The organism is Pseudoxanthomonas putridarboris (assembly GCF_038321125.1).
Taxonomy (GTDB): domain Bacteria; phylum Pseudomonadota; class Gammaproteobacteria; order Xanthomonadales; family Xanthomonadaceae; genus Pseudoxanthomonas_A; species Pseudoxanthomonas_A putridarboris.
The window spans coordinates 57119-114789 of sequence record NZ_JBBWWT010000010.1; the positions used below are offsets into that span (position 1 = coordinate 57119).

Consider the following 57671-nt stretch of genomic DNA (forward strand, 5'->3'; position numbering starts at 1 on the left):
CGACTCCGGGGCAGGCTCTTCGCGCCGCGGCCGGCGAACTGGGCCTGCCGGTATTCGTGAAGCCCTCGTGCGAGGGCTCCAGCGTGGGCGTGTTCCGCATCCTGCGCGAGGAGGACTTCGCCGAGGCGGTGGCGTTCGCCACGGACTATCCGGGCGAACTGCTGATGGAGCAGATGGTCGTCGGCGAGGAGTACACCGTCGGCATCCTCGGCGACACGGCGTTGCCGTCGGTCCGCATCGTGCCGGCCGGCGACTGGTACGACTACCACGCCAAGTACATCGCCGACGACACCCGGTACCTGTGCCCGGGCATGGAAGGCGAGGACGAGGACGCGATCCGCGCGCTCGCGCTGGAGGCGTTCCGCGCCGCCGGCTGCAGCGGCTGGGGGCGCGTGGATGTGATGCGCGACCGCGCCAAGGGCCTGCAACTGATCGAGGTGAACACCGCGCCGGGCATGACCAGCCATTCGCTGGTGCCGAAGGCGGCGGCCACGCTGGGCATCGGTTTCGAGGAACTGTGCTGGCGCATCCTGGAGCAGACGCTATGAAGCGGGGATTCGGGATTCGGGATTCGGGATTTGCGAAGCCGGGCGCGCGCAGCCTGTGCGTTCCGGCGCGCATGCTCGGAATGCGCGCTGCGCTCGCTCTTGCCAATCCCGAATCCCGAATCCCGGCTTTCAACGGCCGAATGGCCGATCATCCCGCCGCTCGCGGAGCAAGCGCATGACCGCCGCCCTGCGCATCCTGGCCTGGTTGCTCGCCATCGCGTTGGTCGCGATGCCGGTGGTGGCCGTGGTCAACGGCTGGATCGGCGCCGAGCGCTGGCCGCTGACCAAGCTGCGCGTGCAGGGCGAGTTCCAGCGCGTGGACGCGGCGCAGTTGCGCGACGTGGTGCTGCCGCATGCGCAGCGCGGCTATTTCGCCGTGCGCCTGGGCGATGCGCAGGATGCCGTGGAAAAACTGCCGTGGGTGGAGCGTGCGGAAGTGCGCAAGCGCTGGCCCGACGTGATGGAGATCCGCATCGTCGAGCACAAGCCGTTCGCGCGCTGGGGCCAGGACCGCCTGCTGTCCGAACACGGCCGCCTGTTCCCGATGCCGAAGGAACTGCGCGAACTGAAGCTGCCGCAACTGGGCGGCCCGGATTCGCAGGTGCGGGAAGTCACCGCGCTCTACAACGAGTCGCGCCAGTTGTTCGCGCCGTTGGGGCTGGAAGTGCACACGCTGCTGATGGATCGCCGCGGCAGTTGGTCGCTTCGGCTGGGCAACGGCACCGAGGTCATCGTCGGCCGCACCGATGCGCGCCCGCGGCTGGACCGCTTCGCGCGGATGCTGCCGCAGTTGCTGGCCAACCAGGCGCAGCCGCTGCAGTGCGCCGACCTCCGCTACACGAATGGCTTCGCCCTTGTCTGGGCGAAGCCGGGATTGGGAATTGGGAATTGGGAATTGGATGCCGCGGGCAGATCGCTGGCGTCGATGGTGTCCTCGTTCCCGAAGTCCTCCGTCTCCCATCCCGAATCCCCAATCTCGAATCCCGGTTTTTCCATATGAATCGCAAAGGCGACAAATCCCTCATCGTCGGACTGGATATCGGCACCTCCAAGGTGACCGCGCTGGTCGGCGAGTACGCACCGGGCAATCCGATCGAGGTGATCGGCATCGGCTCGCACGAGTCGCGTGGCCTCAAGCGCGGCGTGGTGGTGGACATCGAATCCACGGTGCAGTCCATCCAGCGCGCGGTGGAGGAGGCCGAGCTGATGGCCGGCTGCGAGATCCGTTCGGTCTACGCGTCGATCTCCGGCAACCACGTGCAGTGCCGCAACTCGCCGGGCATCGTGCCGATCCGCGACGGCGAAGTGACCTGGGGCGACCTGGACCGAGTGCTGGAGGCCGCCAAGGCGGTGGCGATCCCGGCCGACCAGAAGATCCTCCACGCCATCCCGCGCGAGTACAAGCTGGACAACTCGCAGGAAGGCATCCGCAACCCGGTCGGCATGACCGGCGTGCGCCTGGAAGTGGACGCGCACCTGGTGTTCTGCGCGCAGTCGGCCGCGGCCAACATCAGCAAGTGCGTGCAGCGCTGCGGTTTGCAGATCGACGACCTGATCTTCTCCTCGCTGGCCTCCAGCGTCGCCGTGCTGACCAGCGACGAGCGCGAACTGGGCGTGGTGCTGGTGGACATGGGCGCGGGCACCACCGACCTGGCGGTGTTCGTGCAGGGCGCGATCTGCCACACCGCCTCGTTGCCGATCGCCGGCGACCAGGTGACCAACGACATCGCGCACATGCTGCGCACGCCCACGCCTGAAGCCGAGCAGATCAAGGTGCGCTACGCCTGCGCGCTGGCGCAGTTGGCCACGGCGGAAGAGAGCATCCAGGTGCCCAGCGTCGGCGACCGTCCGCCGCGCCGGCTGCCGCGCCATTCGCTGGCGCAGGCGGTGCAGCAGCGCTACGAGGAAATCTTCGAGATGGTGCAGGCGGAACTGCGCCGCTCCGGCTTCGAGGAGCGCGTGCGCGCCGGCATGGTGCTGACCGGTGGCGCTTCCAAGATGGAAGGCGTGGTCGAGCTGGCCGAGGAAATGCTGCAGATGCCGGTGCGCGTGGGCATTCCGCAGCACGTCACCGGCCTGGGCGAAGTGGTCGGCAATCCCGTCCACGCCACCGGCGTCGGCCTGTTGCTGATGGGCAGCCAGATCGAACATCCCCGCCGCCCGTCCCTGCCCACGGGCAAGGCGGGCAGCTGGTTCAAGAAGTTGCAGAACTGGTACAGGGGCGAATTCTGATGAATTCGCCCCCGTGATTGGTGATTCGGGATTGGCGATTCGTAAAAGCAAAAGCAAGAGCAAAAGAAAGAGCGGTAGGACAGACAACGGAAGAAAGGCAGGACTCGCTGGATGGGTTGGAAAGGACGAGGAGGATCGCTCTTCCAAATCCCGAATCTCCATCCCGTATCCCGGCTTCAAGGCAAAGAGCGGCAGGCAGGCAGGACGATTGCGGTAATGCGGTAAGCAACACCACTAAAACACAACAACTCGCCGGAAGAGGCGGGCCAGGGCAGAGGAAGAGCGCTCTTCCGAATCCCCAATCCCGAATCCCCAATCCCGGCTCCAAAGAGGACAAGGACATGGCACATTTCGAACTGGTTGAAAAGATGGCCCCGAATGCGGTGATCAAGGTCGTGGGCGTGGGCGGCGGCGGCGGCAACGCCGTGGCGCACATGGTCAGCAGCAGCGTGGATGGCGTGGAGTTCATCACCGCCAACACCGACTCGCAGGCGATCAAGAACTGCGGCGCCAAGCTGCAGCTGCAGTTGGGCAGCAACGTCACCAAGGGCCTGGGCGCGGGCGCGAACCCGGAAGTCGGCCGCCAGGCCGCGCTGGAGGACCGCGAGCGCATCATCGATGCGCTGGACGGCGCCGACATGGTGTTCATCACCGCCGGCATGGGCGGCGGCACCGGCACCGGCGCGGCGCCGGTGGTGGCGCAGCTGGCCAAGGAGATGGGCATCCTGACCGTGGCGGTGGTGACCAAGCCGTTCCCCTTCGAGGGCCGTCGCCGCATGCAGGTCGCGCTGAAGGGCATCGAAGAACTGAGCCACCATTGCGACTCGCTGATCACCATCCCCAACGAGAAGCTGATCACCGTGCTGGGCCGCAACGCCACGATGATCCAGGCCTTCCGCGCCGCCAACGACGTGCTGCTGGGCGCCGTGCAGGGCATCGCCGACCTGATCGTGCGCCCGGGCCTGATCAACGTCGACTTCGCCGACGTGCGCACCGTGATGAGCGAGATGGGCCTGGCCATGATGGGCACCGGCTCGGCGCGCGGCGACGACCGTGCGCAGGCCGCGGCCGAATCGGCCATCCAGAATCCGCTGCTGGACGACGTCAACCTGTCCGGCGCCAACGGCATCCTGGTCAACATCACCGCCGGCCCGGACTTCACCATGGCCGAGTTCGACGAAGTGGGCCGCACCATCGAAGGCTTCGCTTCCGAGGACGCCACCGTGGTGCTGGGCACCGTGCTGGACCCGGACATGCAGGACGAAGTGCGCGTGACTGTCGTGGCCACCGGGCTGAACCGTGCCGTCGTGCGCCAGCCGGTCGGCCGCAACGGCGACCTGCGCGAACCGGTGCGTGCGCCGATCAAGCTGGTCCGCGATGCCACCACCGGCATGCCGATCGACGAGGGCTTCGCCGTGGACGCGGTCAGTGCCGCCACCAGCGGCCTGGGCCTGCGCCGCGGTTCCGCCGCGCCCGCATCGACTCCGGCAGCATCCACGCCGGTGGCCGCCGATCTGCCCAACGACTACCTGGACATCCCGGCGTTCCTGCGCCGCCAGGCGGACTGAGGGAGTAGATGCGTAACCCCTCCCCTGCTTGCGGGGGAGGGCAGGGTGGGGGCGGAGGGAGCCGCAGGTCTCGACGATTTCGAACGCGTCGAGTATCCGGGCTCCGGCAGGCCCCCATCCCAACCTTCCCCCGTAAACGGGGGAAGGGGCTGTGTTCCGTCCATGTCCCTTCGCTGCCGGGCCTGTCCGGCCCGGCAGCGCTTTCACGACGGCCTTAACAGACCATTGTTGCGGGCGTGGGACAGAGCGGTCCTTTCGTTAAGATTCAGCGAATTGCGTGCTATTCTCGCTGCCCGCTTAGGTTCCCCCACCTGCGACTCCCTCCGATGGCCCAGCAACGCACACTGAAAAACGTGATCCGCGCGACCGGCGTGGGCCTGCACAGCGGCGAGAAGGTCTACATGACCCTGCGCCCTGCGCCGGTGGATACGGGCATCGTGTTCCGCCGCATCGACCTGGACCCGGTGGTGGAGGTCCCGGCCAGCGCCAGCCTGGTCACCGAGACCACGCTGTGCACCGGCCTGACCAGCGAAGGCGCCAAGGTACAGACCGTCGAACATCTGATGTCGGCCATGGCCGGCCTGGGTGTCGACAATGCCTACGTGGAGCTGTCCTCGGCCGAGCTGCCGATCATGGACGGTTCCGCCGGTCCGTTCGTGTTCCTGTTGCAGTCCGCCGGCGTGGTCAAGCAGGACGCGCCCAAGCGCTTCATGCGCATCAAGCACGCGGTGGAAGTGACCGACGGCGACAAGGTCGCCCGCTTCGAGCCCTACGACGGCTTCCGCCTGGGCTTCACGGTCAAGTTCGACCATCCGATGATCCCGGCCTCGCAATCGCGGGCGGAGGTGGAGTTCTCCACCGGCGCCTACATCAAGGAAGTGGCGCGCGCGCGCACCTTCGGCTTCATGCGCGACCTGGAATACATGCGCGAGCGCAATCTGGGGCTGGGCGGCTCGATGGACAACGCCATCGTGCTGGACGAGTTCCGCGTACTGAACGACGACGGCCTGCGCTACACCGACGAATTCGTCCGCCACAAGATCCTGGACGCCATCGGCGACCTCTACCTCGCCGGCCATCCCATTCTGGGCGCCTACGAGGGCTACAAGTCGGGCCATGCGCTCAACAACAAGCTGGTCCGCGCCCTGCTGGCCGATGCGTCGGCGTGGGAGGAAGTCACCTTCGACGACGACCGCCAGCCTTCCCCCGTGGTCTACGCGACCCCCGTCGCTGCCGCCTGAGACCGCCATCCGCATTGGCGGGTGACCTTGCTGCCTACCGGTTGCCGACTCCCGTCACATCGCCGGGCGCGAATGGTTACGCCTTCGCGAAAGTGTGACAAAAGTCTTGCTATAGCCTGATTTATAACGGGTTTTTAACTTATCGCTAACGACCCGACCGGCGGTGGCCGTTACCATGCCACGTCCCGAAGCCGCCGAGTCACATTTACGAGCGGCGTCGGCGACCATCAGGAGTGGTATCCGAGCCTATGGAATCGGGTTCGGCCAGGAGGTCCAGGGCGGCTTTCAGCCCGTTGCGAGAGGCTTCCGATACAGGTTTTGCCATCCGTTGCGCCCCGTCCAAGGGGGAAGGCGGTGCGAGGGTGGTCTTGGCGGTGACTTCGGTGACCGCCAGTCCGATGGATTGGGCCGCGTTGATCAGTTCGGGTGCAGCCAAGCGCAGCTTGGCCCGCCACACCGGGGAATCGACGATAAAAACGAGCCGCGTGCCCGCCACGTTCGCCAATCGGCAATGGGGCGAAAGGGCAGGCGGCAGGCAGGGGCGAAGCTGCTGTTCCAAGGCGTCGAGCCACAAGGCGCGACGCACCGGGTCGGTAGCGGCATCGGTCATGGCGGCCTGCAGGGCAGGTTGCGCGGTGCCGGCACGGCGCGGCTTGGACTTCGAATCAGACATCGGTATCTATGAGCTTTAAAAACATCGTCAACAATACGCGCATCTGGTGGGCACACACGCAGGCCCATGGCGCGTACCGCGTCCGACTCGCCCTGCATACCCGGCCGCTGGCCAGCACCGCGGTGCTGCTGGGCGTCGGCCTGCTGGCCGGCGTGGCGGGTCGCAGCGCTGTCGGCATGGCGCAGGTCTCCATGCTGCAGGCCAGCGCCGAGAGCCGCGAGGCCGAACTGGAACAGGTGCGCCGCGGCGCCCAGCAGGAAATCAACGCCATGGCCGCCCGCCTGGGCGAGCTGCAGGCCCAGGCCAACCGGCTGAACGCGCTGGGCGAGCGCCTGACCCGCGTGGGCCAGTTGCAGGATGGCGAATTCGACTTCAACGAACCGGTCGGCGTCGGCGGCAACGATGCGACCTACGACATGAAGCCCGCCGAGCTGACTGCCGGCGTGGACCAGTTGGAAAGGCAGTTCGCCGAATCCGGCCGCCAGCTGTCCGTGCTGGAAGCGCTGCTGTTCAACCGCGAGCTGGACAAGAACGCCACCCCGGGTCGCATGCCCATCGCCAACAGCTACATCACCTCCGGCTTCGGCGGTCGCGCCGATCCGTTCGGCGGCGGCGGCCAGTACCACAAGGGCATCGACTTCAAGGCCAGCGTGGGCGATCCGGTGCAGGCGGTGGCCGATGGCGTGGTCAGCTTCGCCGGCGTGAAGGGCGGCTACGGCAACGTGGTCGACGTGGACCACGGCAACGGCTACGTCACCCGCTACGCGCACAACTCGCGCCTGACGGTGAAGACCGGCGACCTGGTCCGCGTGGGGCAGGAAGTGGCCAAGGCCGGCTCGACCGGCCGCTCCACCGGCGCGCACGTGCACTTCGAAGTGTGGGAGAACGGCCGCGTGGTGAATCCGCGAAAGTTCCTGGGCGAAGGCCCGACGCCGGTGGGGCAGGTCAAGCGCGGCTGACGGCGGTTTTGCCCCTTCCCCCGTTCACGGGGGAAGGCCGGGATGGGGGCATGCCGGCGCTCGCGAAACCCGAGTCTGTGTGGACTGTCGAGTGGTCGGACACTCTCATGCACTACGGAAGCATTTCAGGCTAGAGGGTCCTGCGACTCCGTTCGCCCCCACCCCAACCCTCCCCCGTGAACGGGGGAGGGGCTGATCCCGACTTGATTCCCCGGGCCCCGCCCCAAGCTACAATACGGTGTTGCCAGACAGGGCGCAGAGCGCCCTGTTTCGTTTTGGGCGCCACGCATCGGCGTGCCGCGGCCCTCGACGTTCCTTTCCAATCCGGTTCCCTACATGATCAACAACCTGCTTACCCGTGTCTTCGGCAGCCGCAACGAACGCCTGCTGAAACAGCTGCAACGCATCGTCGACAAGATCAACGCGCTGGAACCCGAGCTGCAGAAGCTCTCCGACGACGAGCTGAAGGCCAAGACGCCGGAGTTCCAGCAGCGCATCGCGGGCGGGGAAACGCTGGACAAGGTCCTGCCGGAAGCCTTCGCGGTCTGCCGCGAGGCCAGCCGCCGCGTGCTGGGCATGCGCCACTACGACGTGCAGCTGATCGGCGGCATGGTGCTGCACCTGGGCAAGATCGCCGAAATGCGCACCGGCGAAGGCAAGACCCTGGTCGCCACGCTGCCCACCTACCTCAATGCGCTGGAAGGCAAAGGCGTGCACGTCGTCACCGTGAACGACTACCTGGCCCGCCGCGACTCGGCCTGGATGGGCCGCCTGTACAACTGGCTGGGCCTGTCGGTGGGCGTGGTCTACCCGGGCATGCCGCACGGCGACAAGCACGCCGCCTACGCCGCCGACATCACCTACGGCACCAACAACGAATTCGGCTTCGACTACCTGCGCGACAACATGGCGATGTCGAAGGGCGACCGCTTCCAGCGCGGCCTGCACTACGCCATCGTCGACGAAGTGGACTCGATCCTGATCGACGAGGCGCGCACCCCGCTGATCATCTCCGGCCCGGCCGACGAATCGCCGGAACTGTACATCCGCGTCAACCGCATCGTGCCCCAGCTGACCAAGCAGGAGAACGAGGAAGCCGAGGGCGACTACTGGGTGGACGAGAAGGGCAAGCAGGTGCACCTGTCCGAGGCGGGCATGGAGCACGCCGAGGAACTGCTGCTCAAGGCCGGCATCCTCAGCGAGGACGACACGCTGTACGGCGCCAACAACCTGTCCGTCGTGCACCACCTCAACGCCGCGCTGCGCGCGCACGCCATCTACCAGCGCGACGTGGACTACATCGTGCGCGATGGCGAAGTGGTCATCGTCGACGAGTTCACCGGCCGCACCCTGCCGGGCCGCCGCTGGTCCGACGGCCTGCACCAGGCGGTCGAGGCGAAGGAAGGCGTGCCGGTCCAGCGCGAGAACCAGACGCTGGCCAGCGTGACGTTCCAGAACCTGTTCCGCATGTACAAGAAGCTGTCCGGCATGACCGGCACGGCCGACACGGAAGCGTTCGAGTTCCAGAGCATCTACGGCCTGGAAGTGATCGTCATCCCGACCAACCGCCCCACCGTGCGCAAGGATTCGCCCGACCAGGTGTTCCTCAACCGCAAGGGCAAGTTCAACGCGGTGCTGGCCGACATCCAGGACTGCTACCAGCGCGGCCAGCCGGTGCTGGTGGGCACCACCTCGATCGAAACGTCGGAAATGCTGTCCGACTTCCTCACCAAGGCCGGCGTGCCGCACGAGGTGCTCAACGCCAAGCAGCACGAGCGCGAAGCGCACATCGTCGCGCAGGCGGGCCGCCCCAAGGCCATCACCATCGCCACCAACATGGCCGGCCGCGGCACCGACATCGTGCTGGGCGGTTCGTTGGAAGCCGAGCTGGAGCAGTTGCCCGAAGACGCCAGCGACGCCGACCGCGCCGCGGTGAAGGCCGAATGGCAGAAGCGCCACGAGGAAGTGAAGGCCGCCGGCGGCCTGCACATCGTCGGCACCGAGCGCCACGAATCCCGCCGCATCGACAACCAGCTGCGCGGCCGCTCCGGCCGCCAGGGCGACCCGGGTTCGTCCCGCTTCTACCTGTCGCTGGAAGACAACCTGATGCGCATCTTCGCCTCGGACTGGGTCCAGAAGGCGATGAAGCTGATCGGCATGAAGGAGGACGACGTCATCGAGGACAAGCTGGTCAGCCGGCAGATCGAGAAGGCGCAGCGCAAGGTGGAAGCGCACAACTTCGACATCCGCAAGAACCTGCTGGACTTCGACGACGTCAACAACGACCAGCGCAAGGTCATCTACGCCCAGCGCGACGAACTGCTGGAAGCCGAGTCGGTCAAGGACAACATCGACGGCATCCGCGGCGACGTGATCGCCGAGACCGTGGCCCGCTTCATGCCGCCGAACTCGGTGGACGAGCAGTGGGACCTGGCCGGCCTGGAGCGCGAACTGGCCGAGGAGATGGGCATCGACCTGCCGGTGACCCGTTGGCGCGAAGAGACCGAAGAACTGGACGCGGAGGCCATCGAGCGTCGCGTGCAGGAGGCCATGGACCAGCATTTCGCCGGCAAGGAGGCCGCGATCGGCGACGAGACCATGCGGGCGCTGGAAAAGCACATCATGCTGACCGTGCTGGACAAGAACTGGAAGGAACACCTGGCCCGCATGGACTACCTGCGCCAGGGCATCCACCTGCGCGGCTACGCGCAGAAGCAGCCCAAGCAGGAGTACAAGAAGGAAGCCTTCGAACTGTTCTCCAACATGTTGGAGCGGGTGAAGAGCGAGGTGGTGACCCTGCTGTCGCGCGTGCGCATCCGCAGCGAGGAGGAAGTCGCCGCGCTGGAGGCGCAGGAACGCGCGATGGCCGAGGCGCAGGCCCGGCAGATGCAGTTCCAGCACCAGGACGCCGGCGGTTACAGCGCCGACGAGGAGGCCGAGCAGGCCCAGCGCGCGGCCGCCCTGCAGGGCGGCTACGTACAGACCGCGCCCACCCCGGCCCATCGCGACGGCCCCAAGGTCGGCCGCAACGATCCGTGCCCCTGCGGCAGCGGCAAGAAGTACAAGCACTGCCACGGCCAGTTGGGCTGAGCGGGATATTCATCGCGCCCATGGAGCGTTCCTGCGGTCCGTCGTGCGTTTGCGGCCGCCCCATCGCCGCCTTTGCAGGAGCGGCCCATGGCCGCGATGCTCCAGGCGGACAGGCGGAGTGATGGAAAGAGCATCGCACCCGAGGGCGCTCCTACGGTCCATCGGCGCGTTTGCGGCCCCGGCCCCATCCTCGCTCTTGTAGGAGCGGCCTTGGCCGCGATGCTTTCCCGCTTTCGGTGCGGGGTATTTGCGTGAACCCATCGGTTGCCGGCAAGCTCCCCCTCATGCTGACTCCCTTGAGATCCATCCACGTCATGGCCGCCGTCATCACCGACGCGCGCGGCCGCATCCTGCTGGCCCGGCGCACCGAGGGGCGCGACCTGGCCGGGCGCTGGGAATTCCCCGGCGGCAAGCGCGAGCCCGGCGAAAGCCCGGAGGACGCGCTGGTGCGCGAACTGCGCGAGGAACTGGGCATCGAGGCCCAGGTCGGTGCATCGGTCATCAACGTCCCGCAGCAGTACCCCGACAAGCGCCTGCGGCTGGACGTGCGCCACCTGTCGGGCTGGAAAGGCACGCCCCGCGGCCACGAAGGGCAGGCGCTGGCCTGGGTGGCGCCGGACAAGCTGACCCGCTACGCGATGCCGCCGGCGGATCGCCCGGTCGTGGCGGCGCTGCTGCACCCGGATACCTATCTGGTGACGCCGGAGCCCGGCGACGACGAGGCGTGGCTGGCGGCGTTGCAGCGCGTGCTGGACGCCGGCGTGCGCCGCGTGCAGGTCCGTGCCCGCAGCGTGGCCGGCGAGCGCTGGCGCGATCTCGCGACGAAGGCGGTGCAGGCCTGCCGCAAGGCCAGCGCCGACGTATTGCTCAACGGCGACATCGCGCTGGCCCAGGCGCTCAAGGTGGGCGTGCAACTGCGCAGCGAACAGCTCGCGGGCCTGACGGCACGCCCCCTGCCGGAAGGACAGGCGGTGGCGGCCTCGTGCCACACGGGGCCGGACCTGCACCGCGCCGAAGCGCTGGGCTGCGATTTCGCGGTACTGGGTGGCGTGTATCCCACTCCCAGTCATCCGGGCGCGCCGCCGCTGGGCTGGCCGGGCTTCGCCGGCCTGCGCGAGAGCGTGTCGTTGCCCATCTACGCCATCGGCGGCCTGTCGCCCGCGGACATCCGCCAGGCCCGCGAGCACGGCGCGCAAGGCATCGCCGCCATCCGCAGCCTCTGGCCGGAACAACAACGGTAGGGCATCGCGCCCGAGGGCGCCCATGCACCCATCGTTGCCTTTGCAATCCAACGATCCACCGGCGCATTTGTAGGAGCGGCCTTGGCCGCGATGCCTCTAGGCGGGACGGCAGAGAAGAGCATCGCGCCCAAGGGCGCTCCTACAACAGCAACCTCTTTTTGGAGCGACCTCGGCCGCGATGCTCCTTCCCATATGATCCACGTGCCGGTCAGGCTATTCCGACGATTCGCCGCGGCATGTGCCGATGGCGTGCTCCGAGGCGCCATCGCAACGTGGCGACATGCCCGTCATGCGCTTTCCCCGTACAGGCCATGCCGCGCTTCGCAGGCATCGGATCGACCTCCCCGACCAGGTGTATCTGATCACTGCCACTACCGCGGACAGGCAGCCATTGTTCGGGGCTTTCGAGGGCGCCTGCGCCGCGGCGCCATGCCACCACCAACCGGATGTGCTCCGTACTTCGGTGTTGTTGGCATGGGTGTTGATGCCCGATCATGCGCACTGGCTGGTCCGGTTGGGCGAAAGGGATGGCATGGCATCTTTCACCAATCGGTTGAAATCCGCCATCGCGCGCGCTTACAACCACAGACTCGAACGCACCGGTCCCGTGTGGGCAAGGGCGTATCACGACCATGCCCTGCGCCAGGAAGAAGATGTAAGGGTGGCGGCACGCTATGTGGTGGCCAATCCGGTCAGGGCCGGGCTGGTGAAACGCGTGGGCGATTACCCGTTCTGGAATGCGGTCTGGCTTTGATGTCTCCTCCGCGGAAGAGCATCGCGCCCGAGGGCGCTCCTACACGCAGATTCCTTGTAGGAGCGCCCTCGGGCGCGATGCTCTTCTACGGTACCCGTGCGGCGTTTGCCAACGCCAGGTAGCGCGCGTGCAATTCGTCGGCGGCACGCTGGAGGTGGGCGACATCGCCAGCGTTCACCACGATGTCGTCGGCCAGCGCCAGCCGCTGCGCGCGCGTGGCCTGGGCCGCCATCATCTTTCCGGCCAGGCTGTCGTCGATGCTGTCGCGCTGCATCAGGCGAGTCATCTGCACCGCGGGTGGCGCATCGACCACCAGGATGCGGTCCAGCCAGGGGTAGGCCGTACGGCCGCCGCCCTCGGTCAGCAACGGGATCATGGCGATGGCGTACGGACCCGGCGCGTTGCGGCAGACGGCCATCATGCGCGCGCGGATGGCCGGGTGCAGCAGGTCTTCCAGCACGCGGCGCTCGTCGTCGTCGTCGAACACCCGCGCGCGCAGGGCGGCACGGTCCAGCCTGCCATCCGCCTGCAGTACACCCGCACCGAAATGCGCCACGACGGCGGCCAGTGCCGGCTGGCCGGGTTCGACCACCTCGCGCGCGATCAGGTCCGCGTCGGCCACGGTCACGCCGTGAGCCGCGAAGGCCTTTTCCAGCGCGCTCTTGCCCGAGGCGATGCCGCCGGTGAGTCCGATGAAGTAATGGGCCATGGCGGGATTATGGATCCTGCGGGGCAGGAGCGGCCCATGGGTGCCCGCTGCATTTCGTAGGAGCGGCCCATGGCCGCGATGCTTTTGGCGGGCGGGGCCGGGTGATGGGAAAAGCATCGCGCCCAAGGGCGCTCCTACAACCACACTGAGCCCATGGGATGCCTATGCGGTCATCTCAACCCGGCGAAGCGCAGGTAGCCATCGACCATCTGCTCGCCCCAGAAGAACACGACCCAGCCGGCGATGGCCAGGTAGGGGCCGAACGGGATCGGCGTGGCGCGGTCGCGCCCCTTCATGCCCAGCCAGATCGAGCCGATGATGGCGCCCACCACCGAGGACAGCAGGATCGTCGGCAGCACACCGTTCAGGCCCACCCAAGCCCCCAGCGCCGCCAGCAGCTTGAAGTCGCCGCGGCCCATGCCTTCCTTGCCGGTGACCTGCTTGAACAGCCACCACACCAGCCACAACGCCAGGTAGCCGGCGATCGCGCCCAGCAGCGCGGGCTTGGCCGGCATATACAGGTTGTCCAGGCTGGCGATCAGGCCCAGCCACATCAGCGGCAGGGTCAACTGGTCGGGCAGCAGGCGCGTGCGTAGGTCGATGCCCGACAGCGCCACCAGGTAGCAGCTCAGCAGCGCCGCGCCAAAACCCTGCCAGCCGAAGCCGAAACGCCAGACCGACGCCACCGCCAGCACGGCGGTCAGCAGTTCCACCAGCGGGTATTGCGCCGAGATCGGCGCCTTGCAGTGCCTGCACTTGCCGCGCAGCACCAGCCAGCTGAACAGCGGGATGTTCTCGTACCACGACAGCTGCGCCTTGCAGTGCGGGCAGTGCGAGCGCTCCACCACGATCCCGGGTGGGGGCGGGTCGTACAGCTCCGGTTCCTCCAGCACCTCGCGGGCGTCGCGCTTCCACTCCCACTCCAGCCGCCGCGGCAGCCGCAGGATCACCACGTTGAGGAAACTGCCCACCAGCAGGCCAAGGCCCGCCACCACCGGATACCCCAGTTCGGGGTGCTGATCTAGGAATGCCATCGGGCGATTGTAATCGCTGGGATCAGATCGTCGCCGCCAGCTTGAAGATGGGCAGGTACATGCCGATCACCATGCCGCCCACCAAGGTGCCGATGATGACCATGATGAAGGGCTCGATCAGGCTGGCCAGTGCATCCACCGCGTTGTTGACTTCCTGCTCGAAGTACTCGGCCACCTTGAACAGCATGGTATCCAGCGCGCCTGCTTCTTCGCCGATGGCGGTCATCTGGATGACCATGTGTGGGAACACGCCCGTCTGCTTCATCGCCATGTTGACGGGGTAGCCGACGGCCACGTCGTCGCGCATGCGGTTGACGGCTTTCTCGTAGACCATGTTGCCGGTGGCGCCGGCCACCGTATCCAGTGCCTCCACCAGCGGCACACCGGCCTTGAAGGTCACCGCCGTAGTGCGCGCGAAGCGCGCGATGGCGGAATTGCGCATGATCTCGCCGATTACCGGGATCTTGAGGATGCCTCGGTCGACGGCATGCTGGAACGCAGGCGAGCGCTTGAAGAAGAACAGGCCGCCGAAGAGGGCAGCCAGGGCACCGAGTAGCATGACCCACCAGTAGGCCACCATGAAGCGCGAGGCCGCTACGATCATCTGGGTGAAGGCAGGCAGCTCGGCGCCGAAGCTCTTGAAGGTTTCCTCGAACTGGGGCACCACGAAGATCAGCAGGATGGCGCTGACGATGATGGCCACCGCGATGGTCATCGCTGGGTAGAACAGCGCCTTCTTGATCTTGCCTTTCAGCGCTTCCAGGTTCTCCTTGTAGTTGGCGATCGTGTCCAGCACCGTTTCCAGCACGCCGGCGCCTTCGCCCGCGCGCACCAGGTTGCGGTACAACTCATCGAACTGCACCGGGTACTTGCTGATGGCCTCGGACAGGGAACTGCCGCTTTCGATGTCGAAGCGGATCTGTTCCACCATCTTCTTCATGCGGACATTCTTCTGCCCGCCCTCGATGATCTCCAGCGAGGCCACGATAGGGACGCCGGATTTCATCATCGTCGCCATCTGGCGGCTGAAGAACGCGATTTCCTTTGGGGTGATGGGCTTGCCCGCCGAGCCGAACAGTGGCTTCGGCTTCGCCTTCACCACGGTAGGGGTGATGCCCTGCTTGCGCAGCTCGGCGCGCAGGAAGTTGACGTTCTTGGACTGCTGCTCGCCCTTCATCTTGATGCCGCGCTTGTCCGTGCCCTCCCAGACGAAGAGGTTCAGCGGGTTCTCGCGGGCGGGCGCGGGTGCTTTCTTAACGGCAGAACGGGTCACAGCCATCGGTTTTCCCCTGTCCGGCTTTCCCCAACCGGACTGTCATTGCCCATGGTAGCCGGTTATCGTCCGAAGGGAACCATCCCCCGTGTGACGGCGGGCAGGGTTTTGTAGGAGCGGCCCATGGCCGCGATGCTTTTGGTGGGCAGGGCAGGTCGAGCGGTGGAAGCCCATCGCGCCCATGGGGCGCTCCTACGGGATCAATCCTTGGTGACGCGGTTGATCTCGGCCAGGCTGGTCACGCCGTTGCGGACCTTCATCAGCGCCGACTGGCGCAGGTCGCGGATGCCCGCCTTCAGTGCGACTTCGGCGATCTGCATGGCGTTGCCGCCTTCCAGCACGATGGCCTGGATCGCGTCCGACATCGGCATGACCTGGTAGATGCCGGTACGACCCTTGTAGCCCTCGGTGCACTCGTCGCAGCCGACCGCCTCGTACAGGGTGATGCCGGCCGCGACCTCGACTTCGCTGAAGCCCTCGGCCAGCAGGGCATTGGGTGGCAGTTCAACGGGCTTCTTGCACTTGGAACACAGCCGGCGTGCCAGGCGTTGGGCGATGACCAGGGTCACCGAGCTGGTGATGTTGTAAGGCGCGATGCCCATGTTCATCAGGCGGGCGATGGTCTGCGGCGCGTCGTTGGTATGCAGGGTGGACAGCACCATGTGGCCGGTCTGGGCCGCCTTGATGGCGATCTCGGCGGTTTCCAGGTCGCGGATTTCGCCGACCATGATGATGTCCGGGTCCTGGCGCAGGAAGCTGCGCAGCGCCGCGGCGAAGGTCATGCCGCGCCGGGTGTTCTGCTGCACCTGGTTGACGCCGGGCAGTCGGATTTCGACCGGGTCTTCCACCGTGGAGATGTTGCGGATCTCGTCGTTCAGGATGCCCAGCGCGGTATACAGCGACACTGTCTTGCCCGAGCCGGTGGGGCCGGTGACCAGCACCATGCCGTAGGGCTTCTGGATGGCCGCCTCGAACAACGCCTGCTGGTCCGGCTCGTAGCCCAGCTTGTCGATGCCCAGCTTGGCCGCGCTGCCGTCCAGGATACGCAGCACGATCTTCTCGCCGAACAGGGTGGGCAGGGTGCTGACGCGGAAATCGATCTGCTTGGTCTTGGACAGGTTCAGCTTGATGCGCCCATCCTGCGGCACGCGCTTTTCTGCGATGTCGAGCTGCGACATGACTTTCAGGCGAGCGGCGATGCGATCCCGGAGCTTGACCGGCGCCTTGGCCACCTGCTTCAGGATGCCGTCGATGCGCAGGCGCACCCGGTAGTCGGTTTCGTAAGGTTCGAAGTGGATGTCCGACGCGCCGCGCTTGATGGCATCCACCAGCACCTTGTTGACGAACTTGACCACCGGGGTGTCGTCGCCTTTGGCGTCCACGGCACTGTCCGCGCCGCCGCCCATATCATCGTCGGTGCCCACTTCCAGGTTATCCAGACCTTCGTCGTCGTCGCCACCGAAGGTGCTGGTCAGATTGCTGGCTGCATTCAGCCATTGGTCCAGTGTGCGGCGCAGGGAGTCCTCGTCCACCAGGATGGCCTCGACGGCCAGGTTGGTGTGGAACTTCACCTCGTCCAGTGCATGGGTTTTGGTGGGATCGGAGACGCCGACGAACAGTTTGTTGCCGCGCTTGAACAGAGGCAGCACCTGGTGCTTCTGGATCAGTTCCTCGCTGACCAACTTGATGGCGTTGTGGGCCGGGTCGAAGGCGCTGGCGTCCAGCAAGGGCATGCCGAACTCGACGGCATTGGCGGCGGCCATCTGAGGTGCCGAAACCAGTTTCTTCTCGGCGACCCACTGGGCCAGCGGCACCTTGGCCTCGGTGGCATTGGCCATGGCGTTACGGGCGGCTGTCTCATCCAGCGCACCATCCATGACCAGGCGGCGGGCGATACCGGTAATTCCGACAAGGTTGGGTGTGGCGACTGCATTCATGGGCCAAGGTCTCGGAAACGGAGTGTCGCAAGTGTCTGTGGTGGTGAGCCTTGCAAGGAACGGGCCAAAGCTCCACAGGCCAGTGTATCGATCATAGGACAATCATTCGGGCGGCAGGGTGACGCCGTCGGCACTCCGCCATTGCCTGCGGGTAGCGGGTATTCGCCGCCGCTGAGGGTCACTTGAATGCGCTGCCGACCTGGTGTCGAATCTCCGACGGTTTCCCGAGTGTCCGCCAATCATGAATCGCTGGAAAGCCTCCGGTCTGCATCTGCTGTTGAGTCTGTTGGTGATCGGGGGCATCGCACTGTGCGCCTTTCTCGCCTGGTACCCATATGGGCTTTACCGGATCGCCGGCCAGGATCGCCTCCTGCTGATCATGCTGGGTATCGATCTGGTGGCGGGTCCGTTGTTGACGCTGGTGGTCTACAAGACAGGAAAACCCAGCCTTCGTTTCGATCTGGCCGTCATCGCACTGTGCCAACTGGGTTTCCTTGGCTATGGGTTGCATACGCTGTGGCAGTCACGGCCGGTCTTTCTGGTGGCCAGCGATATGCGCTTCAATCTGGTGTTCGCCAACGAAATCGACTCCGAGGCATTGGCCGAAGCCCCACGTCCGGAATGGCGGCGATTGTCTTGGTTGGGGCCACAGTTGGTCGGCGTCCGGCCACCTGAGGATGAAAAACAGCGTCAGGATTTGCTGTTCGCGTTCATGTCCACGGGCGTCGATCTAGACAAGCTGCCGCGTTATTACGTGGCTTACACGGGGATCGCGCCGGAGCTGCTGAGTCATGCCGAAGATCCGTGGCGGAGTGAATCCGGCGAGATTGCAGGCGGTAAAGTTCCCCTGCGCAAGGTGCCCGTGGTATCGCGTTACAACACGGGGTGGATGCTGGTGGATGCGCGCACGGGCAGGCCCGTACGTGTCATGGTGGAATAGGTGCGGACAGACTAGAGTGGCGTTGGTCGGAGAGTGTCTTCATCCACCGAAAAGATAGCGCCGGGTATCGGGGTTGTTCTTCCTCCACATGACATTGTCGAGGAAGTAGTGGTGGATATTGATGAAGATCCAGAAAATGAACATGAAGAGCGCGCCACCGAACAGCGCTTTGTCGTAGTCCACCCAACTGTCCAGATACATCGGGGCCATCCAGAATCCCAGGTAACCCAAAACCGTACCGAGGAACAGGAAAAGTGCGAACCCGGGCCATGGGCCGCGCCCGCGAAAGAGGCGTCGTTGGTCGGCATCGGTCTGGCGCTCGATATTCAACCGGTAGCGCCAGACGACGGCCAGGTATTGCAGTGAATGGAAAGCGGGGATGACCAGCAGCATGGCGGGGTGCCGGACAAGCAGCCATAGATAGAGACTGACCAGATAGGCGATAGCGCCATTCAATGGGACTGTCTTGTGCCGCCATGCCGAAAGTTTCTTCCACATGACTCGCAGCATCAGGGCTGTCGTCGCGCTGACGATTAACCAGGCCAGCCACATCATGCTGTCCGGTATGCCGAAAGTGTAATACTTCAGGTCCCAATAGTTGTGGACGGCGAGCGTGCGATTGACCAGTAGCCATGAGGTGATCCAGACGGCATAAGCGTTCACCAACAACCATCTTTTGTCGGCCGGATCAAAAAAATTGCGTTTGAGAACGGCATCGACCATCAGCATGCCGTAACCCTGCTTGACGTAGTGCCAGCCCACCAGGAACAGCATCAGATTGACGGCTCTGCCGAGCAGCAAGGTGTCCCGCGTAGCGATGCAGTAAGCAAAGAACGCTGCCAACAACAGGGGAACCAGAATGCCGGCAAAGAGATAGCGCCAGCGCAACGATGCAGGGAAGCGATCGCCAAAACCACGAGCTCGGAAATCTCGGTAGAACAGTTGGTAAGAGTGCGCGAAGTGCGGGTGGTTGATCAGATTCGCAACGAGCAGTGTCGAGGCCAACAGGGGTGTTGTATCGGCGCCTTGCGGCCACCAGTACATGACTAATAGCAGCGGCAGAATGGAGCCGCCGCCCAGCACCAGGAAGTCCCATACGGGGCCGATCAGATATCCCGTCGTGGCTGATTGAGCCCGAGATCCGTCGGACAGAATGCTATTTTCGAAAGCTGTGGACATCGGTTTGCATGCCCTGGCGAGAGCTCGGTTCTCGAAAAAAACATGGGGGCGTTGCCGCCCCCATGTTTTGCATACGACGAGTTGCTAAGACGCGATTACGGAGTCGGGGCCGCAGCGCCCTGGCAGCTACCCGGACGGAACTGCGGACCAATCGAGCCACCGCACGTCCAGGCCGGAATCACGCCTTCAGCGACGGAGCCGCCATCGGGCGTAAGGGTGATGGTTTGACCATCAACGCCAGTACCAATGCCCTTCGCCGTGGCCGTGACCGTGTTGCCATTCCAAGTGATATCCGACACATACTGGGTTTCGACGGCGACCGGCGTGTACTGGGCAGCCGTCGGCAGCGCATTGTTGCTGGCCACGAACTCGGAGATCGCCGTGCGCGAGGCCGAAGCGGCAGTGATCACTTCGGACACCTTGGCCTTCTTGGTGTAATCGCTGTAAGCCGGCAGCGCGATGGCGGCCAGGATGGCGATGATGGCGACCACGATCATCAGTTCGATCAGGGTGAAGCCCTGCATGTTCTTCTTCATAACAAATTCCCCTTTCAGGATTGGCTTGGTTGGTTTAGGGACACACAAGCCCCGTGTCCCTAACATGGTGGACCGTGGGCGCCGCGCGTACGGCTGCACGTGCTTGAGTAATGCAGCAGGATGTGTGCCAACTTCCAGCGTTCCCTGACGGCTCCCCCAAACCTTCCCCGGAATGGAGCCCAGACGCTGAAGTCGGCGCGACTATCGCATCATTTCCCGGGCTTGTGTATCGGGGAATAAGCTCATTCCGGGGAGCGATCACAGATTTGGAATCCTCCGCCCTCCGACGGGTGACGTGCCCGGCGAGTCAAAGTGTTGGCGCGATGACGTTGATGGTCACAATGTGACGCAAAGTGTCAGTCAGGGTGAGGCGGACCCGCGTGTAGGGCAGGGGATGACGCAAGGGACAAAAAACAACGGCGTTGCCCGACATGCCGCCAACCCCTCGGCGCATGTGCAGGAGCGGCCTCGGCGCGATGCCTTTGGCGGAGGTCGGGGAAAAGCATCGCGCCCAAGGGCGCTCCTACAGTGGACGGTCACGCTAGGGGGCGATGGCCGCCGCGCCTACTCCATCCCCAGCTTCTTCAGCTTGTAGCGCAGGGCGCGGAAGGTGATGCCCAGTTGGGCGGCGGCCTTGGTCTTGTTCCAGCGGTTGTCTTCCAGCGCCTTCTGGATGGCGGCGCGTTCCAGTTGCTCGATGTAGTTGGGCAGGGCACCGCTGGCCGGGTCGATGTCGATGGCGCCGGGAGCGTCGCGGACCACTTCGCCGGCGCTGAAATCGCCGCCGAACTTCTTTTGCCCGCCGCTGTTCTGCGGCAGGTACAGGTCGTCGATCTCGATGCTGTGTCCTTCGGACATCGCCAGCGCGCGCTCCAGGATGTTCTCCAGTTCACGCACGTTGCCGGGGAAGGGATAGCGGCCCAGCGCTTCCATCGCCTCCGGCGACACCGACGGCGCCATGCGGCCGTGCTGGGCGGCCAAGCGTTCCAGGATGGCGCTGGTCAGCTGCGACAGGTCGCCGGTGCGTTCGCGCAGCGGCGGCACGCGCAGCTCGATGACGTTGATGCGGTAGTACAGGTCGTGGCGGAAGCGGCCATCGGCGGCCAGTTCGCCCAGGTCCTTGTGGGTCGCCGACAGGATGCGCACGTCCACCTGCGCCTCGCCGGAGGCGCCGACCGGGCGCACGGCCTTCTCCTGGATGGCGCGCAGCAGCTTGACCTGCATGGGCAGCGGCAGCTCGGCCACTTCGTCCAGGAACAGGGTGCCGCCGTTGGCGGCCTGGAACAGGCCCTGCTTGTCGGCGTGGGCGCCGGTGAAGCTGCCCTTCTTGTGGCCGAAGAATTCGCTTTCCATCAGCTCGGCCGGGATCGCGCCGCAGTTGACGGGGATGAACGGGCCGGCCGCGCGGGCGCCCTGCTCGTGGATGGTGCGGGCGACCAGTTCCTTGCCCACGCCGGACTCGCCCATGATGTAGACCGGCGCCTGGCTGCGGGCCACCTTGCCGATGGTCTCGCGCAGCCCGGCCATGGCCTGCGAGTTGCCCAGCAGGCGGCTGGCCTGCTCCGGCGGGGGCGGGGGCGGCGCGGCGCGCTCGCTGTTGTTCAGTTCCAGCGCATGCTTCACCAGCCCGCGCAGGACGGTCAGGTCCACCGGCTTGCTGACGAAATCGAAGGCGCCGGCCTTCAGGGCCTCCACCGCCAGTTCGATGTTGCCGAACGCGGTGATCATGGCCACGGGGGTGTTGGGGTAGTTGCGTGCGATCTCGCCCACCAGGTCGATGCCGTTGCCGTCGGGCAGGCGCATGTCGGTGAAGCAGAGGTCGTAGGTGTTGCGGGCCAGCAGCTCGCGGGCTTCGCCCAGGTTGGCGGCGGTGTCGATGCGCAGGCCCATGCGGCCCAGCGTCAGTGTCAGCAACTCACGGATGTCGCGTTCGTCGTCGACGATCAGGGCGCTACGGCTTTGATTCATGCATCCCCCCTATTGCCCCTGTGCGGGCAGTGTAACGGCTGAATGTGATTGATGGTAGGCAAGCGTCTCGCAGGAGCTCCCCGGGGTGCGATGCTTTCTCGTTCATGTATTCGTGTGGGGGAGCAAGGAGCCTCGCGCCCATGGGGCGCTCCTACAAGGGAGTCGCGTCTGTAGGAGCGGGCCATGCCCGCGATGCTTTTGGCGAGGGTGGAGGAAAAGGCATCGCGCCCATGGGGCGCTCCTACGGGAGGTTGGAGAGATTGTAGGAGCGGCCATGCCCGCGATGCCTTTGGGCGGGCAGGCCCCGGAGCAAGAGCATCGCGCCCGAGGGGCGCCGGGACGTATCAGGCGGGCAGCAGGGCGTGCGGGCCGGGCAGGGTGATGCGGAAGCAGCAGCCACCGCCGGGGACCGGCACGTATTCCAGCGTGGCCTGGTTGGCCCGGCACAGCTCGCGGGCGATGTACAGGCCCAGGCCGGTGCCGTGCTCGGAGGTGGTGAAGAACGGGCGGAACAGCTGCGCCGCGACCCCCTCCGGGATGCCCGGGCCGCGATCCATCACGTCGATCATCGGCCGGCTGTCGGCCTGGAACACCCGCAGCCGCACCCGGGCCGACTCGCCGGGCAGGCGGCCGTAGTTCAATGCATTCTGCACCAGCACGGTGACCACCTGCTGCAGGTGGCGCGGATCGACCAGGGCGGGGACCGGCCTGGCGCCGATGATGGCCTCCAGCGTGTCGGTCTCGATGGACATGGTCTGCTGATAGTCGTCGACGAAGCGCCGCACGAAGGTGTTGAGGTCCACGTGCTCCGGGGTGGCGCGCTCGCGCCGGGCCAGGCCCAGGACGCTCTCGACGATGCCGTTGGTGCGCTGGCACTGCTGGTGGATGATCTGCAGCAGGCGGCGGTCGCCGTCGGCGATCTGCTGGGACTCCTCCAGCAGTTGCACGGCGTAGTTGATGGCCGCCAGCGGGTTGCGGATCTCGTGGGCCAGGCTGGCCGAGAAGCGGCCCAGCGCGGCCAAGGTCAGCGACTCGGCCCGCCGCGACACCACGGTGGCGTCGTCCAGGAAGATCAGCGAGACCTCGCTGTCGGCCAGCAGCCGGGCGAAGCGGGGCTGCACCTCCGGCTGGTCCGGCGAGAGCTGCATCGGGGTCTCGTCGGTCTGCCAGCCGTTGCGCCAGCGCTGCAGGCGGCGGGCCAGCTCGGGCGCCACGTGGATCAGCGAGACGCCCTTGCCGTCGCCGTGGCCGTCGCTGCCTTCGCCCAGCAGCAGGCTGGCCGCCTCGTTGGCCAACTTGATGTGGTTGTCCGCATCCACCACCAGCACGCCGGTGCGCATGCGGCGGATGATCAGCTCGTTGACCTGGAACAGGTTCGCCACTTCCTCGCCGCGCTTTTCCGCCAGCGCCTGGCTGGCCCGCGTCTTCTGGCCGACCTGGTGCGACAGGTAGGCCAGCGACAGGTAGCTGACGGCGAACATGATGACTTCGGCCAACGAACGGTTGGCGCCCTTGTCGTGGATGCCGGTCCAGAGGGATTCGACGAACATCGCGCCGATGGCCAGCAGCGCCACCACCACCGCCAGCCGCGTGGACGGCAGCAGCAGGGCGGCGGCGGACACGTTGAACAGCAGCATCATGGCGATGCCGGCCGTGGCCGCGGGCAGGGCGTGGGTGGCCAGCGCGGCGACGGCGATGTCGATGCAGACGCTGGCGAAGACCGTGACCGTCAGCCAACGGACGTTGCGGCCGATGAAGAAGAACAGCAGCGCCAGCACCAGATAGCCGATGGTGACCGCGGTGCCCAGTTCCGGGTGGCGCGCTTCGCCCAGCACCTCGCCCAGGGGACTGAACAGCAGGCCCGCCAGGATCCCGGCCTCCAGCAGCCGGTACAGCGCGAAGAAGTACAGCTCCCGGCGTGGAACCGACTCGATGCGCGACATGATCGACTGGGCGTGGCGCAAACTCGTACTTCCCCGGTAACGAGGCCGACAGTATAGGCACGCTGAGGGCGGTCCGCCCCGGACGGGCCCTTTCCCACCAAAGACTTAGACGCCGGGTTTTGCGCCGCCCGTCCCCGTCGGCGACAATAGGGGGCTCGTCCGCGCCGCCGCCCCCGTGGCCCCGGCCGTGGGCGGTGTCTTCTGTTCCCTACCCACGGTGACGCATGAATTTCCACGAATACCAGGCAAAACAACTGTTTGCCGAATATGGCATCGCAGTTCCGGCCGGCCGCGTCGCGCGCACGCCGGAAGAAGCGGTCGAAGCCGCGAAGTCCATCCCGGGCGACCTCTGGGTGGTGAAAGCCCAGATCCACGCCGGCGGCCGCGGCAAGGCCGGCGGCGTCAAGCTGGCCAAGACGCTGGACGAAGTGAAGCAGTACGCCGCCGCGATGCTGGGCACCCGCATGGCGACCTACCAGTCGGCCGGCGTGGCCCTGCCCATCGACGCCGTGCTGATCTCCGAAGGCACCGATATCGCCAAGGAGCTGTACCTGTCCGTGCTGGTCGACCGCGCCACCAAGGCCGTCACCTTCATCACCTCGTCCGAGGGCGGCGTGGAGATCGAGAAGGTCGCCGCCGAGACCCCGGAACTGATCCACCAGCTGGACGTGAACTTCGTCCAGGGCCTGCAGCCCTACCAGTGCCGCGAGATCGGCTTCAAGCTGGGCCTGAACGCCAAGCAGGTCAACCAGCTGACCAAGATCATGCTGGGCCTGTACAAGCTGTTCAACGAGAAGGACCTGGCCCTGGTCGAACTGAACCCGCTGGCCATCCTCACCAACGGCGACCTGGCCGTGCTGGACGGCAAGGTCAACTCCGACGACAACGCCAGCTTCCGCCACCCCGACCTGGTCGCCATGCGCGACAAGGCGCAGGAGGACGAGACCGAGGTGCTGGCCAGCGAGCACGACCTCAACTACGTGACCATGGACGGCGACATCGGCTGTATGGTCAACGGCGCCGGCCTGGCCATGGCCACCATGGACGTGATCAAGCTCAACGGCGGCGAGCCGGCGAACTTCCTGGACGTGGGCGGCGGCGCCACCAAGGAGCGGGTGACCACGGCGTTCAAGCTGATCCTGTCCAGCGACAAGGTGAAGGCGATCTTCGTCAACATCTTCGGCGGCATCGTCCGCTGCGACATGATCGCCGAGGGCATCATCGCCGCGGTGAAGGACGTGGGCGTCAAGGTGCCGGTGATCGTGCGCCTGGAAGGCACCAACGTGGAAGCCGGCAAGGCACTGCTGCGCGATTCCGGCCTGGCCATCATCCCGGCCGACGACATCAACGACGGCGCCAAGAAGTCGGTCGCGGCGGTCGCCGCCTGACCTGTTGATTTCCTTCTCCCGCTTGCGGGAGAAGGTGCCCGAAGGGCGGATGAGGGCGCTTTCGAAAGCAGACCCTCACCCCAACCCCTCTCCCGCAAGCGGGAGAGGGGCCCAAACACCAAGGATTTTCAAATGAGCGTTTTGGTCAACAAGAACACGAAGGTCATCGTGCAGGGCTTCACCGGCCAGCAGGGCACCTTCCACGCCACCCAGATGGTGGAATACGGCACCCAGGTGGTCGGCGGCGTGACCCCCGGCAAGGGCGGCACCACCCATATCGAACTGCCGGTGTTCAACACCGTGCGCGAAGCGGTCGAAGCCACCGGCGCCGACGCCTCGGTCATCTACGTGCCGCCGCCGTTCGCGGCCGACGCCATCCTGGAAGCGGCCGACGCCGGCATCAAGGTCATCGTCGCCATCACCGAGGGCATCCCGGTGCTGGACATGCTGCGGGTCAAGAACACGCTGAAGGGCTACCCGGGCGTCACCCTGATCGGCCCCAACTGCCCCGGCATCATCACCCCGGGCGAGTGCAAGATCGGCATCATGCCGGGCCACATCCACAAGCCGGGCAAGATCGGCATCGTCTCGCGCTCCGGCACGCTGACCTACGAAGCGGTCAAGCAGACCACCGACGTGGGCCTGGGCCAGAGCACCTGCATCGGCATCGGCGGCGACCCGATCAACGGCCTGAACTTCGTCGAAGCGCTGACCCTGTTCAACAACGACCCGCAGACCGAAGGCATCATCATGGTCGGCGAGATCGGCGGCAGCGCCGAGGAAGAAGGCGCCGAGTACATCGCCAAGCACGTCAAGAAGCCGGTGGTCGGCTTCATCGCCGGCGCCTCGGCCCCGGCCGGCAAGCGCATGGGCCACGCCGGCGCGATCGCCAGCGGCGGCAAGGGCACCGCGGAAGGCAAGTTCGCCGCGATGGAAGCGGCGGGCGTCACCACGGTGCGTTCCCCGGGCGACCTGGGCGCGGCGATCGCGGCGCGGTTGAAGTAAGCCTCGTTCTAGTCAGGCATGCAGAAAGCCGCCTTCGGGCGGCTTTTTGTTTGGGCGCAAGCGCGAAAGGCGCCCTCATCCGCCCTTCGGGCACCTTCTCCCGCAAGCGGGAGAAGGGTTTCATCCGGCGATATCGCGATCGAACCGAACACGGCGCCGATACGGCGCCGGGCCTGATGCCCGCGATTTCCTTTTCGCACGATAAAGTTGGTAGGGAACCCCTCTCCCGCTTGCGGGAGAGGGGCAGGGGTGAGGGTGCGTGGGGAGATGCCGACAGCTGCGTGCGGGCTTTACCGATGGAAGCGTTTGACCCACAGCCGGACACTCGGCCATCGGGAAATCCTGAGATGATCCATGCGTCAAGGACAAAAGACGGGTGCGGCGCGACGGCTTCGCCGGGAGGCGACGGATGCCGAGCGGCTGCTATGGCATCGCCTGCGCAATCGCACGCTGTCCGGCTTGAAGTTCCGACGACAGGTCCCGGTTGGCCCTTACGTCGTTGACTTTCTTTGTATCGAGTACCGCCTCGTCGTTGAGGCCGATGGCGGCCAGCATGCTGAACCCGGCATGGATGCTTCGCGCGACGCCTTCTTGCGGTCGAAAGGCTTCCGCGTCCTGCGCTTCTGGAATAATGACATCCTGATGCGGCTGGATGTGGTCTGCGAAACCATTCTCCTGGCAGCGTATCGTCCTCCATTGTTCCTCCCCCCATGCCCGGGGGAAGGGGCAGAACCAGAAGGCTGACATGTCCCAGACCCTCCGCATTGCGATGGCCCAGTTCGACTTCCCGGTCGGGGCGGTGGAAGAGAACGCCGGGAACATCATCCGTATGATCGCCGAAGCGCGCGACGAGTACGGCGCCGACGTGGTGCTGTTCCCGGAGCTGGCGATCAGCGGTTATCCGCCGGAGGACCTGCTGCTGCGGCCGCGCTTCCTGGCCGACTGCGAGACCGCGTTGGGCGAAGTGGCGGCCACCACGCACGGCATCGTCGCGGTGGTGGGCTGGCCGCAGAGCGCCGGCAGCGTGGTCTACAACGCCGCCAGCGTGCTGCGCGAAGGCGCCATCGAGACCACCTACCGCAAGCGCGAACTGCCCAACTACGCGGTGTTCGACGAGCGCCGCTACTTCGACGTCGATCCCGACGGCGGCGCCTGCACCTTCGAGGTGAAGGGCGCGACGCTGGGACTGATCATCTGCGAGGACCTGTGGTTCCCGGAACCGCTGGCCGAGACCGCCGAGGCGGGCGCGGTGATGACGCTGGTGCCGAACGCTTCCCCCTTCGACCGCGACAAGCACGCCGAGCGCGACGCGTTGCTGGCCGAGCGTACGCGCGACACCGGCATGGCGCTGGCCTACCTCAACGTGGTGGGTGGGCAGGATGCGGTGGTGTTCGACGGCGCCTCGGTGGTGGCCGACGGCGACGGCACGGTGCATCCGGCGGCGGCGGCGTTCACCGACCAGTGGCTGGTCGTCGATTTCGACGTGCAGGCGCGGCGCTTCAGTCCGGTCGTGTGGATGGACGACGGCGACGAGAGCCGCGACGCGCTGGCCTGGCGCGCCATCGTGCGCGGGGTGCGCGACTATTGCGGCAAGAACGGTTTTTCGAAGGTCTGGCTGGGCCTGTCCGGCGGCATCGACTCGTCGCTGGTGCTGGCGCTGGCGGTGGATGCGCTGGGCGCGGGCAACGTCACCGCAGTGCGGCTGCCGTCGCGCTACACCGCCGAGTTGTCCAACGACCTGGCGCGGGAGCAGTGCGAAGCGCTGGGCGTGCGGCTGGAGACCGTTTCCATCGAAGCGCCGTTCAAGGGCTTCCTGGAGGCGCTGGGGCCGCTGTTCGGCGATCGCCCGGTGGATGCCGCCGAGGAGAACCTGCAGTCGCGCAGCCGCGGCATCGTCATGATGGCGTTGAGCAACAAGTTCGGCGGCCTGCTGCTGACCACCGGCAACAAGAGCGAGTACGCGGTCGGCTACACCACCATCTACGGCGACATGTGCGGCGGCTATGCGCCGATCAAGGACCTGTACAAGACCGAGGTATTCTCGCTCGCGCGCTGGCGCAACACGGTGGGCGGCGCGCCGGTGATCCCCCCGGCGGTGATCGACCGCCCGCCGTCGGCGGAGTTGCGCGAGAACCAGAAGGACCAGGATTCGCTGCCGCCGTACGACGTGCTGGACGCCATCCTGTTCCGCTACGTGGACCAGGAGCAGTCGCGCGACGAGATCGTCGCCGCCGGGTTCGATGCGGCCACGGTGGACCGCATGCTGAGGCTGGTGCGCATCAACGAGTGGAAGCGCCACCAGGCCGCGCCCGGCCCCAAGGTGTCGCGCCGCGCCTTCGGCCGCGAACGGCGCTACCCGATCACCAACAAATACGCCCTGTAGGGTGCGCCCTGGCGCACCGCTGCCCGATGCGTCGTCTGTCCTGTGGGAGCGCCCCATGTGGGAGCGACGTGAGTCGCGACGGACGAAGTACTAAGTCGCGACTCACGTCGCTCCCACGGGGACTTGCTGGTGCGCCGGGGCGCACCCTACGAAAAAAGGGCCTTTCGGCCCTTTTTTCGTGATGCGCGGAGGTCGCGCAATCAATCGTCGTTGCGGCGTTCCACGGTGTTGATGGACTTCTCGCCGGCGAACGGGTTCAGCTTGCGCACCATCCACGGGTAGTCCGGCCACTTGCCGGCCAGCCAGGGGTGCCGCGGGTCGTTGAGTTCCAGCACGCGCCTGGCGTCGGCGGCCAGCGCCTGGTTGTCCAGGCGGGTGTAGGCCTCGGCCAGCACGGCCACCGCGTCGTACTGGTAGGCGCTCTGCGGGTAGGTTTCCAGCAGGTAGCGGGCGCGGCTGGCGGCCGACACCCAGGCGTGGCGGCGCAGGTAGTAGATGGCCGTGTCCAGTTCGTGCAGGGCGAACTGGTCGCGCAGCGCGACCATGCGCAGGCGCGCGTCGGCGGCGTAGCGGCTGTTCGGGTAGCGCTCGGCGACGATGTTCAGGTCGCTGTAGCCCTGCATCGGCGTGGCCAGGTCGCGGCGGCTGGCGTCCAGGCGCCAGACCTTCTGCAGGAACACCGTGTCGCGGTTGGAATTGGCCAGGCCGCGCAGGTAGTACATGTAGGGGATGTTGCGATGGGTCGGGTAGGTGCGGATGAAGCGGTCCACGGTGGACACGGCGTCGTCCAGCTTGCCGGACTTGTACTCGGCATACGCGGTTTCCATCAGCGCCTGCTCGGTGTACGGGCCGTACGGGTACTGCGCGATCAACTGGCGGAAGCGGAGCCGGCCACGGTCCCAGTTGCCGTTCATCATCGACTGGTGGGCCTCTTCGTACATGACCTCCACCGGCTGGTTCTCCGGGGCTTCCTTCTTCTTGAAGATCTTGCCGCAGCCGGTGCCGGTGCCGGTGACGGCGATGGCCAGCATCAGGGCGACGATCCGGGCCGAGGCGGGAATGCGGGGGAAGCGGGAAAAGGCACGCTGGGTCATGGGCTGGCGGCAGGCCGCGGCAAGGAAACAGGGTGTCGATGATAGCCTAGGCGCTGCTTCCGCCATGAATATTCGGCCAACATGCCCGTTCCGATGGGCCCCGCCGCCGTCCCGACCGCATGACCGACCCCGATTCTCCCGACGTTCCCCGTACCGCCCGGGTGCCCGATACCGCCTCCGGCCGGCGCTTCGACGCCGTGCTGGCGGAGCTTTTCCCCGAGTTCTCCCGCTCGCGCCTGGCCGAATGGATCAAGTCCGGCAATGCGCTGCTGGACGGCCAGGCGGTCAGGCCGCGCGACCCGGTGCGCGGCGGCGAGACCGCCAGCCTGGACGTGGTGCTGGAAACCCAGACCCACGCGCTGCCTGAAGACATCCCGCTGGACGTGCTGTACGAGGACGAGCACGTGTTCGTGCTGGACAAGCCCGCCGGGCTGGTGGTCCACCCCGGCGCCGGCAATCCCACCGGCACGCTGGTCAACGCGCTGCTGTTCCGCGATCCATCGCTGGAGACGCTGCCGCGCGCCGGCATCGTGCATCGCCTCGACAAGGACACGTCCGGGGTGATGGTGGTGGCGCGCACGCTGCCGGCGCATACCTCGCTGGTGGCCCAGTTGGCCTCGCGCGACGTGCACCGCCAGTATCTGGCCGTGGTGGTCGGGGCGATGGTGTCCGGCGGCACCGCCAATGCGCCGATCGACCGCCATCCGCGCGACCGCCTGAAGATGGCCGTGCGCGACGACGGCCGCGATGCGGTCACCCATTACCGGCTGCGCGAGCGCTTCCGCGCGCATACGGCGCTGGAATGCCGGCTGGAAACCGGCCGCACGCACCAGATCCGCGTGCACATGGCCCATATCAAGTACCCCATCGTCGGCGATCCGCTGTACGGCGGTCCGCTGAGGCTGCCCAAGGGCGCCAGCGAGGAACTGATCGCGGCGCTGCGCGGCTTCAAGCGCCAGGCCCTGCACGCCGAGACGCTGGAGTTCGCTCATCCGGCCACCGGCGAACCGGTCCGCGTCACCGCGCCGGTGCCGGCGGACATGGTCGCGCTGATGGCGGCCCTGCGCGCGGACAGCCAGGCGCAGCGGCAGTGAGCGAAGCGGCGATCCGGGCCGACTGGCCGGCGCCGCCCGGGGTGCATGCGTTCACCACGCTGCGGTACGGCGCGGGCATGTCGCAGCCTCCATTCGACAGCTTCAACCTGGGCAACTGCCGTTCGGCCGAGGGCGACGATCCTGCCGTGGTCGGGCGCAACCGCGCCGAACTGGCGCCGCGCTTCGCGCTGCCGTCGTCGCCGCACTGGCTGAGGCAGGTGCACGGCACGGACGTGGTGCGTTTCGACGGGCCGCCCGCAGTGGAAGGCGATGAGCCGGAAGCCGATGCCTCGGCGACCTCGGTGGCGGGCGTGGTGCTGGCGATCCTCACCGCCGACTGCCTGCCGGTGGTGTTCGCCGCGAAGGACGGCAGCGAGGTCGGGGCCGCGCACGCCGGCTGGCCGGGATTGTCGAAAGGCATGCTGGAGGCGACGGTGGCGGCGATGCGCACGCCGCCGGCGCAGATGGTCGCCTGGATCGGTCCCGCCGCCGGGCCGCAACGCTACGAAGTCGGCGCGGACGTGTTCGACGTATTCGTCTCGCAGGACGCAGGCGCGGCATCCGCCTTCCGGCCCACCCGTCCCGGCCACTGGCTGGCCGACCTGCCGGCGCTCGCGCGCAGGCGCTTGACCGCATGCGGCCTGTCGCCTGCCGACATCCACGGCGGCGACCTGTGCACGATCGGCGATCCGGCGCGCTTCTTCTCGCACCGCCGCGATGGACGCACCGGCCGCATGGCGACCGTGGTCTGGAGACAGCCATAAGCGTGCCGCTGTTCGCCCGCGTGCTGGGCGCGGATTTCGATGCGCTGCCGCCCGCAGTGCAGCGTCTGCATCGGGCGCAGGGCATGCGACGCTACCACGGGGAAGTGGAGGTGCGGCGCGGGCACGGACCGCTGTCGCGCATACTCGCCGCGGCCACGCGACTGCCGCCCGCGGGCACGGGGCCCGCGCAGGTCGATATCCGGGCCGGCAGGGAGGAGGAACGCTGGACGCGCCGGATCGGCGGCCGTGCGATGCCGTCGCGCCTGTGGGAATCGCGCGGCTTGCTGTGCGAACGACTGGGACTCGCGCGCTTCGGTTTCCGCCTGCATGCGCAGGACGATGCGATCCTGTGGCGGGTGGCGCGCGTCAGCGTCTTCGGGATCCCGCTGCCCGCCGCTTGGTTCCGCGACGTCGTCGCCCGCGAGTCCGGACAGGACGGCCGCTACCATTTCGACGTGCGTGCGGCGATGCCGGTGGTCGGTCTGCTGGTGCATTACCGGGGATGGTTGCATGTCGAGTGAGGGTGTCATCTGCGCCCTTCTCTCCGTGTTCGGGGAGAAGAGCCCGCCCCGTACTGGATACGAGGTGCCAGGAGAATCTGTCCTGGATGTGATCCGGGGGCGGATGGGGAGCGCTTTTGTGCGGCTCACCGCAAAGCAGGTCGCATGTGCAGGAGCGCGGGATGTTGATGGCATTCGAAAACGGATGCCGTCCGGACTCCGTTCGCCCCTCACCCGCCTTCGGCACCCTCTCCCCGCAAGCGGGGAGAGGGGTGCTGGCTTGTACGGAACTTGGTTGCATGTCGAGTGACGGCGCGCGATCGCATGAGGGACCGGTCGTCGTCTTCGACGGCATCTGCGTGCTGTGCAACGGCTGGGTGCGGTTCCTGCTGAAGCATGATCGGCAGGGACGCTGTCGCTTCGCCGCGATGCAGACGGATGCCGGGCGCGAGTTGCTGGTCTCGCATGGACTGGACCCGGACGATCCGGTGTCGTTCCTGCTGGTGGAAGGCGGTCGTGCGTGGACGGATACCGATGCCATCCGCCGTGTGCTGACGGGGCTGGGCGGCGCCTGGAGACTCGCCGCGCTGTCGTCGCTCGTGCCGCGCTTCGTCCGCGATCCGCTGTATCGCCTGCTGGCGCGCAACCGCTATCGCGTGTTCGGCACCACGGCGTGCCATGTGCCGACGAAGGCGGAGCGGTCGCGATTTGTGGGTTGACTTTGTCTTGTAGGAGCGCCCTCGGGCGCGATGCTTTTTTTGACCACATGCAAGCGACAAGAGCATCGCGCCCGAGGGCGCTCCTACGATCATTTGTGGTCGGGCGCTGCCCAAGGTGGTGGTTCGGCCCCACGACGTGCCATGTACCGACGGAGGTGGAACGCCCGCGGTTCGTCGGTTGGCATGCCTGTAGGAGGGGCTTCAGCCCCGACTGCACCGCAATAGAGATGGGTGACGCACGATGACGAACGTGTTGACGCACGGTCGGATGGTGATCGGCTCTTCTGCACTCATGGGCCGCGGTCGGGGCTGAAGCCCCTCCTACAGGGGTATGGCCGGGAGAAATGCGGTGGTTCGCCATCCTGGCGCGTGGCGACGCGTTCATCGCCACGTTGTCTCATGGGTCCTTGCTGCGCGGTCTGATCGGTCGGGCGCCCCCCCAGGGTGCTGGCCAGCCTGCCTTGCCGTGGGTATGCGGTTGCCCGCGCGGTCCCGTGCCGCGAGCGCCCGCCCGATCAGTGGGGTGGTGTCCCGGTCGCCGCCGGGACACGGTAACGGAATCAGAAGCTGTAGCGGATCCTCGTGTAGTAGTAGGCGCCATTGCTGCCGATCGGCGACAGCACGTCGTACGGCAGGTTGCCGAAGTAGTAGATGTCCTCGTTGGACAGGTCGGGGTATTCGTCGGTGAGGTTCAGGCCGCCGATGGCGACGCTCCACTTCGGCGAGAAGCGGTATTCCACTTCCGCGTCCAACTGCCATTCCGCGCCATAGGTCTGCTCCGGCTCGAAGCCGCCGCCGAAGTTGAACACGCGCTTGGCGCTGCCGTGGCGGCTGACCCGGCCCAGCAGCGACCAGTCGCTGTTGTCCCAGCGGGCGGTGAAGATGCCGCGGGTGCGCGGGGCGGCGTCGGTCAGCGTGTTGCTTTCCTCGATGCCGAACAGCACGTAGTCCGGGTCGATCGCCAGCAGCGCGTCCGGGGTGGCGGTGATGCGCTTCAGTTCCGTCTTCGCGTAGCTGTAGGCGCCGGTCAGCAACAGGTCGCCGTCGCCCAGCGCCTGCCGCCAGTTGGCGACCAGCTCGGCGCCTTCGGTGCGGGTGTCGGCGGCGTTGATGAAGAAGTTGACGCTCTGCACGCCCGGCACGCCGAAGTTGTCCAGCACGTAGTCGGTCAGCGCGTCGCCGCTGATGCGCTCGGTCAGCGCCACGCGGTCGTCGATGTCGATGCGGAACACGTCCAGCGACAGATCGAAGTGCTCGCCGATCCGGCTGGTGAAGCCGACGCTGAGGTTCAGCGCCTTTTCCGGGTCCAGGTCGCGCGCGCCCAGCGCGCGGGCGATGGGATTGTTGACCGACAGCAGCCGGCCCTGCAGCAGTTGGCCGGAGGCGTCGTAGCCGGTGGAGGTGGACTCGAAGCCGATCTGGCTGAGCGACGGCGCGCGGAAGTTGTTCGACACCGAGCCGCGCAGCGCGAACGCGGGCGCGAACTCGTAGCGCGCGGCCAGCTTGCCGGTCAGCTCGCCGCCGAAGTCGTCGTAGTGCTCGTAACGCGCCGCGATGTCGGTGGTGAACCTGTCGCCCCACTGGCTGCTGAGGCTGGCGTACACGCTGGACACGTCGCGGTCCAGGTCGGCGGTGTCCTGCGGGGTCAGGCCGCCGCCGGCCTGCGAACCGGTGGGGCGGTCGGTGTACGGGCCGGCCGCGTAGGACGCCGGATCGCCGGCGCCGGTCTCGAAGGTCTCGTGGCGGAATTCGACGCCGGTGGCGAAGGTGTGCGCGCCGAACACGCGGCTCAGGTCGACATTGAACAGCGTCTGCGCGGATTCGTAGTCGCCGGTCTTGAAGCGGGTCGGGCTGGCCGGACCCAGCGAGGCGTTGAGCGAATCGCGCAGGCGGTAGGTGAATTCGTTGCGGCCGTGGTTGAGGCTGGCGTCGTAGTCCCAGTCGCCCCACTGGCCGCGCACGCCGGCCACGCCGGCCAGGTCCAGGTTCTCGCCTTCGGAGATCGGGCGGTAGCCGTTCGGGTAGATCTCCTTCCAGTTCGCCTCGCCATCGGGGTAGCGGAAGTAGTTGGCGCCCTCGGTGTCGCTCTGGTGGTAAGTGCCGAACGCATAGAACTCGGCATTCTCGCCGACCGGCACGGCGGCGTTGAGCCAGGCGTTGAGATCCTTGGACGCGCCGTCGCCCAGCACGTAGTTGCGCTGGCCGGCCAGCGCCAGGTTGTCCGGCGTCTGTTCCTCGAAGAACGGGATCTGGTCGAAGCCGGCGCGATTGGTCGCCTCGCGCTGCTTGTACTCGAAGCCGACGCGGAAGAAGCCGTCCTGTCCGATGCGGCTGCCGACCTGGCCGCTGGCATAGGCCGTCTGGCCGTCGGTCACGGTGCGGCCGATCGGCTCCACGTCGGTGTGGTGGGCGCCGTAGCTGGCTTCCCACGCGCCGCCTTCCGGCGCGTCGTCGAGGATGACGTTGATCACGCCGGCCACCGCATCCGAACCGTACTGCGCGCCGGCACCGTCGCGCAGCACCTCGATGCGCTTGATCGCGCTGACCGGGATGGCGTTGAAGTCCACCGGCGTGTTGCCCTTGCCGATCTTGCTGTCGGTGTTGACCAGCGCGCTGGCGTGGCGGCGCTTGCCGTTGACCAGCACCAGCACCTGGTTGGGGCTCAGCCCGCGCAGCTGCGCGGCGCGCACGTGGTCGGCGCCGCCGGAGTTGGACTGGCGCGGGAAATTGAGCGACGGCAGCAGCGCCTGCAACGCGCTGCCCAGTTCGCCATTCAGTACGCCGGCTTGGCGGATGTCGTCGGCCGTCAGCACATCGATGGGCGAGGTGGATTCCAGTGCGGTGCGGTCGGTGGCACGGGTGCCGGTGACGATGACCGCGTCCAGGCGGGTGGCATTGCCGCCGGGCGCATCCTGCGCGAAGGCGGGAACGGCGAGGGCGAACGCGATGGCGATGCCGAGCGGCGCCACGGTGGGGCGGGACATGGGAACTCCTGTGGGCGGATACGGAAAAACGGAATGCGGACGACGCGGCCTGTACGACGGAAGCCGGGACTCAGCGGCAACGACAGCCGCAGCCGCCCGCTCGCCTGTCGGAGAGGGGAAAGGGAGTGCGGGTGGCTACGGGTCGCGCGGTCGGCATCGGGGCAATGAAATGGCGGCTGTTCTTGTCGTGGACCCGCGGCACGGTATCCGTCCGGGGCGACTGCAAACTTACACCGCATGCGCCCATGCACGGACAGGGCCGCCATGCCGGCATGACATGACGTCATTCCCAGCGGTTATTTCGATGGGCGATGATGTCGGCCGACAGTACGCGTCCCCGCTGGAGTCCCGCCATGCCGTTGAGAAGCCTGCCGTTGCGAAGTCTGTTGTTGTTCGTCGTGTTGGCCGTGGGCGGATGCGCCAGCGTGCGCCCGGCGGACGCGCCATCGGTCACCACGTCCTCGCTGCAGGGCGATGCCGCACGTCCGGCGCAGGCGCAGGGCTGGGTGCGCAGCGAGCTGTACTTCGGCGTGGGCGAGGAACGTTCGACAGAAGCGGCGGGACAATCCGATCGTCCGCAGGCCGAGCCGATCACCGAGGCGCAATGGCGAGCGTTCCTCGACCGGGAAGTGACGTCGCGCTTCCCCGACGGGCTGACCGTGTTCGACGCCTATGGCCAATGGCTGTTCCGCGGCGCGCAGGAACCGAACCGGCTGAAGACCAAGGTGCTGGTGATCCTGCACGAGGACACCCCGCAGCGCCGCGCCGACATCGAGGCGATCCGCCTGGCATGGAAGCAGGCCACCGGTCACCAGTCGGTGCTGTGGTCGCGGCAGGCGGTGGAGGTGTCGTTTTGAAGCAGGGATTAGGGATTCGGGATTGGGGATTCGCAGAAGCCAAGGATTGCATCACGCTATGGACACCCTAGGCTTTCCCGGAATCTCCAGCGAAGCCTCCTGACCCCGGACCCACCTCAATGCCCCACGAATCCCCAATCCCGAATCCCCAATCCCGGCAACGCTGGTTCGTCCCCGGCGATCTCAACGGCTTCTTCGGCCTGGTGGTGGACAACCTGTCCATCCTGGGCTTCATCTCGGCCGCGTTGATCGGCATCTTCCAGTTCCCCGCGGAGGTGGTGTTCACTCGCATGTTCCCCGGCACCGCGCTGGGCGTGCTGGTGGGCAACCTGATCTACACGTGGATGGCGCACCGGCTGGCGGCCAAGACCGGGCGCGACGACGTCACCGCGATGCCGTTGGGCCTGGACGCGCCCACCAGCATCGGCATGGCGCTGCTGGTGCTGGGACCGGCCTTCGTCGGCTTCAAGCAATCGGGCCTGGACGAACAGACGGCCGCCATCGCTACGTGGCAACTCGGCATGGCGTCGCTGGTGGTGATGGGCGTGCTGAAGCTGGTGTTGTCGTTCTTCGGCGATGCGGTCACGCGCGCGGTGCCGCGCGCGGGCCTGCTGGGTTCCATCGGCGGTGCGGCGCTGACGCTGCTCGGTTTCCTGCCGCTGATCGAGACGCTGCGCTCGCCGGTGGTGGGCTTCGTGACGTTTGGCCTGCTGCTGTACGTGCTGGTCGCCAAGGGCAAGCTACCGGTGAGGATCCCCGGCGTGCTGTTGGCCTTCATCGTCGGCACTGCGCTGTACTACGGCCTCGGCCTCGCGGGCCTGGGCGCGCCGGGGTTCAAGGTGCCCGAGGCGGTGCCGCTCAGCTTCACCCTGCCGCTGCCCACGCTGGGCTGGCTGGAAGGCTTGCCGTACACCGTGCCGTACCTGCCGCTGCTGCTGCCGTTCGGCCTGCTGATGGTGGTCGGCGGCATCAACGTCAGCGAAAGCGCGCGCGCGGCCGGCGACGACTACCGCACCCGCGACGTGCTGTTGGCCGAAGCCGTCTCCACGCTGGTCGCCGGTTTCTGTGGCGGCGTGGCGCAGACCACGCCGTACATCGGCCAGCCCGCATACAAGCACATGGGCGCGCGCAAGGGCTACACACTGCTGACCGGCCTGTTCATCGGCCTGGGCGGCGTGCTGGGCTACGTGTCGGGACTGGTGCAGTGGCTGCCGCTGGCGGTGCTGGCCCCGATCATCGTGTACGTGGGCTTGGACATCACCGTGCAGGCCTTCCACGAGACGCCGCGCAAGCATGCCATCGCGGTGGCGCTGGGCTTTCTGCCGTCGGTGGCGTACCTGCTGTGCATCAAGGTGGGCAATCCGGCCTGGATCGCACCGGACCGCTTCGCCGCGCTCTACAACGGTGTGGACGGGCATGGCATCCCGGACCTGGCCACCATCGTCACCTTGGGCAACGGCTTCATCATCACCGCGATGATCTGGACCACCGCGCTGGTGGCGATGATCGACGGGCGCACGGGCCGCGCCGTGGTGGCGCTGCTGCTGGGCGCGGTGCTGACGCTTTTCGGCTTCATCCACTCGGTCGATCCGCGCGGCGGCATCTACCTGCCGTGGGCGGTGGAAGGGCTGCCCAAGCTGATCCTGTGGCAGTTCTTCGGCGCCTACGCGGCGCTGGCGGCGGTGCTGGGGCTGCTGTCGCTGCAACGCAAACCGTAGGGTGCGCCCCGGCGCACCGCTCCTGTAGGAGGGATTGACCCGCCATTCGGCTGTCGAAAGCCAGCCCCGACCGAGTTGCCGGAATGGCGGGGGAGCGGACGAGCGTGCATAGGAGCGCTGCGGTCGTGCGTGCCTCCCCGTCGCGACTGACGTCGCTCCCACCGGAGTCTGTTGTAGGAGGGGCTTCAGCCCCGACAGGGAGATGCGTCGGGGCTGAAGCCCCTCCTACAGTTGGAACCCGCGCCATGCCGGGGCTGAATCCCCGTCTCGCCGCCCCTTGAAACACCTCGGCTCAACCGCATCTGGGTAGCATCGGCTGGCGTTCGCCGGCCCCCTTCTTTTCTGGGTACTGCCCCGAGGATTCCCCCGATGCGGATGGACAAACTGACGTCGCGTTTCCAGCAGGCGCTGGCCGATGCGCAGTCGCTGGCCGTGGGCCGCGACCACAACATGATCGAACCGGTCCACGTGCTGACCGCGCTGCTCGACCAGAGCGGCGGCAGCACGCGGCCGCTGCTGGCGCAGGCCGGCGTCAACATCCCCGTGCTGCGCGAACGGCTGGCCGAAGCGCTGGACAAGCTGCCGAAGGTCTCCGGCCAGGCCGGCAACCTGTCCATCGGCAACGACCTGGCGCGCCTGCTCAACGTCACCGACAAGCTGGCGCAGGAGAACGGCGACACCTACATCGCCAGCGAGTGGTTCTTGCTGGCGTTGCTGGACGACACGGGCGCGGCCGGGCAGGAACTGAAATCCAGCGGCGCCGACAAGCAGAAGCTGCGCGCCGCCATCGACAAGCTGCGCGGGGGCGAGAAAGTGCAATCCGACAATGCCGAAGACCAGCGCCAGGCGCTGGAGAAGTACACCATCGACCTCACCGAGCGCGCCGAGTCCGGCAAGCTGGACCCGGTGATCGGCCGCGACGAGGAAATCCGCCGCACCATCCAGGTATTGCAGCGCCGCACCAAGAACAACCCGGTGCTGATCGGCGAACCCGGTGTGGGCAAGACCGCCATCGTCGAAGGGCTGGCGCAGCGCATCGTCAACGGCGAGGTGCCCGAGGGCCTGCGCGGCAAGCGCGTGCTGAGCCTGGACATGGGCGCGCTGATCGCCGGCGCCAAGTTCCGTGGCGAGTTCGAGGAACGCCTGAAGGCGGTGCTCAACGATCTGTCGAAGAACGAGGGCCAGATCATCCTGTTCATCGACGAACTGCACACCATGGTCGGCGCCGGCAAGGCCGAGGGCTCCATGGACGCGGGCAACATGCTGAAGCCGGCGCTGGCGCGCGGCGAACTGCACTGCATCGGCGCGACCACGCTGGACGAATACCGCAAGTACGTGGAGAAGGACGCCGCGCTGGAGCGCCGCTTCCAGAAGGTGTTCGTGGGCGAGCCCAGCGTCGAGGACACCATCGCCATCCTGCGCGGCCTGAAGGAGAAATACGCCGTGCACCACGGCGTGGAGATCACCGACCCCGCCATCGTCGCCGCCGCCACGCTCAGCCACCGCTACATCGCCGACCGCCAGCTGCCGGACAAGGCCATCGACCTGATGGACGAGGCGGCCAGCCGCATCCGCATGGAGATCGACTCCAAGCCGGAGGAGATGGACCGCATGGAGCGCCGGCTGATCCAGCTGAAGATCCAGCGCGAAGCCTTGAAGAAGGAAAAGGACGCGCAGTCCAGGCAGCGCCTGGCCGACCTGGAAGCCGAGATCGAGACCTTGCAGCGCGAGTTCAACGACCTGGAGGAGATCTGGAAGGCCGAGAAGGCCACGCTGACCGGCGCGACGAAGATCAAGGAGCAGATCGAACGCGCCAAGCTGGAACTGGAGGCCGCGCAGCGCAAGCAGGACTACGCACGCATGAGCGAGCTGCAGTACGGCCAGATCCCGGCGCTGGAGAAGCAGCTGGCCGCCGCGCAGGAAGCGGAGCAGAAGGGCTTCCGGCTGTTGCAGGACAAGGTGACCGACGAGGAGATCGCCGAAGTCGTTTCGCGCTGGACCGGCATCCCGGTCAGCAAGATGCTGGAAGGCGAGCGCGAGAAGCTGCTGAAGATGGAGGACGCGCTGCGCGGCCGGGTGATCGGCCAGGAAGAGGCGATCAAGGTCGTCTCCGACGCCGTGCGTCGTTCGCGCGCCGGCCTGTCCGATCCGAATCGGCCGAGCGGCTCGTTCCTGTTCCTCGGCCCCACCGGCGTCGGCAAGACCGAACTGTGCAAGGCGCTGGCCGAGTTCCTGTTCGACAGCAGCGACGCGATGGTGCGCATCGACATGAGCGAGTTCATGGAGAAGCACGCGGTCAGCCGCCTGATCGGCGCGCCCCCGGGCTACGTGGGCTACGAGGAAGGCGGCTATCTGACCGAGGCCGTGCGCCGTCGCCCGTACAGCGTGATCCTGCTGGACGAGGTGGAGAAGGCGCATCCGGACGTGTTCAACATCCTGTTGCAGGTGCTGGACGACGGTCGCCTGACCGACGGCCAGGGCCGCACGGTGGACTTCCGCAACACGGTGATCGTGATGACGTCCAACCTCGGTTCCAGCCTGATCCAGGAGCTGTCGGGGGACACGGCAGAGAGCTATACGCAGATGAAGGCCGCGGTGATGGGCGTGGTGCAGGCGCACTTCCGCCCGGAATTCATCAACCGGCTGGACGACATCGTGGTGTTCCATCCGCTGGACAAGGCGCAGATCCGCGAGATCGCGCGCATCCAGACCCGCTACCTGGCCAAGCGCCTGGCCGAACGCCAGATCGCACTGGAACTGGACGACTCGGCGTTGATGCTGCTGGGCAACGTGGGCTTCGACCCGGTGTACGGCGCGCGGCCGCTGAAGCGCGCGATCCAGGCGCAACTGGAAAACCCGCTGGCGCAGAAGATCCTGTCCGGCGAGTTCGGTGCGGGCGACACCGTGCGCGTGCGGGCCGAAGGCGGCCATCTGCAGTTCGAGCGGTTGCCGGCCCGAGCGTGAGCCGGCCCGGACCCGGCCTGCACGGCCGGGCCGGGTGCCGTCGTGGATGCCTGCTCCGGGGATTTGCGAAAGCCGGTTCACGGCCCTGGGCAAACCCATGCAGGCAACGGCGTGGTGCTAGCATCCGGCGCGCAGGGGAACGCTTCCATCCGGGAGGGCAATGCCATGTTCCAGCGCGCCATGTTCGTGGTTTCGTCGTATCTGCTGTCCTGTGCCGCCGTGCCTGCCGCCGCGCAGGCCACGGTGGAATGCCATTCCATCCACTACCAGTACAACGAATGCTGGGCCGGCCAACTGCAGGCGCCGCAACTGGTGCACCAGATTTCCGGCAGCGCCTGCATCGTCAACCGCAGTTGGGGATTCAACCGGCGCAGCGGCTACGTCTGGGTGGCGCAGGGGTGCTCGGCGGTGTTCGCCGACGTCCGCGGCTACCACCACGGCCGCGGCGATACCTGGGACGACGATGCGCGTGGTTACTCCGGGCATGGCCACGATACCGGCGCGCTGGTGGCCGGCGCGGTGCTGGGCGCGATCATCGCGGGCGCGGCCGAGGACAAGGACCGCCGCCACACCACCAGCAACATCGACTACGATCGTCCGCCCGCCTACAGCGGCTGCCACGGCATCGGCTGCAAGGTGGACAATCCGGATGCCAGGCGCGACAGCAGCCAGGACATCGATCCGCGTCCATCATTCGATCGCCAGGGCAACCCCAACTTCGATACGCACGGCAACTGGCAGGGTTGCCATGGCGCAGGTTGCCTGGTCGATCCGCCCGACGACGGCAACCGTTGAAGTCGACGCTAGGACTGGCTGCGGCGCGGCGTCAGACCGCGCTGCGCTGCGGCCGGTACGGGGGCGTGGACATCACCATCTCCGCCAGCGAGAACGCCAGTTCGCGCTCGGCCAGCACCGCGCCATCGGCGCCGTGTTCCAGCAGGTGCTTCACCTCGCCTTCGCTGTGCGCGCGCGCCAGCAGCGTCAGCGAGGGATTGATCGCACGCAGCTTGGCCAGCGCCTCGCCGGCCTCCAGCGGCTGCGGGATCGCCAGCACGGCGATCTTGGCCCGCTCGGGATGCGCTTCGGCCAGCACTTTGTCCGCCGCCGCGCTGCCGCGGATGGCGGGGATGCCGGCGGCATGCGCGCGCGCCACGTGGTCGCCGTTGTCGTCGATGACGATCAGCGGCACGCCGCGCTCGCGCAGCACGCGCGCCAGTTCGCTGCCCACGCGGCCGTAGCCGATGATGATGGCGTGGTCGGTGATGTCCAGCGACGGGCCCGGCGGCGGTTCCGGCACCACGGGCGCGGGGGCCAGTGCTTCCTGCTTCTTCTGCCAGCGATCCAGCCAGGAGAACAGGAACGGATTGGCGATGATCGACAGCAGCGCGCCGGCCAGGATCAGGTCGCGTCCTTCCGGCGGCAGGATCTTCAGCGACACGCCCAGCGCGGCCAGGATGAAGGAGAACTCGCCGATCTGCGCCAGGCTGACCGAGATGGTCAGCGCCGTGCCGGTAGGGTGCTTGAACATCCGCACGATGAAGAATGCGGCCAGCGACTTGCCCACCACGATGATCATCAGCGTGGCCAGCACCTGCCAGGGATGCTTGACCAGGATGGCGGGGTCGAACAGCATGCCCACCGAAACGAAGAACAGCACCGCGAACGCGTCGCGCAGCGGCAGCGAATCGTTGGCGGCCTTGTGGCTCAGTTCCGATTCGTTGAGCAGCATGCCGGCGAAGAACGCGCCCAGCGCGAACGACACCCCGAACAGCGTCGCCGAGCCGAACGCCACGCCCAGCGCGATGGCCAGCACCGACAGCGTGAACAGTTCGCGCGAGCCGGTGGCGGCGATCTTCTCCAGCGTCCACGGGATCACCCGGCGGCCGACCAGCAGCATGAAGGCCACGAACGCGCCCAGCTTCACCAGCGTCCAGGCGATCGCCGCCGCGAAGGTGCCGAAGCTGGCGGGCTGGCCGCCCTCGTTGGGGCCGAAGGTCTCGGCCAGCACCGGCAGCAGCACCAGCGCCAGCACCATGGCCAGGTCCTCCACGATCAGCCAGCCCACCGCGATGCGGCCGCGCATGGTGTCCAGCAGGCGCCGGTCCTCCATCGCGCGCAGCAGCACCACCGTGCTGGCCACCGATAGCGCCAGGCCGAACACGAAGCCGTTCAGCGGCGTCCAGCCCAGGCCCCAGGCCAGCGACCAGCCCAGCGCCGTGGCCACCGCGATCTGCACGATGGCGCCGGGGATGGCGATGGCCTTGACCTCCAGCAGGTCCTCCAGCGAGAAGTGCAGGCCCACCCCGAACATCAGCAGCATCACGCCCAGTTCGGACAGCTGGTTGGCCAGTTCCTGGTCGGCGACGAAGCCGGGAGTGAACGGACCGACGAAGATGCCCGCCAGCAGGTAGCCGACCAGCGGCGACAGGCGCAGCTTGTTGGCCAGCGCGCCCAGCACGAAGGCCAGGGCAAGGCCAACCGCGATGATGTTGATCAGGTCGGTGTCATGATGCATCGAGGGGAAGTGTTTCCTGTGCGTGAAGGGTGAGTTTCGCTGATCGGGCCGGTATGCCGCAAATGCAAGCTGAGCGGGGGATTCATCCTTCGAGGGATCCAGCGCCGTCGTCGCGGGGCCGCGGTCGCGCCGGGGACAGGAAAGCCGTCCGGATTCGAGTGAGGGATTTGCTTCTCCCCGCCTGCGGGGACGAGGTGCCGATGAGCCCGCCCCCGCAGGCGGGGGAAGTAAGCGATCGGCCGCCATGTCCGTGCCGGATGAGGGGCGACGGAGCCAGTCGACGTGATGTTCGTGATGATGGATCGCGTGCGGGAAGGCGAAGGTGCTGGAATCCCGCACTCGATGATGCTTCATGCGCCGAGTCGCAGCGGCGCCGTCGGCCCCTCACCGGCCTTCGGCCCCCTCTCCCCGCAAGCGGGGAGAGGGATACGGCTCCCGCTCGCCCCCACAAAATTCCGGATACCGAAAAAAACGCCCCGCGATGCGGGGCGTCGGAAGCGTGGCCGGCGATGGAAACTACCACTTGTAGGACACGTTGGCGTACACGAATGCGCCGTTGAAGCCGAACGGCGAGCTGGAGCTGTAGGCGAACTGCCCGGAGGTCGAGTTGGGGAAGATCACCTCGTCCGGGTATTCGTTGAGCACGTTGTCGCCACCCAGCGTGAATGCCCAGTTGTTCAGCGTGTACGTCGCGGCGAGGTCGAGCGTCCACTCCGGATCGAAGGTCTGGTCGTTGGCCGCGGTGCTGCCGAAGACCGTGAACTCGCCGTAGCGGGTCGCCGTCGCCGACAGCTCGAACGCGCCCACGTTCCAGCTGCCGCCAAGGAAGAACTTGTCGCGCGGGGAGCCCTTCTCGAACCGGCCGATCTCGATCCGGTCGAAACGCACGGCCGTCGGGTCGATGGCTTCCAGCACGGCCGGGTTGCCCGCCACCCGGTCGATCGTGGTCTTGTTGTAGTTGTATCCGGCAGTCAGGTCCAGGCTGCTGCCCGGCAGGTTCCACGTGTAGGTGCCGACGATGTCGACACCTTCGGTGGTGGTGTCGATGGCGTTGGTGAAGTAACGGCCGCCGCCGACGTCCGGGAAGCCGTTGGCATTCAGGTAGTCGCGCACCGGCGTGCTGGTGAGGTTGGAGGACAGGGTGATCCGGTCGTCGACCTTGATCTGGTAGGCATCGATGGTGATGTAGAGGTTGTCCACCGGCTGCAGCACCAGGCCGAGGCTGAGATTGGTCGATTCCTCGGCCTTCAGCGGCTCGGCGCCCAGGGCGATGGCCGCGGGATGGTCCACGCGGAACGTCGCGATGTCGAAGGGAAGGGTGCCCAGGGGCGTGTTGATGAAGTTGGTGGAGACCGCCTGGTAGTTCTGCTGCTGCAGCGCCGGCGCGTGGAAACCGGTGGCGGCCGTCCCGCGCAGCGCCACCTTGTCGTTGAATTCGTAGCGTGCGGTGATCTTGCCCGTGGAGGTGGTGCCGAAGTCGCTGTAGTCCTCGTAGCGGCCCGCCAGGCCCAGGGTGAACTTCTCGGTGACGTTGCCTTCCAGCCCCGCGTAGAACGACAGGCTGTTGCGGTCGTAGGAGCCGCTGTAGGCCGGGGTGAACCCCGGGAAGACCTGCGAGCCGCTCGGGGCCGGCGAGCCATCCGGCAGCAACACGCCGCCGTTGACGTACGAACCGGGCTCGCCCGCCGACTGGATGAATTTCTCGCCGCGCCATTCGGCGCCGTAGGACAGGGTGACGGGATAGGCCAGGCCCCAGTCCAGTCCCTTGTTGAAGTCCAGGTTCAGGACGTGCTGCCTGTATTCCAGCGCGCCCGCGTAGAACGCGGTCGGCGAGGTCGGGCCGAGGCTGCGGTTGAGGGTGTTCTTGATGTCGAAGGTCAGTTCGTTGGAGCCGTAGGTGTAGCTCAGGTCGATGTTGGTGCCGCCGTCGGTGTAGGCCTTCAGGCCGAACACGAAGTTGTTGTCGGTGGACTCGTTGTCGATCTGCGGCAGGAAGCCGTCCGGATAGATTTCAGGGATGTTGCGCGAGTCGCCGGCCGGGCGGAAGAACCCGTTCGAGAGCACGTCGCGCTTGGTGTAGACGCCGTACGAATAGAAGGTCAGGTATTCGGCGAGCGCCAGTTCGCCGTTGTAGGAAAACGAACCGTGGTCGACTTCCGGATCGCCCTGGCGCTGCACGACCCTGCCCAGCGGCGCCGACGTGGCGGTGGGCGTGCCGATGAAGGGCCGCGCGCGGTCAGTCTGGTCCTGGTGGCCGCCCTGCGCCGCGAAGTGGATGGAACCGGCTTCGCCCAGCTTGAAGCCCGCGTCCGCCGACAGCTGGTACTGCTCGCCATCGCCTGCGCTGTACTGGCCGTACCTCGCCGACACGCCGCCGCCGCGATCGCTGCCCTTGAGCACGATGTTGATGACGCCGGCGATGGCGTCGGAGCCGTACTGCGCCGATGCGCCGTCGCGCAGCACTTCCACGCGCGCGATCGCGGCGATCGGGATGGTGTTGAGATCGACCGGCGCGGAGCCGCGGCCCTGGGTGCCGTTGACGTTGACCAGCGCGCCGCTGTGGTAGCGCTTGCCGTTGACCAGCACCAGCACGTGGTCCGGCGAGAGGCCGCGCAGTTGCGCCGGCCGCACGGCGTCGGTGCCGTCGGAGATGGCCGGGCGCGGGAAGTTCAGCGAAGGCAGGGCCCGCGACAGGGCGGTGGCCAGTTCGGTGGTGCCGGTGGACTCCAGCACGGCCGGCGTGATGATGTCGATGGGGGCGGTGGATTCGGCCACCGTGCGATCGGCCACGCGGGTACCGGTGACGATCAGGGTATCGAGGGTCTGGGCATCGGAGGGGCTGGCTTGCTGCGCGAAGGCGGTGGGCGCGGACAGCGCCAGGGCGACGGCGAAGGCGAGTGGCGAAGGCTTGCGGTTCATGGTGGCTCCAACGGGTGACGGGAAGGCGCGCGGTTCGGGGCTGCGACGTCAGACAGTTGCGGCTGAAATCATTTTTGTGCGGCGCACCATATCTTGATTACAGGGCGATGACATGGATGTCAATTAACTTTAGACAGACAGATTCCGCACGTTGCGCACGCAGGTCCGATGCGCGCGGCCGTCTTGCCGCCTTCCCCAGCGCGGGACGAAGGCCACCCCCGCGACCGAAATCCGGACACCAAAAAAAACGCCCCGCGATGCGGGGCGTCGATGCCGGTCCTGGACCCGGTTTACCACTTGTAACCGATGCGTCCGTACACGTAGGCGCCGTTGAAGCCGAACGGCGACTGGCTGCTGTACGGGAACTGCCCGCTGTTGGAATTCGGAAAGATCGTCCGGTCCGGGTACTCGTCCAGGAAATTGTCCGCGCCCAGCGTCAGCGTCCAGTTCTCGTCCGGACGGAAGCTGGCCGAGACGTCCAGCACCCACTTGGCGCCGTAGGTCTGGTCGTTGGCGGGGTTGCCGGTCTCGCTGACGCGCGAGGTGAACTCGCCGTAGCGGGTCGCGCCCAGGTTGAAGTCCCAGTGCGCCAGGTTCCAGGTGGCGGCCAGCGTGGCCTTGTCGCGCGGGTAGCCCTCCTCGATGCGGCCCTGCTCGTCGCGGCCGATGCGCCACAGATTGGCGCCCAGCGCGTCCAGCTCCGGCGGGTTGGGCGCGATGCGCTCGATCTCGGTCTTGTTGTAGTTGTAGCCGGCGGTCAGGTTGAGGCTGCTGTTGGCCAGCGGCACCGTGTACTGCGCGATCACGTCCACGCCGCGCGTGCGGGTGTCGGCGGCGTTGGTGAAGTAGCGTGCGCTGGTGACGCCGTTGACGCCCAGGCTGGCCAGCAGCGCCTGCGCCGCGGCGTTGTCGCCCAGCAGCAGGTTGGAGGACAGCACGATGCGGTCGTCGATGTCGATCTGGTAGGCGTCGATGGTGATGTACAGCCGGTCCACCGGCTGCAGCACCAGGCCCAGGCCGTAGGACAGCGAGGTTTCCGCGGTCAGCGGGTCCGCGCCGAGCGCCTGCGCGACCGCGCTGGTGGCGGGGAAGGTGCCCGACTCGAAGAAGCGGTCCACGCTGGCGTTGTACTGCGAGGTGACCACCTGGTAGTACTGCTGGGCCAGCGCCGGTGCGCGGAAGCCGCTGGCCACGGTCGCGCGCAGCGCGACCTTGTCGGTGAACGCGTAGCGCGCCGACAGCTTGCCGGAGGTTTCGCTGCCGAAGTCGGAGTAGTCCTCGTAGCGACCGGCGATGCCCGCGGAGAACTTCTCGGTGATGTCGGCCTCCAGGCCGGCATAGACGGCGTAGTTGTCGCGGTCCGAATGCACGGCGTTGGTCGGGGTGAAGCCGCCGAAGCCCTGCGCGCCGCCGTTGCTGTACGAATCCGGCGCGCCCGGCGACTGGTTCCATTTCTCCTGGCGGTATTCCGCGCCGAAGGACAGCGTGGCCGGATACGCCAGGCCCCAGTCGAGCGACTTGCTGATGTCGGCGTTCACCACGTTCTGGGTGTACTCCAGCGCGCCGTCGTAGAAGCGCGACGGACTGGTGGCGCCCAGGCTGTAGTTGATGCTGTTCTGCGTGTAGAAGCGCAGGTGGTTGTAGCCGTAGTTGTAGCTCACGTCCCACTTCCAGCCGCTTTCCGTGTCGCCCTTAACGCCGGCCACCAGCGAACGGTCCTGCGAAAGCTGGTTGATCTCCGGCACGTAGCCGTCCGGGTAGACCTGCGGCACGACCGGGTTGTGCCCGCGCGAACGGTAGAACGCGAACGAGGTGATGTCGCGGTTGCTGGCGATGGCCGTGGCGTAGGCGCTGACGTTGTCGCTGAAGTCGAAGCCGGCGTTGGCCGACACCGCGCCCGCGTCCACCTTGGGGTCGCCGTAGATGTAGGCGACTTCGCCGATGCCGGGATTGTTGCCCGTATGGGGGGCCGTGCCCTGGTAGGGGCCCGCGCGGTCGGTCTCGTCCTGCCGGGTCAACTGGCCCGCGACATGCACGAAGCCGCGGCCGCCGCCGAAGGACAGCCCGGTGTCGCCGGACAACTGGTACTGGCGGCCATCGCCGGCCGAGTACTGGCCCACGTCCACCGCCAGGCTGCCGCCTTCCCCTGCGCCTTTCAGCACGATGTTGACCACGCCGGCGATGGCGTCGGAGCCGTACTGCGCCGACGCGCCGTCGCGCAGCACTTCGACGCGCTCGATGGCCGAGACCGGAATCGCGTTGAGGTCCACCGCCGACGAACCGCGGCCGATGGTGCCGTTGACGTTGACCAGCGCCGAGATGTGGCGGCGCTTGCCGTTGACCAGCACCAGCACCTGGTCCGGCGAGAGGCCGCGCAGCTGCGCCGGGCGCACGCCGCTGGTGCCGTCGGTGATGGCCGGACGGGGGAAGTTGAGCGAGGGCAGGGCGCGCGCCAGCGCGGTCGCCAGTTCGGTGGTGCCGGTGGCCTGCAGGACCTCCGGCGTGATGATGTCGATGGGGGACTGGGATTCGGCCACGGTGCGGTCGCTGACGCGGGTGCCGGTGACGATCACCGTGTCCAGCGTGCTGGCCGTTCTGTCGGGGGCGTCCTGGGCGAAGGCGGGGATGGCGATCAGGACGGTGGCGATGGCCGAAGCCAGCGGGGAAATCTTGCGGAACATGCGGTACTCCAGGGACAGGGCAATGGCGGTGCTGGCGCCGACCCGTCGCCGGGTCGTGGACGGGCCGGATGCAGCACCGGGGGAGCCGGCCCTTTCCGCAGCACCAGCGTCAAATATTGGTTAAGCGATAGAATTACGTCGCAGGAATCCTGCTCATCTGCATATTCTTTCCAGTTATAAGACCCATAGATCGATGATTTCCTTCCGCAATTTCGCCCTGCGCAGGGGCGAACGCCTGTTGCTTTCCAATGTCGACCTGGCCCTGCACGCCGGTTATCGGGTCGGCGTGGTCGGGCGCAACGGCGCCGGCAAGTCCAGCCTGTTCGCCGCCGTGCGCGGCGAGCTGGAACCGGACAAAGGGGACGTCGACCTGCCCGGCAGGCTGCGCACGGCCAGCGTCGCCCAGGAAACCCCGTCGTTGCCGGATGCGGCCATCGATTTCGTGCTCGGCGGCGATGTCGAAGTCGCCGCCGCGCTGAAAACCGAGGCCGAGGCCAGCGCCGCCGAAGACTGGGATGCGGTCGCCGCCGCGCACCTGCGCATCGCCGAACTCAACGGCTACGACGCCGAAGCGCGCGCCGGCAAGCTGCTGCACGGCCTGGGCTTCCCGGCCGACACGCACAGCCGGCCGGTGTCCTCGTTCTCCGGCGGCTGGCGCGTGCGCCTGAACCTGGCGCGCGCGCTGATGACGCCCAGCGACCTGCTGCTGCTGGACGAACCGACCAACCACCTGGACCTGGACGCGGTGCTGTGGCTGGAACAGTGGCTGCTGAAGTATCCGGGCACGTTGCTGCTGATCTCGCACGACCGCGAATTCCTGGACAACGTGGCCACGCATACGCTGCATCTGCATGGCGGCGGCGCCAAGCTGTATACCGGCGGCTATACCGACTTCGAGCGCCAGCGCGCCGAGCAACTGCGCCAGCAGCAGATCGCGCACGAGAAGGAACAGGCCGAGCGCGCGCACCTGCAATCCTTCATCGACCGCTTCAAGGCCAAGGCCAGCAAGGCCAAGCAGGCGCAGAGCCGCATGAAGCGCCTGGCCAAGCTGGCCGGCACCGAGGCGGTGCGCGCCGAGCGCGAGTTCCGCATCGAGTTCGCCCAGCCCATGCGCCTGCCGCACTCGCTGATCCGCATCAACCACGGCGAAGCGGGGTATCCGCTTGATTCATCCCTTCCCCCGCTTGCGGGGGAAGGTGCCCGGGGGGCGGATGGGGGCAAGGCTCCGGATGCCGGCCCCCACCCCAACCCTCCCCCGCATGCGAGGGAGGGGGCCACCATCATCCTCCACGATGTCGGCTTCGGCCTGGAGGCGGGCGACCGCATCGGCCTGCTGGGTCCCAACGGCGCCGGCAAGTCCACGCTGGTGAAATCACTGGTGGGAGAACTGCCGCTGCTGGCCGGCGAACGCAGCGCGCATCCGGACCTGCGCATCGGCTACTTCGCGCAGCACACGGTCGAATCGCTGCACGAAGGGCAGTCGCCGATCGACCATTTCCGCGAGTTGTCGCCGGATTCGCCCACGCAGGCGTTCCGCGACTTCCTGGGCAAGTGGAATTTCCCCGGCGACCGCGCGTTCGAGGTGGTGGACGGGTTCTCCGGCGGCGAGCGCGCGCGCCTGGCGCTGGCGCTGATCGCCTGGCGCCAGCCCAACGTACTGCTGCTGGACGAACCCACCAACCACCTTGACCTGGAGATGCGCGAGGCGCTGGCCGAAGCGCTCAGCGATTTCGACGGCGCCATCGTCATGGTCAGCCACGACCGCCACCTGATCGGCCTGGTCTGCGACACGTTCTGGCGCGTGGCCGACGGCGCGGTGGAACCCTTCAGCGGCGACCTGGACGAATACGCGGCCTGGCTGCGCACCCGCGCCTCCGCGCAGGGCAGCAAGCCGCTGCGCAACGAACCGGCGCCCGCGCCATCGCCCAAGCCCATGGCGCCGGCGCGCAAGGTCAACCCGGTCAAGCTGGCCGCCGCCGAGGCCAGGGTGGCCGAACTGGAAGGTCGGCTGGCCGACGTGGACGCGCGGCTCGCCGATCCCACCACCTACGCCGACGCCGAGCGCGCCGCCGTGCTCGGCCGCGACCGCGAAAGCCTGCAACAGCAGCTTGCCCAGGCCGAGCAGGCCTGGTCGGCGCTGTACGACGAGGCTTGATTCCGCTTCCGGCGGCCCCATCCCCTTCCCACGTTCGCAACCAGCATCCCGCCCCCATGCCCATCTACGCCTTCGAATGCACCCAGTGCGGCCACAGTTTCGAGCGCCTGCAGAAGTTGTCCGATCCTGATCCGGATACGTGCCCGTCGTGCAGCGCGCACGCGGTCAAGCGCCAGTTGACGGCACCCTCGTTCCGGCTGGCGGGCGGCGGCTGGTACGAAACCGACTTCAAGAAGGACGGCGACAAGAAGCGCAACCTGGCCGACAGCGGCGATGCGGGTGCGGCCAAGCCGGCCAGCGAGGCGGCCCCGGCTCCGTCCAAGAGCGAGAGCAAGCCGGCGCCTTCCGATACCTGAGCGACGGCCGCCCCGGGCGCGCATCGCGAAGAATGCGCGCCGCCCGGACGGCCTGTCGTCAGGAGCGCTTCCTGGGCGGTACCCGGGTCAGTGCGATGCCTTCCAGCGGCATGTCCTCGGTGTAGTCCAGCCAGGCCCGGATCACCAGGTCGTCCACGGTGGTATCCAGCCAGACCGGCAGGCGGATCTGCCCGCCTTCGTGGCCTTCCACGCGCACCCATTCGCGGGCGTGCACCACCTTGCCATCCGCCGACACGGCTTCCAGCCAGAACGGGTGGCTGGGCAGTCGCTGCGGACGCAGGCGCAGCTGGTACTGGCCGGCGAGCATCCGCCGCGACTCGTGGCTCAGGGTGAGGGGCCGGCGCGGGCGCGGGCGCGGCTCGCCATGGGTTTCGAGCGGAGCGTCGATCTTGACGCCCTGCTGCAGGTCCAGGTCGGTGTAGAGCTTCAGATCGTTGCTCCGGTCGACCAGCAGCGCGCACCACTCGCCGAGGGGGAGGGCATCCTCGAACGCGGTGCAGCGGTCGATGTAGGCCAGTACGTTGTCCGGGTCGCGCATGAACTGCCGCGGCGCATCCTCCAGCACGATCGAGGTGATGTTCCACTGCGAATCGTATTCCAGCAGCACCGGCGGCTTGATCTGCTGCTGGCCGACGATCACGCGGTCGTCGTCCATGCGCAGGATGCCGGTTTCCTGGCCCGTCCATAGTTGGCGCGCGAACCCGAGGTAGGACTGGTAGCGCGCCTGGTCGCCGCTGCGCGCGGCGACGCTGGCGCTCGGCGGCGCGGATGCCAGCAGCGAGCGCCCGAACCCGAGGGCGTGGAGGGCGGGGTTGAGCAGCTGCAGCACGGTGGCGCCCGAATCCAGCGTGCTGCCGCCGGACGCCACCTGCCGCGGCGGCAGGTCGGGAGCCAGCAGCAGCAGCAGGTTCTCGCGGTGCTGGCGCGCCAGCACGTCGCTCAGATCGTTCGGCATGGCCAGGTGGTCGGACGCGACGACGATCAGGGTGTTGTCGGCGTACGGGCTGCGCCGGATCTTGTCCACCAGTTCCGAGATCAACCGGTCGGTGCACTTGAGCGCGCGCAGCAGGCCGATGTCGCCCAGGGCACTGTCGTAGCGCGTGTCCCGGCAGGACACCGGGAGGTGCCCGGCCGGATGGTGGGTGTCCATGGTCAGGGTGGTCAGCATGAAGGGCTGGCCATCGGCCGACAGCGACATGAAATCGTCGAACACGTCGTCCAGCAGCACGTCGTCGTGGATGCCCCAGTTGGAGAAGTGGCGCTTGGGAACGCCGGCGTTCTCGAAATGGCGGCGATCCTTGACCTGGTCGAAACCGTGGCTGGCGAGGAAATCGCCCTTCGCCGCGAAGGCGGCATCGGCACCGCCGCTGAAGCGCAGGGTGTAGCCCTGCTGTTTCAGGTAGTCGCCCAGGCAGTAGGCGCCGGGCAGGAAGTGGTTCATCCGCCCCATGCTGTTCTCGTCGCCGCGCGAGGTCGTCAACGGTATGCCGCACATCGACGACACCAGGCCGGCGATGGTCCAGCCGCTGCCCTCGGGCGAGACGATGTCGCGGAAATCGACCGCTTCACCGGCCAGGCGCGCCAGGTTGGGCATCAGTCCGGGGAACACGCTGTCGTCCAGGTAGGTGCGTTCCAGGCTTTCGCCGTAGATCCAGACGATGTTGCGCGGCTGCATCACCGGCTTGTCCGGCAGCAGGTATTCGGCCGCCACGGTGGACACGTCCGCCGGACGCGACATGTGGTACAGGCGCAGGGCATCGGAGAAGATCGGGCTGGCCAGCACCGCCACGACGAAGACCGCCGAAAAGGACAGGGATACCGTGGTGCCGTGCCTGGGCAGCCGGAACCGGCGTATCCGCACCAGCAGCAGGGACGAGAGCGCGATCGCCACCAGGCCGACGAAGGCCATGATGAGGCCGCGGAACTCGGCGATGCCGGCGCCCTGCAGCCCGGTGTCGAGGTGATACAGCGTGGCGGCATTGATGCCGTCGCCGCTCAGGCGATCGATCAGCCACCACACCGCCAGCGACACCAGCAGCAGGCTGAGGAGCGCGGCCTTCGTTCGCCGCCGTGTCGTGGAAGCCAGCAACAGCCAGACCAGCGCGAGCACGCAGAGGAAGAGCAGTAGCGACATCGCTCAACACCTCCGCATGGATTGGCCACTCCTCCCGCGCCATCGGCGCACGCGTTGCAATACCGTCATCAGCGGTTCCCCCTGTTGTCATTCAAGTGCAACAAACCTGCCATTGGCTTCCTGAACGAGATGTTGTGATGCGACTGACACTTGCGGTCCGCGATCCGAAGGGCCCGCCGCTGCGCGATGTCCGGCGATCGGGTATCGTTCAGGCACTGCCGTCGGCAGCGGTCCGGTGGCGGGGATACGTCCGGACCGGTCGATGGCGGGACGTCGCGGCCCGGATTCCCATGCCGGCCGCGCCGTAACGATGTCCTGTCCGTTGAGGGAGTAGTCGATGAGATCGAATGTGTTGGCGGTGGCCGCCATCGCGCTGGCCTGCACGAGTGCGGGCGTGTCGGCGAATGCCGACGCGGAAGCGGCGCCCGCGGATTATTTCCTTGCCGCCCTGGCGAATCATTGCGGGCAGGCTTTCGCCGGCCGCATCACCGCCAACCAGCCCGCACCGACCGCGCCGGACCCATTTGAGGGCAAGACGCTGGTGATGCATGTGCGCGGCTGCGACGACCCCGGCCGCGAAATCCGCGTTCCCTTCCACGTCGGCGACGACCGTTCGCGCACCTGGGTGCTGACGCGCACCGTCGACGGGCTGCGGCTGAAGCACGACCATCGGCACGAAGACGGCCGCCCCGATGCGGTGACGATGTACGGCGGCGACACGGCCGAGCCGGGCACCGCGCAACGGCAGGCGTTCCCGGTGGATGCCGAATCGGTGGCGCTGTTCCAGCGCGAAGGCCTGAACGCCTCGCTCAACAACACCTGGGCGATGGAACTGGTGCCGGCCAGGACCTTCGTCTACGAGCTCAGCCGGCCGGGCGGGCGGCTGTTCCGCGTGGAATTCGACCTGACCGCGCCGGTCGCGTTGCCGCCGGCGCCGTGGGGCGCCGACGACTGACCCCGTGACGGGCGCTCAGCGCGGCCCGAAACGGCCGCGGCAGCCGCGGTCCACCCACACCTGCGAACCCGCATAGCCCCAGCTGTAGCCCTCGCGGCAACTCTGGTTGGACAACTGCTGCAACAGGATGGGACGGCCCTGGCGGGCATCGTAGGCGCAGGTCTTGCGGCGGTTGTCCTGGCTGCTGCAGGTCACGCTGTAGTCGTTGCCGCCGCCCAGGCCGGTGCCGGAATCGCGGAATTCCGCACGGCAGCCGCCGCGCACCCAGATCAGCCCCTGCCGCTGGCCCCAGTTCTGGTTCTCGTTGCAGCGCGTGGACGAAAGCTGCCGCTGCACCACGGCGCGGCCACGGAAGCCGGTGCGGCACTCGCGATAGGCGCCGTTGGCGCTTTCGCACTTCACCACGCCCCCGATGCCGCCGCTGCCGGACTGTTCGGCGAAGCGGCCGCGGCAGCCGCGATCCACCCACACGGCGCCGGCACGGCTGCCCCAGTTCTGTCCCTCCACGCAGCGCGTGCCGGACAGGTTCTGCACCAGCACGGCGCGTCCGCGGAAACCGGTGGGGCATTCGCGGCGGCGATTGTCCTTGCTTTCGCAGGTCACTTGGCCGCCGGAGCCGGGCGTCGGCGGGCGCGGGCCGGCACTGCCCGCCAGGGACTGGGCGATATCCTGCTTGATCCGGCTGAAGGTCCAGTTGGAGCGGTTGACCTGGTCCAGGTAGAACCGCAACTGGTCGTCCGGGATGCGGCGGCCGCGGGACTGCTCGGAATATTCCTGGCTGATCACCCGGGTCTGGTCGGAGACGGACAGGGTCCGCAGGTTTTCCGGCGCATAGGCGCGCGTCTGAACCTGGGCGAACGCGGGCGGAGCGGCCATGAAGGCCAGCAACAGTACGAAAACGGACTGCAGGAACGGCTTCTTCATGGCGGTACCCTCCTGAGAGGCGCCAGCATAGCGCCGGACCGTTAAGCCCGCACGTGGACCGGGCAGGGCGGAAGGGGCGGCCCCGGGTTAAACTATGCGGCTCGGCCAGCCTTCGGCTGTCGTAAACCTTTCCGGCACTGGCCGGACGTTATCTGCGGAGCCCCCATGCGTACCCATTTCTGCGGCCTCATCGACGAGACCATGATCGGCCGGACCGTGACCCTGTGCGGCTGGACCGACGTCGCCCGCAACCTGGGCGGCGTCTGCTTCATCGACCTGCGCGACCATGAGGGCATCGTGCAGGTGACGGTGGAACCGGCGACGGGCGATCGGAGTGCCGCGGACGTGTTCGCCGTGGCCGCCGGCCTGGGCTACGAGGACGTGCTGCGCGTGGAGGGCGTGGTGCGCGCGCGCCACAGCGTCAACGACAAGATCCGCACCGGCAAGGTCGAGATCGTCGCGACGAAGATCGAGGTGCTGAACAAGGCGCAGCCGCTGCCGTTCCACGCGCACGAGAATGCCGGCGAGGACATCCGCCTGAAGTACCGCTACCTGGACCTGCGCACGCCCGAGATGCAGCGCAAGCAGCGCACCCGCATCCGGCTGGTGCAGGCGCTGCGCCGCTGGCTGGACGCGCGCGGTTTCCAGGACATCGAGACGCCCATCCTGACCAAGGCCACGCCCGAGGGCGCGCGCGACTTCCTGGTGCCGGCGCGCCTGCATCCGGGCGAGTTCTACGCGCTGCCGCAGTCGCCGCAGCTGTTCAAGCAGATCCTGATGGTGGCCGGCTTCGACCGCTACTACCAGATCGCGCGCTGCTTCCGCGACGAGGCGCTGCGCGCCGACCGCCAGCTGGAATTCACCCAGCTGGACATGGAGTTCGCCTTCGTGCGCGAGCGCGACGTGCAGGACACCGTGGAAGGCATGATCCGCGACATCTTCCGCGAAGTGATGGACGTGGAGCTGGATGCCGAATTCCCGCGCATGACCTGGGCCGAGGCGATGCGCCGCTACGGTTCGGACAAGCCGGACCTGCGCATCGACCTGGAACTGGTGGACGTGGCCGAGCTGGTGAAGGACAGCGGGTTCGCCGTGTTCACCGCCGCCGCCAACGATCCGGACGGCCGCATCGCCGCACTGCGCATCCCCGGCGGCGCCACGCTGTCGCGCAAGCAGATCGACGAATACGCCGCGCACGCCGCCAAGTACGGCGCGAAGGGCCTGGCCTACATCAAGATCGACGAGGCCGGCGAGATTTCCTCGCCGATCCGGAAATTCTTCGGCGAAGAGGCCTTCGCCGCGCTGCTGAAGCACGTCGGCGCCGGCAATGGCGACATCGTGTTCTTCGGCGCCGGTGCGTACAACAAGGTCTCCGACTTCATGGGCGCGCTGCGCCTGAAGGCCGGCAAGGACTTCAACCTGGTCGCCGACGGCTGGCGCCCGCTGTGGGTCACCGACTTCCCGATGTTCGAGTGGGACGACGAGGCGCAGCGCTACGTGGCCCTGCACCATCCGTTCACCGCGCCGGCGGTGGACGAGATCGCCGACCTGCGCGCCAACGCGAAGACCGCGGTGTCGCGCGGCTACGACATGGTGCTGAACGGCAACGAGATCGGCGGCGGTTCGATCCGTATCCATCGCCCGGACATGCAGAGCGCGGTGTTCGAACTGCTGGGCATCGGCGCGGAGGAAGCGGAAGCCAAGTTCGGCTTCCTG

General features: G+C 67.2%; 42 protein-coding genes (2 of these 42 running past the window's edge). 26 read left to right on the plus strand and 16 right to left on the minus strand.

Annotated features, from left to right (window positions below):
* The 5 genes from AAD027_RS16495 to lpxC form a co-directional block, all read left to right on the plus strand.
* A protein-coding gene (locus tag AAD027_RS16495; RefSeq protein ID WP_341727121.1) for a D-alanine--D-alanine ligase crosses the window boundary here: on the plus strand, window positions 1–548 show its 3' portion. Its footprint begins 418 nt before the window's first position; the window shows 548 of its 966 coding nt (coding positions 419–966); its start codon lies off the left edge, out of view; the stop codon is at window positions 546–548.
* 175 nt (window positions 549–723) lie between these two features.
* A complete protein-coding gene (locus AAD027_RS16500; RefSeq protein ID WP_341727122.1) occupies window positions 724–1548 on the plus strand; it encodes a cell division protein FtsQ/DivIB in 825 nt (274 codons plus the stop codon).
* Entirely contained in the window at window positions 1545–2780 is a 1236-nt protein-coding gene (gene ftsA / locus AAD027_RS16505) for a cell division protein FtsA (protein WP_267790356.1), read from the plus strand. Before AAD027_RS16500 ends, ftsA begins: the two co-directional genes overlap by 4 nt.
* Before the next feature lie 341 nt (window positions 2781–3121).
* Window positions 3122–4348, plus strand: a complete 1227-nt coding sequence (ftsZ, locus tag AAD027_RS16510) for a cell division protein FtsZ (protein ID WP_341727123.1) — start codon at window positions 3122–3124, stop codon at window positions 4346–4348.
* A gap of 326 nt (window positions 4349–4674) precedes the next feature.
* On the plus strand, window positions 4675–5589 hold the full coding sequence (gene lpxC, locus AAD027_RS16515; protein ID WP_341727124.1) for a UDP-3-O-acyl-N-acetylglucosamine deacetylase: 915 nt from the start codon (window positions 4675–4677) through the stop codon (window positions 5587–5589).
* Between the two features lie 205 nt (window positions 5590–5794).
* Here the strand turns inward: lpxC and AAD027_RS16520 are convergent, their stop codons facing one another.
* On the minus strand, window positions 5795–6262 hold the full coding sequence (locus AAD027_RS16520) for a DciA family protein (protein ID WP_341727125.1): 468 nt from the start codon (window positions 6260–6262) through the stop codon (window positions 5795–5797).
* Between the two features lie 8 nt (window positions 6263–6270).
* Here AAD027_RS16520 and AAD027_RS16525 point away from each other — a divergent pair, with 8 nt between their 5' ends.
* The 4 genes from AAD027_RS16525 (at window position 6271) to AAD027_RS16540 (ending at window position 12306) form a co-directional block, all read left to right on the plus strand.
* Window positions 6271–7221: a peptidoglycan DD-metalloendopeptidase family protein gene (locus tag AAD027_RS16525; protein ID WP_341727126.1), complete on the plus strand. Its 951-nt coding sequence runs from the start codon at window positions 6271–6273 to the stop codon at window positions 7219–7221.
* A gap of 336 nt (window positions 7222–7557) precedes the next feature.
* Window positions 7558–10311 (plus strand): preprotein translocase subunit SecA, encoded by a 2754-nt coding sequence (gene secA, locus AAD027_RS16530; RefSeq protein WP_341727127.1) that lies wholly within the window; start codon window positions 7558–7560, stop codon window positions 10309–10311.
* A gap of 284 nt (window positions 10312–10595) precedes the next feature.
* Window positions 10596–11552, plus strand: coding sequence for a Nudix family hydrolase (locus tag AAD027_RS16535; protein ID WP_341727128.1), 957 nt, complete (start codon window positions 10596–10598; stop codon window positions 11550–11552).
* Window positions 11553–11832: 280 nt separating this feature from the next.
* A complete protein-coding gene (locus tag AAD027_RS16540; protein ID WP_425605485.1) occupies window positions 11833–12306 on the plus strand; it encodes an REP-associated tyrosine transposase in 474 nt (157 codons plus the stop codon).
* An 85-nt stretch (window positions 12307–12391) separates the two neighbouring features.
* On the opposite strand, the gene coaE is transcribed toward AAD027_RS16540, so the two are convergent.
* The 4 genes from coaE to pilB all read right to left on the minus strand — a co-directional run bounded on the left by coaE (window position 12392) and on the right by pilB (window position 17259).
* On the minus strand, window positions 12392–13015 hold the full coding sequence (gene coaE, locus AAD027_RS16545) for a dephospho-CoA kinase (protein WP_341727129.1): 624 nt from the start codon (window positions 13013–13015) through the stop codon (window positions 12392–12394).
* Between the two features lie 170 nt (window positions 13016–13185).
* Window positions 13186–14049: a prepilin peptidase gene (locus tag AAD027_RS16550; RefSeq protein ID WP_341727130.1), complete on the minus strand. Its 864-nt coding sequence runs from the start codon at window positions 14047–14049 to the stop codon at window positions 13186–13188.
* Between the two features lie 22 nt (window positions 14050–14071).
* Window positions 14072–15328, minus strand: coding sequence for a type II secretion system F family protein (locus AAD027_RS16555; RefSeq protein WP_341727131.1), 1257 nt, complete (start codon window positions 15326–15328; stop codon window positions 14072–14074).
* A gap of 194 nt (window positions 15329–15522) precedes the next feature.
* Window positions 15523–17259, minus strand: a complete 1737-nt coding sequence (gene pilB, locus AAD027_RS16560; RefSeq protein ID WP_341727132.1) for a type IV-A pilus assembly ATPase PilB — start codon at window positions 17257–17259, stop codon at window positions 15523–15525.
* A gap of 241 nt (window positions 17260–17500) precedes the next feature.
* Between pilB and AAD027_RS16565 the strand changes: the two genes are divergently transcribed.
* The gene (locus AAD027_RS16565) at window positions 17501–18199 is read left to right on the plus strand and encodes a hypothetical protein (protein ID WP_341727133.1); all 699 of its coding nucleotides are present in this window, start codon (window positions 17501–17503) and stop codon (window positions 18197–18199) included.
* A 39-nt stretch (window positions 18200–18238) separates the two neighbouring features.
* Here the strand turns inward: AAD027_RS16565 and AAD027_RS16570 are convergent, their stop codons facing one another.
* The 4 genes from AAD027_RS16570 to AAD027_RS16585 all read right to left on the minus strand — a co-directional run bounded on the left by AAD027_RS16570 (window position 18239) and on the right by AAD027_RS16585 (window position 23846).
* Entirely contained in the window at window positions 18239–19378 is a 1140-nt protein-coding gene (locus tag AAD027_RS16570) for a hypothetical protein (RefSeq protein ID WP_341727134.1), read from the minus strand.
* Between the two features lie 95 nt (window positions 19379–19473).
* Entirely contained in the window at window positions 19474–19914 is a 441-nt protein-coding gene (locus AAD027_RS16575) for a pilin (protein ID WP_341727135.1), read from the minus strand.
* A 564-nt stretch (window positions 19915–20478) separates the two neighbouring features.
* Window positions 20479–21882 (minus strand): sigma-54-dependent transcriptional regulator, encoded by a 1404-nt coding sequence (locus tag AAD027_RS16580; protein WP_341727136.1) that lies wholly within the window; start codon window positions 21880–21882, stop codon window positions 20479–20481.
* Window positions 21883–22226: 344 nt separating this feature from the next.
* On the minus strand, window positions 22227–23846 hold the full coding sequence (locus AAD027_RS16585; protein WP_341727137.1) for a sensor histidine kinase: 1620 nt from the start codon (window positions 23844–23846) through the stop codon (window positions 22227–22229).
* A gap of 203 nt (window positions 23847–24049) precedes the next feature.
* Here AAD027_RS16585 and sucC point away from each other — a divergent pair, with 203 nt between their 5' ends.
* The 4 genes from sucC to AAD027_RS16605 all read left to right on the plus strand — a co-directional run bounded on the left by sucC (window position 24050) and on the right by AAD027_RS16605 (window position 28601).
* Window positions 24050–25213, plus strand: a complete 1164-nt coding sequence (sucC, locus tag AAD027_RS16590; RefSeq protein ID WP_341727138.1) for an ADP-forming succinate--CoA ligase subunit beta — start codon at window positions 24050–24052, stop codon at window positions 25211–25213.
* Window positions 25214–25345: 132 nt separating this feature from the next.
* The gene (gene sucD / locus AAD027_RS16595; protein ID WP_341727139.1) at window positions 25346–26218 is read left to right on the plus strand and encodes a succinate--CoA ligase subunit alpha; all 873 of its coding nucleotides are present in this window, start codon (window positions 25346–25348) and stop codon (window positions 26216–26218) included.
* Window positions 26219–26572: 354 nt separating this feature from the next.
* Window positions 26573–26962: an endonuclease domain-containing protein gene (locus tag AAD027_RS16600; protein WP_341727140.1), complete on the plus strand. Its 390-nt coding sequence runs from the start codon at window positions 26573–26575 to the stop codon at window positions 26960–26962.
* A 1-nt stretch (window position 26963) separates the two neighbouring features.
* A complete protein-coding gene (locus AAD027_RS16605) occupies window positions 26964–28601 on the plus strand; it encodes an NAD+ synthase (protein ID WP_341727141.1) in 1638 nt (545 codons plus the stop codon).
* 200 nt (window positions 28602–28801) lie between these two features.
* On the opposite strand, the gene AAD027_RS16610 is transcribed toward AAD027_RS16605, so the two are convergent.
* Window positions 28802–29695: an outer membrane protein assembly factor BamD gene (locus AAD027_RS16610; protein WP_341727142.1), complete on the minus strand. Its 894-nt coding sequence runs from the start codon at window positions 29693–29695 to the stop codon at window positions 28802–28804.
* A gap of 119 nt (window positions 29696–29814) precedes the next feature.
* On the opposite strand from AAD027_RS16610, the gene rluD reads away from it, so the two are divergent.
* The 4 genes from rluD (at window position 29815) to AAD027_RS16630 (ending at window position 32772) form a co-directional block, all read left to right on the plus strand.
* The gene (gene rluD, locus AAD027_RS16615) at window positions 29815–30789 is read left to right on the plus strand and encodes a 23S rRNA pseudouridine(1911/1915/1917) synthase RluD (RefSeq protein ID WP_341727143.1); all 975 of its coding nucleotides are present in this window, start codon (window positions 29815–29817) and stop codon (window positions 30787–30789) included.
* Window positions 30786–31553 (plus strand): peptidoglycan editing factor PgeF, encoded by a 768-nt coding sequence (gene pgeF, locus AAD027_RS16620; protein ID WP_341727144.1) that lies wholly within the window; start codon window positions 30786–30788, stop codon window positions 31551–31553. Before rluD ends, pgeF begins: the two co-directional genes overlap by 4 nt.
* A 2-nt stretch (window positions 31554–31555) precedes the next feature.
* Window positions 31556–32074 carry a DUF4166 domain-containing protein gene (locus AAD027_RS16625; RefSeq protein WP_341727145.1) on the plus strand — a complete coding sequence of 173 codons (519 nt, stop codon included), beginning with the start codon at window positions 31556–31558 and terminating at the stop codon, window positions 32072–32074.
* A 278-nt stretch (window positions 32075–32352) separates the two neighbouring features.
* A complete protein-coding gene (locus tag AAD027_RS16630; protein ID WP_341727164.1) occupies window positions 32353–32772 on the plus strand; it encodes a thiol-disulfide oxidoreductase DCC family protein in 420 nt (139 codons plus the stop codon).
* A 560-nt stretch (window positions 32773–33332) separates the two neighbouring features.
* On the opposite strand, the gene AAD027_RS16635 is transcribed toward AAD027_RS16630, so the two are convergent.
* Entirely contained in the window at window positions 33333–35756 is a 2424-nt protein-coding gene (locus AAD027_RS16635; protein ID WP_341727146.1) for a TonB-dependent receptor plug domain-containing protein, read from the minus strand.
* Window positions 35757–36115: 359 nt separating this feature from the next.
* Between AAD027_RS16635 and AAD027_RS16640 the strand changes: the two genes are divergently transcribed.
* The 4 genes from AAD027_RS16640 to AAD027_RS16655 all read left to right on the plus strand — a co-directional run bounded on the left by AAD027_RS16640 (window position 36116) and on the right by AAD027_RS16655 (window position 42090).
* Window positions 36116–36613, plus strand: coding sequence for a DUF3574 domain-containing protein (locus AAD027_RS16640; protein WP_341727165.1), 498 nt, complete (start codon window positions 36116–36118; stop codon window positions 36611–36613).
* A 119-nt stretch (window positions 36614–36732) separates the two neighbouring features.
* Complete coding sequence (locus AAD027_RS16645) at window positions 36733–38331, plus strand: SulP family inorganic anion transporter (protein WP_341727147.1); 1599 nt, start codon at window positions 36733–36735, stop codon at window positions 38329–38331.
* A 369-nt stretch (window positions 38332–38700) separates the two neighbouring features.
* Window positions 38701–41295, plus strand: a complete 2595-nt coding sequence (gene clpB / locus AAD027_RS16650) for an ATP-dependent chaperone ClpB (RefSeq protein WP_341727148.1) — start codon at window positions 38701–38703, stop codon at window positions 41293–41295.
* 165 nt (window positions 41296–41460) lie between these two features.
* Window positions 41461–42090: a DUF3011 domain-containing protein gene (locus AAD027_RS16655; protein ID WP_341727149.1), complete on the plus strand. Its 630-nt coding sequence runs from the start codon at window positions 41461–41463 to the stop codon at window positions 42088–42090.
* 31 nt (window positions 42091–42121) lie between these two features.
* On the opposite strand, the gene ybaL is transcribed toward AAD027_RS16655, so the two are convergent.
* The 3 genes from ybaL to AAD027_RS16670 form a co-directional block, all read right to left on the minus strand.
* Window positions 42122–43810, minus strand: coding sequence for a YbaL family putative K(+) efflux transporter (gene ybaL, locus AAD027_RS16660; protein ID WP_341727150.1), 1689 nt, complete (start codon window positions 43808–43810; stop codon window positions 42122–42124).
* 516 nt (window positions 43811–44326) lie between these two features.
* The gene (locus AAD027_RS16665) at window positions 44327–46729 is read right to left on the minus strand and encodes a TonB-dependent receptor plug domain-containing protein (RefSeq protein WP_341727151.1); all 2403 of its coding nucleotides are present in this window, start codon (window positions 46727–46729) and stop codon (window positions 44327–44329) included.
* Between the two features lie 290 nt (window positions 46730–47019).
* Window positions 47020–49410: a TonB-dependent receptor plug domain-containing protein gene (locus AAD027_RS16670; RefSeq protein WP_341727152.1), complete on the minus strand. Its 2391-nt coding sequence runs from the start codon at window positions 49408–49410 to the stop codon at window positions 47020–47022.
* 193 nt (window positions 49411–49603) lie between these two features.
* Between AAD027_RS16670 and AAD027_RS16675 the strand changes: the two genes are divergently transcribed.
* Together AAD027_RS16675 and AAD027_RS16680 are read left to right on the plus strand one after the other, a co-directional pair.
* A complete protein-coding gene (locus tag AAD027_RS16675; RefSeq protein WP_341727153.1) occupies window positions 49604–51565 on the plus strand; it encodes an ABC-F family ATP-binding cassette domain-containing protein in 1962 nt (653 codons plus the stop codon).
* Window positions 51566–51621: 56 nt separating this feature from the next.
* A complete protein-coding gene (locus AAD027_RS16680; RefSeq protein ID WP_341727154.1) occupies window positions 51622–51921 on the plus strand; it encodes an FmdB family zinc ribbon protein in 300 nt (99 codons plus the stop codon).
* A gap of 58 nt (window positions 51922–51979) precedes the next feature.
* Here AAD027_RS16680 and AAD027_RS16685 read toward each other — a convergent pair whose 3' ends face one another.
* A complete protein-coding gene (locus AAD027_RS16685; RefSeq protein ID WP_341727155.1) occupies window positions 51980–54076 on the minus strand; it encodes a phosphoglycerol transferase I in 2097 nt (698 codons plus the stop codon).
* Between the two features lie 337 nt (window positions 54077–54413).
* Here AAD027_RS16685 and AAD027_RS16690 point away from each other — a divergent pair, with 337 nt between their 5' ends.
* On the plus strand, window positions 54414–55031 hold the full coding sequence (locus AAD027_RS16690) for a hypothetical protein (RefSeq protein WP_341727156.1): 618 nt from the start codon (window positions 54414–54416) through the stop codon (window positions 55029–55031).
* 15 nt (window positions 55032–55046) lie between these two features.
* Here the strand turns inward: AAD027_RS16690 and AAD027_RS16695 are convergent, their stop codons facing one another.
* Window positions 55047–55955: a DUF3011 domain-containing protein gene (locus AAD027_RS16695; RefSeq protein ID WP_341727157.1), complete on the minus strand. Its 909-nt coding sequence runs from the start codon at window positions 55953–55955 to the stop codon at window positions 55047–55049.
* A gap of 165 nt (window positions 55956–56120) precedes the next feature.
* On the opposite strand from AAD027_RS16695, the gene aspS reads away from it, so the two are divergent.
* Window positions 56121–57671, plus strand: partial view of an aspartate--tRNA ligase gene (gene aspS / locus AAD027_RS16700; protein WP_341727158.1) — the 5' portion only. 213 nt of this gene lie beyond the right edge of the window; 1551 of the gene's 1764 nt are visible here — the first part of the coding sequence; the start codon lies at window positions 56121–56123; its stop codon lies off the right edge, out of view.

Excerpts from the sequence above, each read along its gene's own strand:
- AAD027_RS16500 (WP_341727122.1), top strand. The coding sequence starts at position 724 with ATGACCGCCGCCCTGCGCATCCTGGCCTGGTTGCTCGCCATCGCGTTG.
- ftsA (WP_267790356.1), top strand. The coding sequence starts at position 1,545 with ATGAATCGCAAAGGCGACAAATCCCTCATCGTCGGACTGGATATCGGC.
- ftsZ (WP_341727123.1), top strand. The coding sequence starts at position 3,122 with ATGGCACATTTCGAACTGGTTGAAAAGATGGCCCCGAATGCGGTGATC.
- lpxC (WP_341727124.1), top strand. The coding sequence starts at position 4,675 with ATGGCCCAGCAACGCACACTGAAAAACGTGATCCGCGCGACCGGCGTG.
- AAD027_RS16520 (WP_341727125.1), bottom strand. The coding sequence starts at position 6,262 with ATGTCTGATTCGAAGTCCAAGCCGCGCCGTGCCGGCACCGCGCAACCT.
- AAD027_RS16525 (WP_341727126.1), top strand. The coding sequence starts at position 6,271 with ATGAGCTTTAAAAACATCGTCAACAATACGCGCATCTGGTGGGCACAC.
- secA (WP_341727127.1), top strand. The coding sequence starts at position 7,558 with ATGATCAACAACCTGCTTACCCGTGTCTTCGGCAGCCGCAACGAACGC.
- AAD027_RS16535 (WP_341727128.1), top strand. The coding sequence starts at position 10,596 with ATGCTGACTCCCTTGAGATCCATCCACGTCATGGCCGCCGTCATCACC.
- AAD027_RS16540 (WP_425605485.1), top strand. The coding sequence starts at position 11,833 with ATGCCCGTCATGCGCTTTCCCCGTACAGGCCATGCCGCGCTTCGCAGG.
- coaE (WP_341727129.1), bottom strand. The coding sequence starts at position 13,015 with ATGGCCCATTACTTCATCGGACTCACCGGCGGCATCGCCTCGGGCAAG.
- AAD027_RS16550 (WP_341727130.1), bottom strand. The coding sequence starts at position 14,049 with ATGGCATTCCTAGATCAGCACCCCGAACTGGGGTATCCGGTGGTGGCG.
- AAD027_RS16555 (WP_341727131.1), bottom strand. The coding sequence starts at position 15,328 with ATGGCTGTGACCCGTTCTGCCGTTAAGAAAGCACCCGCGCCCGCCCGC.
- pilB (WP_341727132.1), bottom strand. The coding sequence starts at position 17,259 with ATGAATGCAGTCGCCACACCCAACCTTGTCGGAATTACCGGTATCGCC.
- AAD027_RS16565 (WP_341727133.1), top strand. The coding sequence starts at position 17,501 with ATGAATCGCTGGAAAGCCTCCGGTCTGCATCTGCTGTTGAGTCTGTTG.
- AAD027_RS16570 (WP_341727134.1), bottom strand. The coding sequence starts at position 19,378 with ATGTCCACAGCTTTCGAAAATAGCATTCTGTCCGACGGATCTCGGGCT.
- AAD027_RS16575 (WP_341727135.1), bottom strand. The coding sequence starts at position 19,914 with ATGAAGAAGAACATGCAGGGCTTCACCCTGATCGAACTGATGATCGTG.
- AAD027_RS16580 (WP_341727136.1), bottom strand. The coding sequence starts at position 21,882 with ATGAATCAAAGCCGTAGCGCCCTGATCGTCGACGACGAACGCGACATC.
- sucC (WP_341727138.1), top strand. The coding sequence starts at position 24,050 with ATGAATTTCCACGAATACCAGGCAAAACAACTGTTTGCCGAATATGGC.
- sucD (WP_341727139.1), top strand. The coding sequence starts at position 25,346 with ATGAGCGTTTTGGTCAACAAGAACACGAAGGTCATCGTGCAGGGCTTC.
- AAD027_RS16600 (WP_341727140.1), top strand. The coding sequence starts at position 26,573 with ATGCGTCAAGGACAAAAGACGGGTGCGGCGCGACGGCTTCGCCGGGAG.
- AAD027_RS16605 (WP_341727141.1), top strand. The coding sequence starts at position 26,964 with ATGTCCCAGACCCTCCGCATTGCGATGGCCCAGTTCGACTTCCCGGTC.
- AAD027_RS16610 (WP_341727142.1), bottom strand. The coding sequence starts at position 29,695 with ATGACCCAGCGTGCCTTTTCCCGCTTCCCCCGCATTCCCGCCTCGGCC.
- rluD (WP_341727143.1), top strand. The coding sequence starts at position 29,815 with ATGACCGACCCCGATTCTCCCGACGTTCCCCGTACCGCCCGGGTGCCC.
- AAD027_RS16630 (WP_341727164.1), top strand. The coding sequence starts at position 32,353 with ATGTCGAGTGACGGCGCGCGATCGCATGAGGGACCGGTCGTCGTCTTC.
- AAD027_RS16635 (WP_341727146.1), bottom strand. The coding sequence starts at position 35,756 with ATGTCCCGCCCCACCGTGGCGCCGCTCGGCATCGCCATCGCGTTCGCC.
- AAD027_RS16645 (WP_341727147.1), top strand. The coding sequence starts at position 36,733 with ATGCCCCACGAATCCCCAATCCCGAATCCCCAATCCCGGCAACGCTGG.
- clpB (WP_341727148.1), top strand. The coding sequence starts at position 38,701 with ATGCGGATGGACAAACTGACGTCGCGTTTCCAGCAGGCGCTGGCCGAT.
- AAD027_RS16655 (WP_341727149.1), top strand. The coding sequence starts at position 41,461 with ATGTTCCAGCGCGCCATGTTCGTGGTTTCGTCGTATCTGCTGTCCTGT.
- ybaL (WP_341727150.1), bottom strand. The coding sequence starts at position 43,810 with ATGCATCATGACACCGACCTGATCAACATCATCGCGGTTGGCCTTGCC.
- AAD027_RS16665 (WP_341727151.1), bottom strand. The coding sequence starts at position 46,729 with ATGAACCGCAAGCCTTCGCCACTCGCCTTCGCCGTCGCCCTGGCGCTG.
- AAD027_RS16670 (WP_341727152.1), bottom strand. The coding sequence starts at position 49,410 with ATGTTCCGCAAGATTTCCCCGCTGGCTTCGGCCATCGCCACCGTCCTG.
- AAD027_RS16675 (WP_341727153.1), top strand. The coding sequence starts at position 49,604 with ATGATTTCCTTCCGCAATTTCGCCCTGCGCAGGGGCGAACGCCTGTTG.
- AAD027_RS16680 (WP_341727154.1), top strand. The coding sequence starts at position 51,622 with ATGCCCATCTACGCCTTCGAATGCACCCAGTGCGGCCACAGTTTCGAG.
- AAD027_RS16685 (WP_341727155.1), bottom strand. The coding sequence starts at position 54,076 with ATGTCGCTACTGCTCTTCCTCTGCGTGCTCGCGCTGGTCTGGCTGTTG.
- AAD027_RS16690 (WP_341727156.1), top strand. The coding sequence starts at position 54,414 with ATGAGATCGAATGTGTTGGCGGTGGCCGCCATCGCGCTGGCCTGCACG.
- AAD027_RS16695 (WP_341727157.1), bottom strand. The coding sequence starts at position 55,955 with ATGAAGAAGCCGTTCCTGCAGTCCGTTTTCGTACTGTTGCTGGCCTTC.